The 57,671-nt window shown below is 57.6% G+C and carries 54 protein-coding genes (1 of these 54 running past the window's edge); 27 read left to right on the top strand and 27 right to left on the bottom strand.

Annotated elements, in window-relative coordinates:
- Both hutI and MPRO_RS01420 read right to left on the bottom strand, forming a co-directional pair.
- Positions 1 to 27 carry the 5' portion of an imidazolonepropionase gene (hutI, locus tag MPRO_RS01425; protein ID WP_067286131.1) on the bottom strand. It extends 1,239 nt beyond the left edge of the window, so 27 of the gene's 1,266 nt are visible here — the first part of the coding sequence; its start codon is at positions 25 to 27; its stop codon lies off the left edge, out of view.
- 513 nt (positions 28 to 540) lie between these two features.
- Positions 541 to 1,863 carry a YjiH family protein gene (locus tag MPRO_RS01420; protein WP_067286129.1) on the bottom strand — a complete coding sequence of 441 codons (1,323 nt, stop codon included), beginning with the start codon at positions 1,861 to 1,863 and terminating at the stop codon, positions 541 to 543.
- Positions 1,864 to 2,148: 285 nt separating this feature from the next.
- Between MPRO_RS01420 and hutC the strand changes: the two genes are divergently transcribed.
- The 8 genes from hutC (at position 2,149) to manD (ending at position 12,205) form a co-directional block, all read left to right on the top strand.
- The gene (hutC, locus tag MPRO_RS01415; protein WP_067286127.1) at positions 2,149 to 2,859 is read left to right on the top strand and encodes a histidine utilization transcriptional repressor HutC; all 711 of its coding nucleotides are present in this window, start codon (positions 2,149 to 2,151) and stop codon (positions 2,857 to 2,859) included.
- A 450-nt stretch (positions 2,860 to 3,309) separates the two neighbouring features.
- Positions 3,310 to 4,683: an MATE family efflux transporter gene (locus MPRO_RS01410; protein ID WP_216821209.1), complete on the top strand. Its 1,374-nt coding sequence runs from the start codon at positions 3,310 to 3,312 to the stop codon at positions 4,681 to 4,683.
- A gap of 654 nt (positions 4,684 to 5,337) precedes the next feature.
- Entirely contained in the window at positions 5,338 to 6,468 is a 1,131-nt protein-coding gene (locus MPRO_RS01405; RefSeq protein ID WP_245635004.1) for an ABC transporter ATP-binding protein, read from the top strand.
- A gap of 54 nt (positions 6,469 to 6,522) precedes the next feature.
- Positions 6,523 to 7,452, top strand: coding sequence for an ABC transporter permease (locus tag MPRO_RS01400; RefSeq protein WP_067286125.1), 930 nt, complete (start codon positions 6,523 to 6,525; stop codon positions 7,450 to 7,452).
- 15 nt (positions 7,453 to 7,467) lie between these two features.
- Positions 7,468 to 8,349, top strand: coding sequence for a carbohydrate ABC transporter permease (locus MPRO_RS01395; protein WP_067286123.1), 882 nt, complete (start codon positions 7,468 to 7,470; stop codon positions 8,347 to 8,349).
- A 115-nt stretch (positions 8,350 to 8,464) separates the two neighbouring features.
- A complete protein-coding gene (locus MPRO_RS01390) occupies positions 8,465 to 10,015 on the top strand; it encodes an extracellular solute-binding protein (RefSeq protein ID WP_067286121.1) in 1,551 nt (516 codons plus the stop codon).
- Between the two features lie 120 nt (positions 10,016 to 10,135).
- Positions 10,136 to 10,885 (top strand): SDR family NAD(P)-dependent oxidoreductase, encoded by a 750-nt coding sequence (locus MPRO_RS01385; protein WP_067286119.1) that lies wholly within the window; start codon positions 10,136 to 10,138, stop codon positions 10,883 to 10,885.
- 93 nt (positions 10,886 to 10,978) lie between these two features.
- Positions 10,979 to 12,205: a D-mannonate dehydratase ManD gene (gene manD / locus MPRO_RS01380; RefSeq protein WP_067286117.1), complete on the top strand. Its 1,227-nt coding sequence runs from the start codon at positions 10,979 to 10,981 to the stop codon at positions 12,203 to 12,205.
- Positions 12,206 to 12,326: 121 nt separating this feature from the next.
- On the opposite strand, the gene MPRO_RS01375 is transcribed toward manD, so the two are convergent.
- From MPRO_RS01375 to MPRO_RS01365, 3 genes are all read right to left on the bottom strand, one after another.
- Positions 12,327 to 13,130: an amidohydrolase family protein gene (locus MPRO_RS01375; RefSeq protein ID WP_067286115.1), complete on the bottom strand. Its 804-nt coding sequence runs from the start codon at positions 13,128 to 13,130 to the stop codon at positions 12,327 to 12,329.
- A gap of 248 nt (positions 13,131 to 13,378) precedes the next feature.
- Positions 13,379 to 15,094, bottom strand: coding sequence for a sodium:solute symporter family transporter (locus MPRO_RS01370; RefSeq protein ID WP_245635003.1), 1,716 nt, complete (start codon positions 15,092 to 15,094; stop codon positions 13,379 to 13,381).
- A 166-nt stretch (positions 15,095 to 15,260) separates the two neighbouring features.
- The gene (locus MPRO_RS01365) at positions 15,261 to 15,593 is read right to left on the bottom strand and encodes a cupin domain-containing protein (protein WP_067286111.1); all 333 of its coding nucleotides are present in this window, start codon (positions 15,591 to 15,593) and stop codon (positions 15,261 to 15,263) included.
- Positions 15,594 to 15,888: 295 nt separating this feature from the next.
- Between MPRO_RS01365 and MPRO_RS01360 the strand changes: the two genes are divergently transcribed.
- The 8 genes from MPRO_RS01360 to MPRO_RS01325 all read left to right on the top strand — a co-directional run bounded on the left by MPRO_RS01360 (position 15,889) and on the right by MPRO_RS01325 (position 27,296).
- The gene (locus MPRO_RS01360) at positions 15,889 to 18,051 is read left to right on the top strand and encodes a heparinase II/III domain-containing protein (protein WP_067286109.1); all 2,163 of its coding nucleotides are present in this window, start codon (positions 15,889 to 15,891) and stop codon (positions 18,049 to 18,051) included.
- A 3-nt stretch (positions 18,052 to 18,054) separates the two neighbouring features.
- Positions 18,055 to 20,232, top strand: coding sequence for a heparinase II/III domain-containing protein (locus MPRO_RS01355; RefSeq protein ID WP_216821208.1), 2,178 nt, complete (start codon positions 18,055 to 18,057; stop codon positions 20,230 to 20,232).
- Positions 20,229 to 21,197: a 2-dehydro-3-deoxygluconokinase gene (kdgK, locus tag MPRO_RS01350; protein ID WP_067286107.1), complete on the top strand. Its 969-nt coding sequence runs from the start codon at positions 20,229 to 20,231 to the stop codon at positions 21,195 to 21,197. Before MPRO_RS01355 ends, kdgK begins: the two co-directional genes overlap by 4 nt.
- Positions 21,198 to 21,266: 69 nt before the next feature.
- On the top strand, positions 21,267 to 22,043 hold the full coding sequence (locus MPRO_RS01345) for an SDR family NAD(P)-dependent oxidoreductase (RefSeq protein ID WP_067286105.1): 777 nt from the start codon (positions 21,267 to 21,269) through the stop codon (positions 22,041 to 22,043).
- A gap of 257 nt (positions 22,044 to 22,300) precedes the next feature.
- Complete coding sequence (locus MPRO_RS01340) at positions 22,301 to 23,050, top strand: FadR/GntR family transcriptional regulator (RefSeq protein ID WP_067286103.1); 750 nt, start codon at positions 22,301 to 22,303, stop codon at positions 23,048 to 23,050.
- A 420-nt stretch (positions 23,051 to 23,470) separates the two neighbouring features.
- A complete protein-coding gene (locus MPRO_RS01335; protein WP_067286100.1) occupies positions 23,471 to 24,292 on the top strand; it encodes an HAD-IIB family hydrolase in 822 nt (273 codons plus the stop codon).
- Positions 24,293 to 24,314: 22 nt separating this feature from the next.
- Positions 24,315 to 25,541, top strand: coding sequence for a glycosyltransferase family protein (locus MPRO_RS01330; protein WP_067286098.1), 1,227 nt, complete (start codon positions 24,315 to 24,317; stop codon positions 25,539 to 25,541).
- A gap of 27 nt (positions 25,542 to 25,568) precedes the next feature.
- Complete coding sequence (locus MPRO_RS01325) at positions 25,569 to 27,296, top strand: alpha-amylase family glycosyl hydrolase (RefSeq protein ID WP_067286096.1); 1,728 nt, start codon at positions 25,569 to 25,571, stop codon at positions 27,294 to 27,296.
- Between the two features lie 51 nt (positions 27,297 to 27,347).
- On the opposite strand, the gene MPRO_RS01320 is transcribed toward MPRO_RS01325, so the two are convergent.
- The gene (locus tag MPRO_RS01320; RefSeq protein ID WP_067286094.1) at positions 27,348 to 27,815 is read right to left on the bottom strand and encodes an Hsp20 family protein; all 468 of its coding nucleotides are present in this window, start codon (positions 27,813 to 27,815) and stop codon (positions 27,348 to 27,350) included.
- 108 nt (positions 27,816 to 27,923) lie between these two features.
- Positions 27,924 to 29,192, bottom strand: coding sequence for a cyanate transporter (locus MPRO_RS01315; RefSeq protein WP_245635002.1), 1,269 nt, complete (start codon positions 29,190 to 29,192; stop codon positions 27,924 to 27,926).
- Positions 29,193 to 29,301: 109 nt separating this feature from the next.
- Between MPRO_RS01315 and MPRO_RS01310 the strand changes: the two genes are divergently transcribed.
- Positions 29,302 to 30,156: a LysR family transcriptional regulator gene (locus MPRO_RS01310; protein ID WP_067286092.1), complete on the top strand. Its 855-nt coding sequence runs from the start codon at positions 29,302 to 29,304 to the stop codon at positions 30,154 to 30,156.
- 29 nt (positions 30,157 to 30,185) lie between these two features.
- Here the strand turns inward: MPRO_RS01310 and MPRO_RS01305 are convergent, their stop codons facing one another.
- Positions 30,186 to 31,058 (bottom strand): DMT family transporter, encoded by an 873-nt coding sequence (locus MPRO_RS01305; protein WP_067286089.1) that lies wholly within the window; start codon positions 31,056 to 31,058, stop codon positions 30,186 to 30,188.
- A gap of 181 nt (positions 31,059 to 31,239) precedes the next feature.
- Between MPRO_RS01305 and MPRO_RS01300 the strand changes: the two genes are divergently transcribed.
- The 4 genes from MPRO_RS01300 (at position 31,240) to MPRO_RS01285 (ending at position 33,445) form a co-directional block, all read left to right on the top strand.
- Positions 31,240 to 31,647, top strand: coding sequence for a PA2779 family protein (locus MPRO_RS01300; RefSeq protein ID WP_067286087.1), 408 nt, complete (start codon positions 31,240 to 31,242; stop codon positions 31,645 to 31,647).
- 2 nt (positions 31,648 to 31,649) lie between these two features.
- On the top strand, positions 31,650 to 32,657 hold the full coding sequence (locus MPRO_RS01295; protein WP_082708383.1) for a PA2778 family cysteine peptidase: 1,008 nt from the start codon (positions 31,650 to 31,652) through the stop codon (positions 32,655 to 32,657).
- A gap of 87 nt (positions 32,658 to 32,744) precedes the next feature.
- On the top strand, positions 32,745 to 32,948 hold the full coding sequence (locus tag MPRO_RS01290) for a hypothetical protein (RefSeq protein ID WP_067286083.1): 204 nt from the start codon (positions 32,745 to 32,747) through the stop codon (positions 32,946 to 32,948).
- Positions 32,949 to 33,139: 191 nt separating this feature from the next.
- Positions 33,140 to 33,445: a c-type cytochrome gene (locus tag MPRO_RS01285; protein ID WP_067286082.1), complete on the top strand. Its 306-nt coding sequence runs from the start codon at positions 33,140 to 33,142 to the stop codon at positions 33,443 to 33,445.
- A gap of 88 nt (positions 33,446 to 33,533) precedes the next feature.
- Here MPRO_RS01285 and MPRO_RS01280 read toward each other — a convergent pair whose 3' ends face one another.
- Both MPRO_RS01280 and pomA read right to left on the bottom strand, forming a co-directional pair.
- On the bottom strand, positions 33,534 to 34,466 hold the full coding sequence (locus MPRO_RS01280) for a flagellar motor protein MotB (RefSeq protein WP_067286081.1): 933 nt from the start codon (positions 34,464 to 34,466) through the stop codon (positions 33,534 to 33,536).
- Between the two features lie 7 nt (positions 34,467 to 34,473).
- Positions 34,474 to 35,235 (bottom strand): flagellar motor protein PomA, encoded by a 762-nt coding sequence (gene pomA, locus MPRO_RS01275; protein WP_067286080.1) that lies wholly within the window; start codon positions 35,233 to 35,235, stop codon positions 34,474 to 34,476.
- A gap of 167 nt (positions 35,236 to 35,402) precedes the next feature.
- Between pomA and MPRO_RS01270 the strand changes: the two genes are divergently transcribed.
- Genes MPRO_RS01270 through dxs form a run of 3 tightly spaced genes read left to right on the top strand, consistent with a single transcriptional unit; the run spans position 35,403 to position 38,311 of the window.
- Positions 35,403 to 35,645, top strand: a complete 243-nt coding sequence (locus tag MPRO_RS01270; protein ID WP_067286079.1) for an exodeoxyribonuclease VII small subunit — start codon at positions 35,403 to 35,405, stop codon at positions 35,643 to 35,645.
- A 3-nt stretch (positions 35,646 to 35,648) separates the two neighbouring features.
- Positions 35,649 to 36,533, top strand: a complete 885-nt coding sequence (locus tag MPRO_RS01265; protein WP_067286077.1) for a polyprenyl synthetase family protein — start codon at positions 35,649 to 35,651, stop codon at positions 36,531 to 36,533.
- The gene (gene dxs / locus MPRO_RS01260; RefSeq protein WP_067286075.1) at positions 36,533 to 38,311 is read left to right on the top strand and encodes a 1-deoxy-D-xylulose-5-phosphate synthase; all 1,779 of its coding nucleotides are present in this window, start codon (positions 36,533 to 36,535) and stop codon (positions 38,309 to 38,311) included. The genes MPRO_RS01265 and dxs overlap by 1 nt, the downstream gene beginning before the upstream one ends.
- A gap of 243 nt (positions 38,312 to 38,554) precedes the next feature.
- On the opposite strand, the gene ribA is transcribed toward dxs, so the two are convergent.
- From ribA to glyA, 14 genes are all read right to left on the bottom strand, one after another.
- Positions 38,555 to 39,175 carry a GTP cyclohydrolase II gene (gene ribA, locus MPRO_RS01255; protein ID WP_067286072.1) on the bottom strand — a complete coding sequence of 207 codons (621 nt, stop codon included), beginning with the start codon at positions 39,173 to 39,175 and terminating at the stop codon, positions 38,555 to 38,557.
- A 100-nt stretch (positions 39,176 to 39,275) separates the two neighbouring features.
- The gene (locus MPRO_RS01250; RefSeq protein ID WP_067286070.1) at positions 39,276 to 40,658 is read right to left on the bottom strand and encodes an ATP-binding protein; all 1,383 of its coding nucleotides are present in this window, start codon (positions 40,656 to 40,658) and stop codon (positions 39,276 to 39,278) included.
- On the bottom strand, positions 40,655 to 41,314 hold the full coding sequence (locus tag MPRO_RS01245) for a response regulator transcription factor (RefSeq protein WP_067286068.1): 660 nt from the start codon (positions 41,312 to 41,314) through the stop codon (positions 40,655 to 40,657). Before MPRO_RS01245 ends, MPRO_RS01250 begins: the two co-directional genes overlap by 4 nt.
- A 14-nt stretch (positions 41,315 to 41,328) precedes the next feature.
- The gene (locus tag MPRO_RS01240) at positions 41,329 to 41,631 is read right to left on the bottom strand and encodes a PepSY domain-containing protein (protein WP_067286066.1); all 303 of its coding nucleotides are present in this window, start codon (positions 41,629 to 41,631) and stop codon (positions 41,329 to 41,331) included.
- Positions 41,632 to 41,905: 274 nt separating this feature from the next.
- Complete coding sequence (locus MPRO_RS01235) at positions 41,906 to 42,244, bottom strand: PBPRA1643 family SWIM/SEC-C metal-binding motif protein (RefSeq protein ID WP_067286064.1); 339 nt, start codon at positions 42,242 to 42,244, stop codon at positions 41,906 to 41,908.
- 75 nt (positions 42,245 to 42,319) lie between these two features.
- Positions 42,320 to 42,787: a phosphatidylglycerophosphatase A family protein gene (locus tag MPRO_RS01230; protein WP_067286061.1), complete on the bottom strand. Its 468-nt coding sequence runs from the start codon at positions 42,785 to 42,787 to the stop codon at positions 42,320 to 42,322.
- 14 nt (positions 42,788 to 42,801) lie between these two features.
- Positions 42,802 to 43,794 carry a thiamine-phosphate kinase gene (gene thiL / locus MPRO_RS01225; protein ID WP_067286059.1) on the bottom strand — a complete coding sequence of 331 codons (993 nt, stop codon included), beginning with the start codon at positions 43,792 to 43,794 and terminating at the stop codon, positions 42,802 to 42,804.
- Between the two features lie 11 nt (positions 43,795 to 43,805).
- Entirely contained in the window at positions 43,806 to 44,282 is a 477-nt protein-coding gene (gene nusB / locus MPRO_RS01220) for a transcription antitermination factor NusB (RefSeq protein ID WP_067286058.1), read from the bottom strand.
- A gap of 7 nt (positions 44,283 to 44,289) precedes the next feature.
- The gene (gene ribH, locus MPRO_RS01215) at positions 44,290 to 44,763 is read right to left on the bottom strand and encodes a 6,7-dimethyl-8-ribityllumazine synthase (protein WP_067286277.1); all 474 of its coding nucleotides are present in this window, start codon (positions 44,761 to 44,763) and stop codon (positions 44,290 to 44,292) included.
- 12 nt (positions 44,764 to 44,775) lie between these two features.
- A complete protein-coding gene (gene ribBA / locus MPRO_RS01210) occupies positions 44,776 to 45,891 on the bottom strand; it encodes a bifunctional 3,4-dihydroxy-2-butanone-4-phosphate synthase/GTP cyclohydrolase II (protein ID WP_067286056.1) in 1,116 nt (371 codons plus the stop codon).
- A gap of 24 nt (positions 45,892 to 45,915) precedes the next feature.
- A complete protein-coding gene (locus MPRO_RS01205) occupies positions 45,916 to 46,602 on the bottom strand; it encodes a riboflavin synthase (protein ID WP_067286054.1) in 687 nt (228 codons plus the stop codon).
- Positions 46,602 to 47,750, bottom strand: a complete 1,149-nt coding sequence (gene ribD / locus MPRO_RS01200) for a bifunctional diaminohydroxyphosphoribosylaminopyrimidine deaminase/5-amino-6-(5-phosphoribosylamino)uracil reductase RibD (RefSeq protein ID WP_067286052.1) — start codon at positions 47,748 to 47,750, stop codon at positions 46,602 to 46,604. Before ribD ends, MPRO_RS01205 begins: the two co-directional genes overlap by 1 nt.
- Positions 47,750 to 48,226, bottom strand: a complete 477-nt coding sequence (gene nrdR, locus MPRO_RS01195; protein ID WP_067286050.1) for a transcriptional regulator NrdR — start codon at positions 48,224 to 48,226, stop codon at positions 47,750 to 47,752. The genes ribD and nrdR overlap by 1 nt, the downstream gene beginning before the upstream one ends.
- A 265-nt stretch (positions 48,227 to 48,491) precedes the next feature.
- On the bottom strand, positions 48,492 to 49,748 hold the full coding sequence (gene glyA / locus MPRO_RS01190) for a serine hydroxymethyltransferase (protein WP_067286049.1): 1,257 nt from the start codon (positions 49,746 to 49,748) through the stop codon (positions 48,492 to 48,494).
- A 331-nt stretch (positions 49,749 to 50,079) separates the two neighbouring features.
- Here glyA and ettA point away from each other — a divergent pair, with 331 nt between their 5' ends.
- On the top strand, positions 50,080 to 51,738 hold the full coding sequence (gene ettA, locus MPRO_RS01185) for an energy-dependent translational throttle protein EttA (protein ID WP_067286047.1): 1,659 nt from the start codon (positions 50,080 to 50,082) through the stop codon (positions 51,736 to 51,738).
- A gap of 78 nt (positions 51,739 to 51,816) precedes the next feature.
- Here ettA and radA read toward each other — a convergent pair whose 3' ends face one another.
- Positions 51,817 to 53,193, bottom strand: a complete 1,377-nt coding sequence (gene radA / locus MPRO_RS01180; RefSeq protein ID WP_067286045.1) for a DNA repair protein RadA — start codon at positions 53,191 to 53,193, stop codon at positions 51,817 to 51,819.
- A 148-nt stretch (positions 53,194 to 53,341) separates the two neighbouring features.
- Here radA and MPRO_RS01175 point away from each other — a divergent pair, with 148 nt between their 5' ends.
- Positions 53,342 to 54,613, top strand: coding sequence for an O-acetylhomoserine aminocarboxypropyltransferase/cysteine synthase family protein (locus MPRO_RS01175; RefSeq protein WP_067286043.1), 1,272 nt, complete (start codon positions 53,342 to 53,344; stop codon positions 54,611 to 54,613).
- 65 nt (positions 54,614 to 54,678) lie between these two features.
- Here the strand turns inward: MPRO_RS01175 and can are convergent, their stop codons facing one another.
- Positions 54,679 to 55,341 (bottom strand): carbonate dehydratase, encoded by a 663-nt coding sequence (gene can / locus MPRO_RS01170; RefSeq protein ID WP_067286041.1) that lies wholly within the window; start codon positions 55,339 to 55,341, stop codon positions 54,679 to 54,681.
- Between the two features lie 50 nt (positions 55,342 to 55,391).
- Positions 55,392 to 56,456: a uroporphyrinogen decarboxylase gene (hemE, locus tag MPRO_RS01165; RefSeq protein WP_067286039.1), complete on the bottom strand. Its 1,065-nt coding sequence runs from the start codon at positions 56,454 to 56,456 to the stop codon at positions 55,392 to 55,394.
- 229 nt (positions 56,457 to 56,685) lie between these two features.
- Here hemE and MPRO_RS01160 point away from each other — a divergent pair, with 229 nt between their 5' ends.
- Entirely contained in the window at positions 56,686 to 57,456 is a 771-nt protein-coding gene (locus MPRO_RS01160; protein ID WP_067286036.1) for an AraC family transcriptional regulator, read from the top strand.
- The last annotated feature ends 215 nt before the right edge of the window (positions 57,457 to 57,671 follow it).

The following is a 57,671-nucleotide window of genomic DNA, read 5'->3' as shown; positions in this document are numbered from 1 at the left end:
CTTGGGGTTAATAGTTTGTATATACATATGTATATCACAATATTCTCAGAAGGCAAAAATTTTTACACAATAAATTTTCACAATGGCTGGCAGGTCGTTTCACGCTAACGCCTCAATACCTCAGCGGGAACAACCTAACTATTTGTATTTAAAAACATAATCAATCCAATAGTGCTATCGTCAGCTCTCCGGCAAGCGGCTGCTCAGACAGTCTCAAAGACTCTTGCGGGATAGGCGCCGCTAGTTCCCGGATACAGCGCCCTCTGCCATCAAGTCCCGCCTGAGACGATAATTCGGATTTTTTGTATATACATTAAATCCCGCACCTCAATCGCAGCGTACTGACAGAAAGCTAAAGTGCAGCGGGATATCGGATTCCAGCATGGCGTTGGCGCTTTCGGTGAAGAAGATGAACCGGATACTCGACAGGGTCCAATCGATGATCCGGCTCTGTGTGAGGGTGCAACAACAAACAAAAAAGCCCGGAACGGCGAGAACCGTTCCGGGCTTTTCAACGTGATGCCAGCGCCAGGCAGCGTCTTAACTCAGCAGATGCTGCGCATAGAAGGCAAAGGGTGAGGACAGCAGGATGGTCAGGGCCACACGCTGATACCAGATCATCAGCATCTGGCGGATGGTCAGTGGAATCTCGGTCGACAGGATGCAGGGGATAGACGCCGAGAAGAACAGGATCGATGAAATGGCCACAGCGCCGGTGACAAACTTGCTGGCGATGGCGCCATCGGCCATCAGCAATGCCGGCAGGAACATTTCCGCCAGGCCCGTGGCCGAGGCCTTGGCCACCAGCAGCGCATCCGGCAGCTGCGCCAGGGCCGTGAAGGGGTAAAACAGGTAGCCCATCCAGTCGAACAGCGGCGTGTACTTGGCCAGCAGCAAACCGATCAGGCCCACCGACATAATTGAGGGCAGAATGCTCATGGCCATCAGCACGCCTTCGCGCAGGTTGACGCCGATATTGGTCAACAGGGGCTGCGCCTGGCGATTAGCCTCCAGGCCTTCAATCAGCGCCTGCTTCAAACGCGAATGTTGCAACACCTCCGACTCCGGTGACGCGGCGCTATCATCCATTTTCGACAGCGGGAAGATCCGCACCGTGATGGCGGTCACCAGGAAAGTGACCAACAGCGTCGACCAGAAGAACAGGTTCCAGATATCCATCAGCCCCAGGGTCTTGGCCACGATCACCATAAAGGTGGCTGAAACCGTGGAGAAACCGGTGGCAATAATGGCCGCTTCCTTGGCGGAATACTGGCCGGACTTGTACACCCGGTTGGTAATCAGCAGGCCTATGGAGTAGCTGCCGACAAAGGATGCCACCGCATCGATGGCAGATTTTCCCGGCGTCTTGAACAGCGGCCGCATGATCGGCTGGCAGAGCACACCGATCAGCTCCAGCAGGCCGTAGCTGATCAGAAAGGCCAGAAAGATGGCCCCCAGGGGCACGATCAGCCCCACCGGGACCACCAGCTTGTTGAACAGGAAGGGCAGCATGTCCTTTTCGAACAGGGCCGCGGGCCCGAACTCGAAATAAGCCATCAGCGACACCAGCACGCCGCCGAGCTTGAGAAATGAAAATACCATTTGAGTACTGTTGTCACGCCAGGTGCCGCGCACAAAGGGGTAGAGCCCGCCGGCGACTATGATCAGCAGTGCGTAGATAGCCGCGCCCCCGGCCTGATTGCCTCGGATCCAGGATACGATGTGATCCAGCACAATGGTGGACTTGCCGCCCAGATCCACCGGCACGAAAAAAAAGAAGATACCCAGCGCACTGAAACTGATCAGCTTGAGTAAAGACAACGGATTTGGGGACGTCACGTCCAGAGCCTCGTTGGTGTTCATTGGTTTTGCCTGTCTTATTGTAGGAAGCGCTGCGCGGGCCCGTCTGTCACGACGCCCTCACCCGTTGACACTTCGAAGCTGACGCCCCCTTGCAGGTGGTCGTCAATGAGCCTCAATTCCATTTGTCTGCATATGTATATACATTAATGGCAATAAGGTAAACTCATTTGTGATTTTTTCCGTCTTGCCAGGGCCTGGCACCGCGCCCTGACTTATCCAGCCTGCGTTGTGGGCAAGTATCGAAGTATATACAATCGATGGTTTTCCGATCCTTGGGGATAACGGGTGAGCAACAAGCCGCGCTACCAGCAGATCAAGAGCTTTATCCTCGATGGGATCAAGCAGCAGACCTACCGCCCGGGCGGCAAGATTCCAACTGAAAACGAGCTGGCGCAGCAGTTCGCTGTCAGTCGCATGACAGTCAACAAGGCCATCCGCGATCTGGTACAGGACAACATGCTGGTGCGTTATCCGGGCCTTGGCACCTTTGTCACCGATGCCAAGGCGGAGTCGCCGCTGGCCGATATCAAGAACATTGCCGAAGAAGTGCGACAGCGCGGTCATGACTATGACTGTCGCATCATCAAGCTGCGCGAGACCGCCGCCAGTGAGTCAGTCGCCATGCAGATGGGCATTCCCATAGGTACACCGGTATATCGCTCGGTGATAGTGCACCTGGAAAACACACTGCCTATCCAGCTGGAAAACCGCTATGTGATCGCATCATCGGTGCCGGGCTATCTGGAACAGGACTTTACTCAGCACACGCCCAACGAATACCTCTCAAAAATGTGCCCCATTTCCAGTATCGAGCATATAGTCGAGGCGGTGCTGCCGAGCGACAAGGTGCAGGAACTGCTGGATATAGACGCCAATACCCCCTGCATTCAGGTCAATAGGCGCACTTGGTCCGACAACCGTCTGATTAGCTTCGCCAGCCTCACTCATCCGGGTACCCGCTACAAGTTGCGTTCCATAACGACCCTCAGCGCCTAGCAGCCTGTCGGACTTAACGCTAATCTACTGCGGAAAAGCCGACAGGCTGCTAGCGCCAAAAAGCCCTGCAGGGCAGCAAGCACAGGCAACTCCGCCGCCCTTTCTGCCCGCTATCCCACCCCTCCCTTGACGACCTGAACCCCAGGCCTGAGCTCAACCTGCACGCCCTTAATAGGCCTGAAAAATATTTGTTGTATTGTAGGACAAATAAAATTAACGTAGACAACGTTCCAAACTTCGAAAGACCCTAGGCGCCCCCGGATTCATAACAGAATCGTGGCTGCTGCATCGATGACAGTTTTTATTAACCCCATAACAGGTGCTCCATCGCAGACGCCATAAAGGCGCATGTGCGCGCGCCCATGCCCGCTTCAACGCTGTGCCCTAAGCCAGCTCTGGAGTCGGGTTGTGCGCCAAACGAATTACACTCGCTAGCGGCAGGATTTCCCAGTGCCCATACTCAGCAATAATATAAAAACCAACTTCTCATTAGCCTGGCCTTTGGCGATCAACGCCGTGTTGATGCAGTCCATGCTGATGATAGATACCCTTCTCGTGGCGCCACTGGGTGAACATGCCCTGGCCTCCATGGGCATCGCCACGACCATTATGGCGTTCATGCTCGGCATCCAGCACGCACTCGCCAATGGCACCCAGCTGATTATTGGCCGAGCCCATGGCTCGGGGCTGCAGCCAGCCATATCAACCGCATTCTGGGCAGGCCTTTGCATCAACATCATAGCCGCGCTCCTTTTCTGGTGTGCCATTACAATCTTTGGCCAGAAAATCGTTGCCATGGTGTCCGACAGCCCAGGACTGCAGCAGCAGTCTTTCGCCTACCTTGGCATCATTAAATATATTCTGATCGCAGCCAGCATAACCCAGGTTTTAACCGTGTTTTTCAATGCTCGCGGCAATACCAGAACACCCCTTAAGGGCTTTGTGCTGGAGCTTCCCGTCAATGTCGTTATCAGCTACTGCCTTATAAACGGCTTGGGTGTGATCCCTGCGCTGGGCCTGGAGGGTGCCGCCTGGGGCAGCCTTGCGGCCATCAGCCTCAGGCTGCTGTTTCTCGTCCATGCCCTGCACAAAGGCTATAACCTGAGTCACAGTGCGCTGCGCGCCCGCACCTTTATGGCGGACGCCATGCGCCACCTTGGTGAAATAGCCCCCATTACGGCGAACTTCATCATTCTGTCCGTGGGCATGACTATCTACCAGCTCATCTATGCACAACTGAATATCTACGACTACGTCGCCATTACCCTGATATTTCCGTGGATACGCATCGGTACCCAATTCATAACCGCCTGGGCCCAGGCGGCGGCGATCACCATCAGCCAGGCCCTGGGTAACAGGGAAACCGGCCACCTCGGTTATTTCATCCGGGAATGCACTCAGGTCGCACTGGTTGCATCACTCTTTATCACACTGTGTTTCTACCTGCTAAGCCGATCAATGGGGCTCATTTATCCTGCTATAGAGCCCGAAACACTGACAGCCCTGGCAGCCATTGCACCTCTGTATATACTCATGCCCATTGCGCGTACCTATAACACCCTGTGCGGCCATATACTGCGCTCCATCGGCAAAAGCATGCAGGTGCTCAGAGTACATTTCGTGACCCAGTGGCTGATCAGCATTCCGGCCTGCGCCATTCTGGTCATTGGCTTTGACGCCTCCATATTCTGGGCATTCGCCATGATTCCGCTGGAAGAACTGCTCAAAGCCTTGCCGCTGTATCGACTGTTAAAGCGCAACGCCAGCAGCCTGTCCCAAGCAGGCTCAATAGCCTCATCTCAAACGCCTGCCAAGCGCCGCTGAAGCACGCCTTAAAGACCTCACAAACAGGTTTTAACGCTCCCTGGAGCAGAGTAGCCAGACAAGCGGAGCTCCGTTTGCCTGGCTACTGATGCTCGACGAAGAGCGGTATTAGTGTCTCTTATTCACTTCATAAAATTCATATTGTAATATCATTCAAATAATAATATTTAGCGCATAAATTCAGTAATTTATATTATTTACTTTAAAAACAGTAGCTTAATGTAAAAACACATAATCCTAATCTGTATTTACAACCCAGATATCCAGTGATATTGTATGACAATACAAATTGATGACTCGACGCTAACAATAAGACTTACTGCGAGGGCACCATGCACAACATCACTCAGAACACACGGCATCTGCGCCCCGCCACCCAGGCGGCCCTCACCTGTGCAGTCATGGTGTTTCGAACCAACAAAACAGACAAGCGGACTAGCCTTGCGATTACCCGCAACAGCCTCTGCGCTGCTGACAATCGACGCCTCCACTCAGACAACTATCTACCCAGCACTATCACTCTGACGGACAAATACCCCCTGGGTTAAACCGGCCGTTAACAGCCATTGCAGTGTAAAAAGCTGAACGAATATCCATTCAGCCAAGACTGCCAGGCAGCCTGCATTACTAAAAAAACAATCGGACACAAAGCTCATGAACTCAGCAAATGTCACCCTCTCAGTGTCAAATGTCTCTTTGAAGAAAGTGTACAAACGCTACGGCAGCACCGAGATAGTCAAAGGAATTGATCTTGAAATTGGCGCACATGAGTTTGTCGTTCTAGTCGGCCCTTCCGGCTGCGGCAAATCGACGACATTGCGCATGATTGCCGGCCTGGAAGAAATATCCGACGGTACCGTTAGCATTGGCGAGCGCGTCGTTAACAAAATCCCGCCCAAGGATCGCGATGTGGCGATGGTATTCCAGAACTACGCGCTCTATCCCCACCTTAGCGTTGCCGAGAACATTGCCTTTGGTTTGAAGCTGCGCAAAACACCGAAGGATCGAGTCAAGGCAGCGGTCGACGAAGCCTCCTCCATTCTGAGTCTTGACCCCTACCTGGAACGCAAACCCTCTGATCTGTCAGGCGGTCAGCGTCAACGCGTAGCTATGGGCCGCGCTATAGTGCGGCATCCGAAGGTGTTCCTGTTTGACGAACCGCTGTCAAATCTTGATGCGAAACTGCGCACCCAAATGCGGGCCGAAATAAAACGACTGCATAAGCGACTGCAGGTCACCACCGTATACGTTACCCACGACCAGGTTGAAGCCATGACCCTGGCCGATCGCATCGTGATAATGCGCGACGGAAAAATCGAACAAATTGGCACACCAATGGATGTGTTCCTGCATCCGGCCAATACATTCGTGGCAAGCTTTATTGGCAGCCCGCCGATGAACCTGCTCGACGGCAAAATTCGCAAAAGTGATGGGAAGGTTGCCATCGAACTGAATGATGGTTGTATCGTTCCCGTGCCCCACAAGGACGGCATGTCCTTTACAGACGGGCAGGAAGTTCGCGTAGGGTTCAGACCCGAGGATCTTGATGTCGTCGTCAATGATCAGAACCACACCGCGCCCATGAACTGCAGCGTGGACCTGGTTGAGCCTCTGGGCTCGGAAGCACTGCTGCACCTGCAGATCGCAGGCCAGAGTGCGGTCGCCAAAACCACGAGTCATGGCCGCAGCAGCGATATGTCTGGCATTGCCAATACCACACAGGTATTCGGCAATCTCAAGCATCTGCATATTTTCGACCGGGCAAGCGAGCAATCGATCTACTAAATCCGCCGCACGCCGGATGGAATTCATGTGAAGCCTGATTGAGCAGAGGACATTATGTCGTCGAATATAAATAATAAAATCACTGGGATAGGACAGATTCTCCGCAAAGACTGGCAGCTTTATCTGCTGCTGGCGCCGATGGTGATCTGGTTTATTGTCTTTCTGTATACGCCCATGGCGGGCTTACAGATTGCATTTAAAGACTTCAGCCTTTTTAAAGGCATATATGGCAGTACCTGGGTAGGATTCGAGCACTTCCAGACACTGTTCAATGACGAGCTATTTATTCGTTCCATTGGCAACACCTTTCTGATTAGCCTGTACAGTCTGGTTTTCGCCTTTCCAATGCCGATCATTCTGGCGCTCATGTTCAATGAACTGCATCATGCCATGTTCAAGAAAACAGCCCAGACGATCGCTTACCTGCCGCACTTTATTTCCGTCGTTATCGTTGCCGGCATGGTGGTGAGCTTTCTTTCACCAACCACAGGTATCGTTAACCTGGTGCTCGACTATTTCGGTTTTGAAAAAACCTACTTTCTGACCAACCCGGACTACTTCAGACCCATTTTCATTGGTTCAACCATGTGGAAGGAAGCCGGTTTCGAGTCCATCGTTTATCTTGCCGCCATTGCCGGTGTTAACCCGTCGCTCTACGAGTCGGCCCGGGTCGATGGTGCCAGCCGCTGGCAGCAGATCTGGCGCATTACGCTACCCAGCATCCTGCCCACCATCATTATCATGCTGATCATCCGCATCGGTAACTTGGTAGAGGTTGGTTTCGAATACATCATCCTGCTTTACCAGCCGGCGACCTTCGAGACCTCTGACGTTATCAGTACCTTTATTTACCGGGTAGGTCTGCAGGGCAGCCAGTACGACATCGCCACAGCAGCCGGACTCTTTAACGCCGTTATCGCCTTTATCCTGGTGTACTCAGCCAACCGGATAAGCCGAAAACTTTCATCGTCTTCGTTGTGGTAAGGGTGGAGAAATACTATGTCCAGTTTTAATCTTTATTCACGCGGCGATAAGGTATTTGGCATTATCAACGCGACCTTGCTCACACTCTTTGTACTGAGCACGCTCTATCCGTTTATCTATATAGCGGCATCGTCCATCAGTTCGGGTCTGGCGGTCACATCCGGTGATGTGCTGTTATTCCCCAAGGATATTACCTTCGCAGCCTATGATCGTGTACTGAGCGACCCGGTGTTCTGGACATCCTATGCCAACACCATGTTCTATACGATATTTGGCACCCTTGTCAGCCTGGCAATCATTATTCCGGGAGCCTATGCCCTGTCGCGCAAGCGCCTACTGGGTCGCCGCTACCTGAACTTTTTTGTCGCCTTTACCATGTGGTTTCATGCCGGCATGATCCCCTTCTTCCTGAACATCAGGGATCTGGGGTTGCTGGACTCACGTATCGGCATACTGATTGCGTTCGCCTGCACGGCTTTCAACATTATTCTGCTGCGTAACTTCTTTGAATCCATTCCGGAATCCTTCGAAGAAGCCGCCAAGATGGATGGTGCCAACGAGTTCACTCTGCTGTGGAAAGTCTATATCCCGCTCTCCAAACCAGCCCTGGTGACCATTGCACTCTTCTGCATCGTTGCACGCTGGAACGGTTATTTCTGGGCCATGGTTCTGCTGCGCGACGAAGACAAGATACCCCTGCAGGTGTACCTGAAGAAAATAATCATCGAACTCAATATGGACGATCAGTTCGCCAGCTCGCTGATTAACAGTGAATACTCTTTCGAGACCATCGTTGCCGCCATTATCGTTGCATCGATAATCCCGGTACTGGCTGTATACCCGTACCTGCAGAAGCATTTTAACAAGGGCATCATGATGGGTGGAGTCAAGGAATAAACACCTGACAACCTCCTGTTTTGATTGAATAAAAATATTACCAGAAGCTGTTTGACGCGGCGCTAAAAGCGCCGCGCTAATACATAAGGCAAGTAGCCAACATCGGAGAATAATAATGATCAAACGTCTGTTACCCATGCTTGTTGCAGGGATTGTCAGTGCCTCTGTACCCACCACCAGCGCCGCGGCGACCGATGACTATCGCATCAGTGAAAAGCCGCTGGAAATGACCATCCACATGCACTTTCGCGACAAGTACGCCTGGGATGAAAACTGGCCTGTTGCCCTCAAGGCGGCGGAAATGACCGGCATCACCCTAAAGGGCGTTGCCTCCCGCGTAGGCACCAACAGCCAGGAGATGTTCAACCTGATGATGGTGGCCGGCGATCTTCCCGATGTAGTGGGAGGCGACGCCCTCAAGGACAATTTTTTCAAGTACGGCATGGAAGGCGCCTTCCTGCCGCTGAATGACCTTATCGACGAACATGCCCCGCATCTGAAACAAATGCTGGCGGACAACCCCTCCATCAGAAAGGCCATCACAGCGCCCGATGGCAATATCTACTACATCCCCTATATTCCGGACGGAAAATCGGCACGCGGCTACTTCATTCGCCAGGACTGGCTCGACACACTGGGGTTGAAACAGCCGCAGAATGTCGATGAGCTTTATGAAGTACTCACAGCCTTTCGCAACAAGGACCCCAACGGCAATGGCAAGATGGATGAAGTACCCTACTTTGCTCGCCAGTGGCCAGAGCTGATCCGACTCGTCACCCTGTGGGATGCCCGCTCCACCGGATCCGATGCCTATCACGAGTTTTACATCAAGGATGACACAGTCCGCTATGGTTACGCCGACACAGAATACCGCGTGGCTATCCGTAATTTGGCGAAGTGGTACCAGGAAGGCCTGATTGATCAGGAAATCTTTACACGCGGCGCACGCTCGCGTGAATTCCTGCTGGGCAATGACCTGGGCGGCATGACCCACGACTGGTTCGCCAGCACCTCGGGGTACAACGAATCCCTTGCAGACAAGGTGCCCGGCATCAACCTGGTGCCCTTCGCTCCGCCAGCCAGCCCCACGGGCGTGCGCATGGAAGAGAACGGCCGCATTGAGGTCAAACCCGATGGTTGGGCTATCTCCCATGCCAACGAGCACCCGGTCGAGACCATCAAGTATTTCGACTTCGTCTTCACCGATACCGGTCGCAACCTGTTCAACTTCGGTGTCGAAGGTGAGCACTGGAATATGGTCGATGGAAAAGCAAAATTCACGCCTGAAGTGCTTAACTCCGACAAACCCGTTAACGCCCAGATGTGGGAAATAGGCGCACAGATCCCGGTCGGCTTTCACATGGATTACTCCTACGAGCGCCAGTGGACCAACGACATAGCCCTGGCTGGCATCGATATGTACGAAAAAGGGGATTACATCATTCCGCAATTCAGCGGTATCGCCATGACGGTTGAGGAACGCAAGATCTACGACAAGTACTGGCCCAACATACTGACCTACATGCTGGAAACTCAGCAGGCCTGGATACTGGGTTCGCGGGACGTCGATGACGACTGGGATAACTACATGAAGCGAATCAACGACTTGGGCTTCGAAAAGGTCCAGGCAGCGCTGCAGTCAGGCTATAACCGTCAGTACAAGTAACCTTTGATCGCCGCGCACAGTGCCTATAAGTGCGCGGCCTTTCAAGCGCATCAATGCAGAGCCCCGCATGCATCCCCGGCACTGTGCCAGGGATGCCGTCATCCGGTACGGAGAACGCATATGAATCTGAAAAACAAGGTCGCCATAGTCGCCGGGGGAGCCCGGGATCTGGGCAAGGCCTGCAGCCTGCGCCTTGCAGCCGAGGGCGCAAAAGTCGTGATCGGCTATCTGGGCAGCGACGAGAGCGCAGCGCAGACCCTAAAGGAAATCCATGCCGCCGGCGGCTCTGCCATCGCCGTTAAGGCCGACCTGACACAGGAGTCCGGCGTTGCCAAACTGGTTGCCAGCTCCCAGGAAGCCTACGGCGACGCTATCAACGTACTGGTCTTCGTTACCGGTGGCCTGGTGGCACGCAAGACCATGGCGGAAATGGATCGAAGCTTCTGGAATCAGGTCATGGATCTCAACATGACGTCCATGTTCCTCTGCACCCAGGCGGTGGTTCCTCACATGCCCGAAGGCAGTAGTATCGTCAACTATTCATCCCAGGCAGCCCGTGACGGCGGCGGCCCAGGCGCGCTTGCCTATGCAGCGTCCAAAGGCGCGGTCATGTCCTTCACCCGTGGTCTGGCGAAGGAACTGGGCCCTCGGATTCGGGTTAACGCCATCTGCGCCGGCATGTTCGATACTACCTTCCACGATACCTTCACCAAGGATGAAGTCCGCACCCGAGTGTCTGCGGCCAGCCTGGTCAAGCGTGAAGGTCAGCCGCAGGAGGCCGCCAGCCTCACCGCATTCCTCGCCAGCGATGAATCCGGTTTCATGACCGGTAACTGCGTCGATATCAACGGCGGCATGCTGTTCAGTTAGAAAGCGCCAAAACCTTGGGTAGCCCCTGCATCCGGGGCCACCTCTCCTTGCTCTACAAACGGTGAAAACAATATACAGCCAAGGAAAAAGTCGATGAAAATAACCGCGGCAGAAGTCTTTGTGGGCGGTCCAGGCAAGAACTACGTCACCCTGAAGATAATGACCGATCAGGGTATTTACGGTCTCGGCGATGCCACCCTCAACAACCGTGAGACCCTGCCGGCGGCCTACCTGCAGGACTACCTTATTCCCTGCCTCATAGGCCGTGACCCGCGCAACAGCGAAGATATCTGGCAGTACTTCTATCGCGGGGCCTACTTCAGAGGAGGCCCTGTTGCCATGGCGGCCTACGGTGCCATCGACATGGCGCTCTGGGATATAAAGGCAAAGCTCGCCGACATGCCACTGTATCAACTGTTCGGCGGCAAAAGCCGCGAAGGCGCCATGGTCTATGCCCATGCCCAGGGCGCTGATCTTGAAGAACTGCTGGATTCCATCGCGGGCTATCAGGCTCAGGGTTACAAGGCCGTGCGGGTGCAGTGCGGTATTCCCGGCATGCCCAGTGCCAGCTACGGTGTTTCAGCCCAGAAAGGCAAAGCGCAGAATTACATCACCAATTTTCTCGGCGATGTACCCAACGAAGAGATCTGGGATAGCGACAAGTACCTGCGTTTTATCCCCAAGGCACTCGAGAAAATTCGCAACCAGTTCGGTGACGAGCTCAAACTATTGCACGATGTGCACCATCGCCTGCTCCCGCGTGAAGCGGCACAGCTGGGCAAGGAACTGGAGCAGTACCGACTATTCTGGCTCGAAGACCCAACCCCGGCGGAAGACCCGGCAGCGCTGCGCCTTATTCGACAGCACAGCACAGTCCCCATCGCCATTGGTGAGGTTTTCAATTCCCTGTGGGACTGCAAGCAGCTTATCGAAGAGCGCCTGATCGATTTCATCCGTATTTCGGCAACCTACGGTGGCGGCATTACCCACCTCAAGCGCATTGTCGACCTGGCCGCGCTGCACGAAGTACGCACGGGCTTTCACGGCGCACCCAGCCATTCACCCATATGCATGGCGGCCCAGGCCCATCTCAACGCCTGGGCACCCAACTTCGGTATCCAGGAATACCTGGTGCTGGGCACACCTGAATGTGACGCCCTTTTCCCATCCGAACACCGGGTCGAGAACGGGCTCTTTCATGTCAGCGACCAACCAGGGCTGGGAGTGGATTTTGATGAAAATGAGGCCAGGCGTTACAGCTACAAGCGCGGCTTCCATCCGGTTGCACGGCTCGAAGACGGCACCCTGTGGAATTATTAACCTGACTGACAAACAGGTTCCCTACCTATCTGTTCGCCAGGCTAACGATTGCACGCCATCCTGCGCAAGCCCGAAGTCCTTAGCCCCGCATCTTGCGGGGCTTCTTGTTGCAGCCGCTGATTCAAAAACCATAGAGCCGTGCCGGATTCTCCACCAGTATCTGCTGTCGAGTATGCGACTCTGGCATCCAGCGGCATACCGTATTAAGCAATTCGGCATCATCGGGGGCTTCAGCACGGGGCCGGCTGAGATGGGGCCAGTTTGTACCCCAGATGATCCGCTGCGGCGCATGCTCAATTAGCACCTGCGCCAGCGCTGCGACATCCTGGTAATCAGGATGGCCCGCCAGCGATGTTTCATAACAGGCGGCTATCTTCACATAGCAGTTTCCCCTGTCGATCAACCCAAGCAATGCCCGAAAGGCCGCGCTCTGCGGTGTTAGCGGCTGACCAAACTTGCCCAGATGATCAATCACGTAGTCGCCCTGCACCTGCTCGAGCCTCGGGCGCCACTGCTCCATCTCCCGCCCTTCGAACTGTACGATACAGCTCCAGTCCAAAGCCCGGATACGCTCACTCACCGCCAGTAGCCCATCCATGCCAACAGCGCCGCCAGGGAACTGCATTATCCGCGCCGCCCGAATACCGCCGCTATGCAACCGCAAAAGCTCGGCATCAGACACATCAGCCCGCACCACAGCAACACCCCTGGCCTGGCAGCCAAGCTGCTCCAGCGCCTGCAGCAAGCAGCTATTGTCCGCCTGATAGGCGTTGGGCTGCACCAGCACAACACGCTCCAGCGAAAGCCTGCGCTGCAGCTGTTCATACGCGCTCAAATCAGCCACATCACCAGGGGCGAAGACATGGGCATGACAATCGGTACTGCCTTTGGGTAAACAGCTATTAACCAAACCGCTAACAGCCATGGCACTCCCCTCCTAATAATAAAATGCCGGAACCGAATAGAAATCGGTTCCGGCGACACCTCAAGCAGCCTGTCGGACTTGACCGATCGTAGCGAGGGAAAGTCCGTTTTGAGGCAGTTTTTGAGCTCTTTTGAGGCGAATAGTGGTTCTATTTACCGAAAAAGAGCGCAGGAAGTGACCAAAATCGGCTTTTCCGCAGTAGATCAGTGTTAAGCCCGACAGGCTGCTAAAATTACTCCACGGGGCGCTTAGGCGTTAGTCGCGCCATCAGGCACCGCGTCCTGCTCGTAGCTTTTATCCACAGCATTAAACAACAGCAGACCAACCGCAAAGACGATAAAGCCACAGGCAAGAAACACCATGCGCCCCCAGAACGGATTCGGCAAGGCGACCAGTGCCATGATAAAGACACCCAGCACTGAAATCATGCGCCCCAGCAGCACTCTCTGCCGGTTATCCAGCTCCTGCTGTTCAGCTGATTCATTCACCAGAGGCGTATCAAGGTTATGGAAAAACTTGTCCACATCCTTCTGACGACCCGCTTCCAGCCCCTTGTAGAAAAATACCGAGACACAGAAGAAACCACCGGTAATCACCAGGTGTGCCAACAAGCTAATGGCGATGGAAAGGTCGCTCCACTCCCGATTGGTAAAGGCCACATCCAGCCCGAAGAGCTGCTCAATATGCTGCGCCTGCAATACGAAGCCGACAAAGTAGGACACCAGGCCCCCGACGGCCAGGGTGCCCCAGCCAGCCCAGTCCGGCGTTTTCTTGATAAAGAAGCCAAACAGGCCGGGAATGATCATCGGAAAGCTCAACAAAGCGCCGACATACATCATGGCGTCAAACAGGCTCAGCCCCTTGAGGGAGTTGATGAAGAGTGCCACTGCTATGATCATGAGCCCAAAAATGGCCGAGGTGATCTTTGACACCAGCAGCAACTCTTTTTCTGTGGCCTTCGGGCGCAACAATGGCTCATAGAAGTTTTTGACCAGAATACCGGCATTGCGGTTGAGGCCTGAATCCATTGAACTCATGGTCGCGGCAAACATCGCCGCCAGCAGCAGTCCCACCATGCCCGCCGGCATATAGAGTTCAACAAAAACCAGATAAACCGCATCCGCAGCCTTGCTGCCCATCTCCGGGTGAAGCTGGTTCATGTCTACGCCCGTACCGGCCAGGAACCAGGACGGAATAAACCAGATAAAAGGCCCGATAATCATCAGCACACAGGCCAGCAGGGCTCCCTTGCGCGCATTATTGGAATCCTTGGCCGCCAGGTAACGGTAGGCGTAGAGCATATTATTGTTAATGGCGAATTGCTTTATAAATATAAAGACCGCCCATATAGCAAAAACACTGTAATAATTAAGATCGGTACCAGCGACAAAGTCACGGGGAAAACGCTCAATAATAGGCGTTATACCACCAGCTTCGACTATACCCATAACGGCACAAATAAGCGTGACCGCCATTATAACAACCATCTGCATAAAGTCAGAGGCAATAACAGCCCAGGCACCACCGGTAACGGACATAACCAGCACGACCAGCCCGGTGACTATAATGGTACTGGTCATATCCACATCCAGTACCGCCGTGGTAATAATCGCCAGGGCGTTCAGCCAAATGCCAGCCTGGATAATCGTCGTCGGAATATTGAGCCAGGCGAAGACCTGTTCGTTATTGCTGCCAAAACGAAGGCGCACGGCGTCAATCACGGTAACAACACGTAACTGCCTCATTTTCGGGGCAAAATACAGGTAGTTCATGAGGTAGCCGAAGGCATTGGCAACAAAAATCAGGGCAACCGCCAGACCATCGTTGTAGGCCTTGCCGGCAGCGCCGGTAAAGGTCCAGGCCGAGAACTGGGTCATGAATGCGGACGCACCCACCATCCACCACAGCATCTGGCCACCGCCGCGAAAATAGTCACTGGTCGACTTGGTTAGGCTTCTGAACACCCAGCCAATCGCGATTAGAAAAACGAAATAAATAATAATTATAAGTATATTTAAATCCATAACCGGGTCTCGCAATAATAATTTTTATTAAACTAACACCGGGCTACAGGCCTCTCTAATACCTGTAGTCACAGATCAACCTCTGAGAAGAACGCCCTTTCTGCGTTTACAGAAATTCTCTTCGCTGGGGCGAAAATGCGTCCAGCAGGATGCTGTTGTCTTCCAGCGCTACAGCGCCATGGGATATATTTTTCGCTGCCGTATAAGCATCACCTGCCTTGAGAACACGGATTTGGCCATCCACATTCACTTCAAAACTGCCTGCAACGACAAAGCCGACCTGATCGTGATCCTCGTGCGAATGAATCACCCCCACTGCGCCCTTGTCAAAGCACACATGCACGGCCATCAATTCATCGGTATAGCCCACAACCTTGCGCTTGATACCAGCACCAAGATCCTCCCAGGGCTGCTCTGAATCCAGAAAAAATGTGTTCATTTTACCCTCTTCCAGTTATGGGGCAGCTGGAGCGCCGCCTGACAGACATTGGCGAAATCTTAGCGTAAAAATTATTTGTAATACAATATGATTTTCTTGAATCCTTTTCAGGGCAATCAAAAAGATACGAAAACCAGGCCGAAAAACACATATAAACCATTAAAAACAAATACATATAGATAAAAGCCAATGTTTTAAGACCCAGTACAAGCATTCTGACTTCAGTCCTGCAGTTGACCATCAAGTATTTTTGTAATACAAATACGCAAAGCATACCTATAAGAAAGAGCACCCCATGCCTGAAATCGACTTCTACCCGCTGTTTAGCAGGGCTAAGATCACCCCCCTGCGCACCCTGATCACTGCCGGGAACCTGCCGCCCGATAGCTTCTTTGCCACCAGCCTGGCGCAGCTTCAAGCCCGCGTAGATCCTGAATTGAATGCGGTGATTGATGTTCCAGGGCATGGCGAAGCAGGCAGCTACGCCCACAACCGCCACAAGGGCAATGCAGAAACCATTGAAGCCGCCGGGCGGCTCTACCAGTTGACCGGCAACCCCGACTACGCCCACCTGGCCACCGACATTCTGTGTCTCTACGCCGAACGTTACCCAGGCATGTCTTACCAGCAGCAGAGAAACACCAACCCGCCCGGACGCCTGTTTCATCAGATTCTCAATGAACACATGTGGCTGCTCTACGCCGTACTGGGTTACAGCTACGTGCGCGAAACCATTCCCGCAGCACAGCAACAGGCGATAGAAGACAACATCCTCCATCCCATGATTGAGATGTTCACCGTCACCTACAGCCACGACTTCGATCGCATCCATAACCACGGTCTCTGGGCCGTCGCCGCCGTGGGCATCTGCGCCCTGGTACTGGGCGAAGACAAGGTGCTGGATCAGGCCATTTATGGCCTTGAGGGTGACAGCATCAGCGGCGGCTATCTGGCACAGATCAAGCGGCTATTCGCATCATCCGGCTACTATATTGAAGGTCCCTACTACCACAGGTTCGCGATTCGCCCCCTGTGCCTGTTTGCAGAGGCGCTACACCTGCACCGCCCGGATCTTAATATCTATGAATTCCACGATCAGGCCATCGGCAAGACAATCAAGGCGCTGCTGATGACCAGCTACCCCAATGGCCGATTTCCCGCGCTCAACGATGCCTCTCTGAGCATGGGTATAAAGGATGAAGGGGTCATCATCGCCGTCGCCGTGCACCATGCCCGCTACGGCCACTCCGCTGCGCTGGTGGGCACCGCCCGCCAGCAGGGACAGGTCTGGCTCTATCCATGCGCGTTCGAACTGGCTCAGGCGGTTGAAGCCGCCGCCGCATCAGGGCCTGTGCAACAGGCGTACTGGCCCAGTGTCGAGCTGAACGAAGGCATGCAGGGGGATCGCGGCGCCCAGGGGTTTCTGCGCCTGCGCCAGAATGGTGATATCACCCAGGCGGTGATGAACTACGGTCAGCATGGTATGGGGCACGGCCATTTCGATACCCTGGGACTGACCCTGTTCAGCCGCGACCATGAGGTGCTGCGCGAATACGGCTTTGGCCGCTGGGTCAATGTGGAAACCAAGTTCGGCGGACGCTATCTGGATGAGAACAAGTCCTGGGCGCGCCAGACCCTGGCCCACAATACAGTAGTGGTCGACCAGGGTTGTCAGAATGAATTCGACGTTGCCCTGGCCGACAGCCGCCACGGCGAAAGGCACTTTTTCTCAGGCACCGGACCCGTACAGGCCATGAGCGCCTTTGCCAACCAGCACTACGCCGGCGTTGGCATGCAGCGCACGGTGCTGCTGCTCGAGCTGGACGCGCTGTCCAGCCCGCTGTTGATCGACCTTTTTCGCCTGAGATCGGAACAGGCCCACCAGTACGATTATCCGGTGCACTACCAGGGTCAGATCACCCACAGCAACGTCGACTTCCAGCCGACGGAGCGCCAGATACTCGGCGAGGCCAACGGCTATCAACACCTGTTCGACCTAGCCAGGGGCCAAACGCCACAGTGTCTGAGTCTCACCTGGCTGCAGGACAACTGCTTCCATACCTGGCTCGCAGCTGCCGACGGCGCAGAGCTGATCCTGGCCCAGACCGGCGCCAATGATCCATCCTTTAATCTGCGCCGCCAGGACTGCCTGCTGCTGCGCCAGCACGGCAGAGACCAGCTGTTTGCCTCCCTGTTTGAAACCCACGGTCAGTTTGACGAAGCCAGCGAGCACTGCGAGGGCGCCAGGGGCGTCATGAACCATATAGAAGTTCTGGGCCACAACGATCAGGGCTCGGTCGTAGCCATTCGCGGCGAGGCTGCAGGCAAGCCCCTTCACATGACTCTCATGATCAGTAACGCAGCGGATGTATCCCCCACCACGGAGCACCGTCTGTCCTTTAATAATAATGAGTACCACTGGCAGGGCTACTTCGCCGTGGTCACACATAAGGAGTAATACGTGGACAACTATCAGCCATTGCTCATGAGCATCGACGAAGCCGCTCTGCTGCGTCAGCACCTTGATACCGCCGATACCCGGGACGACCTTCTCAGCCGCGCCATCAACCGCGATATCAAGGCGCTGGAGCTCTACCTGCAACAGGCGCCTGAAGTACCAGGCCATGGCGAAGCCGGTGGCTATGAGCACAACCGCCACAAGCAGAACTACATTCACCTGCACCTGGCCGGCAAGCTCTGGCTAATAACCCAGGAGCTGCGTTATCGCGACTACGTTGTCGACATGCTGCACCGCTATGCCGATGTCTATCCGCAGCTCAAACTCAACACCAGCAAGGATAGCAATCCGCCGGGGCGCCTGTTCCACCAGACACTGAATGAAAACATGTGGCTGCTGTACGCCTCCGATGCTTACAGCTGTGTCTATTCGAGTCTGAACACCGAGCAGCGCCTGCATATCGAGAACAACCTGTTCCGCGAAATGGTGCAGCTGTTTACCGAAACCTACGCCCACGATTTCGATATAGTGCACAACCACGGCCTCTGGTCGGTCGCGGCTGTGGGTATCTGTGGCTATGCCATCAATGACCAGAGCATCGTCGACAAGGCGCTCTATGGCCTCAAGGGCGACAGCATCAGCGGCGGTTTTCTGGCCCAGCTCGAACAGCTGTTTTCACCCGATGGCTATTACATGGAAGGCCCCTACTATCACCGCTTCGCGTTGCGTCCGCTGCTGCTGTTCGCCGAGGCCATTGAACGCCGCCAGCCCCAGGTGCAGATCTACGACGTCAAGCAGCAGATCATCAAGCGCACCTCTCTTGCCCTGATGTCGACCGCATTCCCGGACGGTACCCTGCCGGCGCTGAATGACTCATCCAAGACCATGGGTATCAGCGACGAAGGTTTGATCATTGCCACCAGCCTCTGTTACCAGCGCTACGGCGCCCACCCCATGCTCGTCGCCATGGCGCAGCATCAGCAGCAGGTCTGGGTCAGTGCGGCCGGCATGCAACTCTCCCGCGCCGCCGCCGATCAGGCCCCCATGCCACTAAACTGGGGTAGCTTCGTTCTCAACGACGGCGCCGAGGGCGAGCGTGGCGGCCTGGGCATACTGCGGCATCAGGACAGCGGCGATGATGTGCATATGGCGCTGCTCTGGTTCGGTCAGCACGGCAGCGACCACAAGCTGCACTCAGCGCTGGATCACGGCCACTTCGATGGCCTGCATCTGAGCTGGTTCAACCGCTCCCAGGAAGTCCTGAACGACTATGGCTTCGGCCGCTGGGTCAATATAGAACCCAAGTTTGGCGGCCGCTACATTCCGGAAAACAAAGGTTACTGCAAACAAACCATCGCCCATAACACAGTGGTGGTCGATGAGCAGAGCCAGAACTGCGGCGATACCGCCACCGCTGAGCAGCGCTGGGGCGAACTGCATTTTTGCGTCACTGACCACCCTGCAGGCCAGGGTGTCAGCGCCCGGGCCCTGGGCTACTATGATGGCGTAGACATGCAGCGTAGCGTATTGATGCTGCAGCTTGAAGGCATCTCGGCTCCAGTGCTACTTGATCTCTATCGCCTGACCAGCACCGCCGAGCATCAGTATGATTATGCGCTGCACTATCAAGGTCAGATCATACATACAGACTTTGACGTCAGCGCCAACGCACAGCTGTCTGCGCTGGGCGCTGCCCATGGCTATCAGCACCTGTGGGAACTGGGCCGCGGCCATATCAGCCGCGAGACAAAATCGGCGCAGGTTAGCTGGCTGATGGGACACAGCTATTACAGCATCAGCACCGCCCTGCCTGCCGGTGGCGACGTCATTTTCAGCCGAATCGGCGCCAATGACCCACAATTCAACCTGCGCAGCGAGCCTGCACTAATTATTCGTACCCGTGGTCAGAACCAGCTGTTTGCCACCGTACTGGAAACCCACGGCTATTTTGACGAGTCGATGGAAGTCTCCGAAAATGCCCGCGGCGATATCGAGCGTGTCGAGATCATCGGTCACAACCAGGCAGCCACAGTGGTGCGCCTGGAACGCCGATCCGGCCAGAATCTCGTCGTAATGCTGAGCAACAGCAGCGACGTTGAAGGCCCCCACAGCGTTGAATTCAACGGCCAGCTTTATAGCTGGAGCGGCGCCTTCGCAACCCGCACAGAGACTGAAGCATGAATCTAACTACGAACAAAAAAGCCAGTATCGCCTTGATTGGCGAATGCATGATCGAGATTCAACAGCACGCCAACGGCACCATGGTGCAGGGCTTTGCCGGTGACACCCTGAATACAGCCGTTTATTTGGCGCGATTGAGCAAGGTGCACGGACACGAGGTGCAGTACGTGACGGCTCTGGGTGATAGCGATCGCTTCAGCCAGGCCATGCTGCAGCAATGGCAGGCAGAAGGCATCGGCTGTGACTATGTACGCCGCCTGCCCGGCAAGTTGCCCGGGCTCTATAACATTGATGTCGACGCCAACGGTGAACGCTCATTTACCTACTGGCGGGGCGAATCCGCCGCCCGGCAGCTGCTGGAGGGCGACGAATTCGACGCGCAGCTGGAGTCCCTGCTCAGCTTTGACTACCTCTATCTGTCGGGCATTTCCCTGGCAATACTGCCAGACGCCAGCCGCCACAAGCTGCTGGCCTGGCTTACTCGTGCCAGAGCCCGCGGAGCCCAGATCTGCTTTGACAATAATTACCGCCCGCGCCTGTGGCGCGATGCGGCCCAGGCGCGTCACTGGTATGAGCAAGTGCTGCGGATAACTGATATAGCGCTGCTCACCTACGAAGACGAATGCATGCTCTGGGGTGACAGCAACGAAGAGCAGGTCTTTGCACGCTGTCGCGAACTGGCCATCAGCGAAGTCGTCCTCAAGCGTGGCCACGAGCCCTGTCTGGTCGAGACCAGCGCCGGTCGCCAAAGCATTTCCGCCATCGCCGTTGAACCGCACCTTGTGGTCGACACTACCGCCGCCGGCGACTCCTTCAGCGCAGGCTATCTGGCCGCCCGCCTGCAGGGCGGCTGCACTCCAGCAGACTGCGCCACCCTGGGCCACCGCATCGCCAGTACCGTTATTCAGTACCGCGGCGGTCTGATTCCCCTGGATGCAATGCCAGAAATATGCACTGGGGATTGAAAATCTCACAGTAATGTCATATTGTACGACAAAATAAACCGACGACATTCACAAATACAGGAATACAGCATGTTTAAGGATCTTGAAGGTAAGCGCGTTCTCATCACCGGCTCCACTGCAGGTATCGGCTTTGCCGCCGCCGCTGCATTCGCCAAAGCCGGCGCCAGGGTTGGCATCAACAGCCACCAGAACGATGCTACCTCCACTGCTGCCCTGGCCGCTCTGCAGGAATGCGGCGGCGAAGTCGCCTACTTCCAGGCCGATGTAACCAAAAGCGCCGAATGCGAAAAAATGGTAGCTGAATTTGTCGCCAAGTTCGGTGGCATTGATGTGCTGATTAATAATGCCGGTGGTCTTGGTGGCCGCTCCAAGGCAGAAGACATTGACGATGAGTTTTACGATCGCGTCATGAACCTGAATACCCGTTCGGTCATCATGGTAACCAAATTCGCTATCCCGCATCTGCGTGCATCAGCCGCGCAAAGCGGCCTGACCAGTTGCGTAATCAGCACCGGCTCCATTGCTGGCCGCGAAGGCGGTGGTCTGGGCGCTAGCCTCTACGGCGCATCCAAAGCCTGGCTGCATAACATCCAGCGCAACTGGGTGAAGGAGCTGACCAAAGACAATATTCGTTTCAACATAGTCGCACCGGGCACAATCGACACCGCCTTTCATGACGACAAGAGCGACGAGCTGAAAACCAGTATCGCCAACTCCATTGCCATGAGCCGTTTCGGCACTATCGATGAATGTGCACCGTCCTACCTGTTTTTCGCGTCCCATATGGCCAGTGGATATGTCACCGGTCAGATTCTGGACGTCAATGGCGGCCAGATGTGCCCCTGATGAGCGCCCATTCCTGCAGGCCCTGTCTGCAGGAATGCACATGACCCCAAGCTTGCTTCGGGCCGCTGTGCACCCGACCACCTCCCTCTGGCGAGCGTCAGATCCGGTGGTCGGGCCCTAAACTCTATCGGAATCAGATGTGGAAAATACCGCAGACAAGAGCCTCGAGTTAAACCCCGCATTATGGAAAAGTTTCGCTTGTGGATCCTATAACTGTATAATCCTAAGATATTGTATGACTAATTGAGGGTAGAGGCATGGCGGCGCAATTTGCACTGATCTCAGGATCGAGTCGCAACCTTAATGTTCAGGTTGCCCGCGAGATCGCTGTCAAAATTTTGTCCGGCGAGGTCAAGGAAGGCGCCATCATTGGTGGTGAAATCGCCATGTGCCAGCAGTTCGGCGTCAGCCGTACCGCGCTGCGTGAAGCTATCAAACTCCTCACTTCAAAAGGCATGGTTGAGTCCCGTCCCAAAGTCGGCACCCGCGTTTGCTGCCGTACCCACTGGAACATGCTGGATGTGCAGCTGCTTGAATGGCTCGCCAGCATCGAAACCACCGACGATATCTACCAGGAATTTCTTGAGTTGCGCCGGGCAATAGAGCCCGAAGCTACCGCCCTGACTGCGGAGCGCGCTACCAAGGAGCAGCGTATTGAGCTGACAAACATTTTCCATCGTATGGTCGAAGTATCAGAAAACTTTGATCAGGACGCCTGGACAGTTGTCGACAGTCAGTTCCATCGCATGATCTTCATCTCCACCGGCAACAGCTTTTACGTGCCCTTCGGCAACGTACTGACCAGCATGTTCAAGTGGTTTATCCGCTTCTCCTCCAAGGAAGGCGGTGTCTGTCTGAAGGAACATCGTGCCATCTACGATGCCATAATGTCCGGCGACAGCGTAAAGGCACGACAGGCCAGCCTGTCACTGATGCAGAGCCACAAGCATCGCCTGACACCCGACGAACAGCAGAAAAATCTCGAAGCTGCAGCGCTCTCCGTATAAGAGAGCGCCTGCACCCTGCTTTCCTTCTTATAGACCCATCTCGTAGTACCCTTTCAAAGCACCACCCCAATACCCGATCTCCTAGCCGTTTCCAGTCACAGAGCTCATGGGCACAGGCGCCAGCCCGCAGAACACCACTGTTCTGTCGTCAGCCACCTGGCCATTGGCGGCTGCAAAGCCTTGTTTGATGCCCCCACCTGTATCTTGCGGCCGGTCATCGCGGCTCCCTGTGCCATAAAAACGAACCAAAGCAGCCCTGCCTGCGCACCAATTCAGGGCACAACCGGGTCTGCAATGTGGATAACCCCTGCTGAGGGGCCCTGATGCGGGTTGGTGCATCGCTTGCGCAACACTGGCACTTAACTTGCTGTATCTAACTCAATGCGGACAGCCCCTGTCGGTCAAAGAGCCAGGATAAGCATGACCCGATTACTGATATCCACAGACCTCGATGGCACCCTGCTGGATCACTACAGCTACAGCGCTATGGCGGCAGAACCGGCGCTACAGCGACTGCGCCAGCTGCAGATACCCTGGGTGCTCAATACCAGCAAGACACTCGCCGAGCTCGAACCCCTGCGCCGACAGCTCGACAACAATCATCCCTTCGTGGTGGAGAATGGCGCCGCCATTTATATCCCGCTGAACTCTCCTCTGGCACCGGATCTGGCAACGGACCCCAGCGGGCGATATCGCCGCAAGACCTTAGGCCCCAGCCGTCGCCGGATTCTGCTGGCGCTGGAGCCGCTGTCACGCCGTTACAGGTTTACCGGCTTCGCCGCCCTGACAGCCGATCGCCTCGTCAGCCTGACAGGGCTGGACCCTGAGGCTGCTCGCCAGGCGATGACCCGCCAGTTTACCGAACCCCTGATCTGGGAAGATTCCCGCGGCGCGCTTGAGGACTTCGCCTCTGAACTCTCACTGCTCAACTTTCAGGTTCAGCGCGGCGGCCGCTTTACCCATGTGATGGGGCGCTGCGACAAGGCCGACGCCATGGCCTGGCTCATTGAGCAATACCAGGCCCTGTGGGGCGAATCGGTCAAATGCATGGCACTGGGTGATGGCGAAAACGATATCGGCATGTTGCAAAGAGCCGATCTGCCGGTACTGGTGCGTTCCCCCGCCCACCCCCCGCCGCTGATTCCTCAGCGCGCGGATGTACTGCTAACCCGACTGCCAGGGCCGGCAGGCTGGAATGACGCTGTCCTCGACACCCTGCAACAGCTGGATCTTGGTACCTAGAACACAACAAGAAGGATTCCCCATGGGCGATTTTTACCAGAACGGCATCATCACCACTTTACATAACCTGTCTCACCGTCCGCTCGAAGAGATGGAAAGCGAGTTGCTGGCCTTCTCCAAAGTACGCCCCATGGCGCTGATATTGCCGTGCCTGTATTCCGAGCTCGAAGGCGAGGCCATGCCCAATATACTCAGGCACCTAAAGCAGGTGCCCTACCTGTCGGAGATCATTATTGGCCTGGACCGTGCGACTGAAGAGCAGTATCGCACGGCCCTGGAGTTTTTCTCGGCCCTGCCACAGCCTCATCGAGTGCTATGGAACGACGGCCCGCGCCTTAGAGCCATCGACCGCTCCCTCAAGGGCGAGGAATTGTCGCCACAGCAGCCGGGCAAGGGCCGCAATGTCTGGTTTTGCATGGGTTACACCCTGGCCACGGGCCGGGCGGAGTCTATCGCCATGCACGACTGCGATATCCTCACCTACGACCGCGAACTGCTGGCACGGCTGATCTACCCCGTCGCCAACCCCAACTTCAACTACGAATTCTGCAAGGGCTTCTATGCCCGCGTGGCCGAGCACAAGATCAACGGCCGCGTCAGCCGGCTGCTTGTCACGCCTTTGCTGCGGTCGCTGAAAAAGGTGTTCGGTAATCTGGACTATCTGGAGTACCTGGACAGTTACCGCTATCCACTGGCCGGCGAGTTCTCCTTCCGCCGCGATGTGATGAACGATATCCGCATTCCCAGCGACTGGGGACTGGAGATCGGTGTACTCAGCGAAATGACGCGCAACTATTCCAATAACCGTTTATGTCAGGTTGATATCGCCGACGTTTACGACCACAAGCACCAGGACCTGTCGCTGGATTCGGACGAAACCGGACTGTCGAAGATGTCGATCGACATCACCAAGGCGGTGTTTCGCAAGCTGGCCACCAACGGCATCGTCTTCAATCAGGAAACCTTCAGGACCATTAAGGCGACCTACTTCCGCATCGCGCTGGATTTCGTCGAAACCTACCGCAATGACGCCGAAATCAATGGCCTTAAGCTGGATGTCCACCAGGAGGAGCAGGCGGTCGAACTCTTTGCCCGCAATATCGTCAAGGCCGGCAACCATTTTCTCGAGAACCCGATGGAAGCGCCTTTTATTTCCAGCTGGAATCGCGTGCGCAGCGCCTTCCCGGGCGTACAGCAACAACTGATCGCGGCCGTCGACGCCGACATGGCGGAATTCGGCCGCCAGTAAATTAACCCAGATTCAGGGAACAGCGCCATGACACCATTGCAGCAACGGCTCGTCGGACACCTGCAACTGCTTTATCCACAGAGTGATGTCATGGAGCTGGCGCAGCAGTGTCTGGCGCAGTTTGGCCTGGAGGCAGACGCCAGCGCACCTGTCCCCCATCGCAATCTCTGGGATGAGCGCGATGTAATGCTTATCACCTATGGCGACAGCCTGCGCAGCGAAAGCGAAGCCCCCTTGCAGAGCCTGACTCGCTTCGTGCGCACGCAGCTGCATGACTGCATTTCCACTGTGCACCTGCTGCCCTTTTTCCCCTACAGCTCGGACGATGGCTTCAGCGTGATGGATTACACCACTGTGAACCCGTCCCTGGGTACCTGGGAACAGATCAGCGGCCTCAGCCAGGACGTCAAGATCATGGGTGATCTGGTGATCAACCACTGCTCCAGCCGCAGTCTCTGGTTTGAGAACTACAAGGCCGGCATAGAGCCCGGCGCCAGCTACTTTGTGGAAGCGGATCCCGGCACCGACCTGAGCGCCGTCGTGCGCCCCCGCACCTCGCCGCTGCTGCGCGAGGTCAAGACAGCCGCCGGCGAGCGTCATCTCTGGTGTACCTTCAGCCACGACCAGCTGGATCTCAACTTCCAGAACCCCCGCGTGCTGCTGGAATTTCTGAAAATCATTCGACTCTATCTGGACAACGGCATTCGCTGGTTCCGCCTTGATGCGGTCGCCTTCCTGTGGAAAACCCCCGGCACGCCCTGCGTTAACCTGCCCGAAACCCATGAGCTGATCCGGCTGCTGCGCCTGCTGATCGAACACCTGGCATCCGACGCGGTCATCATTACCGAGACCAACATTCCCAATCAGGAAAACCTCACCTATTTCGGCAACGCCAACGAAGCCCACCTGATCTACAACTTTTCGCTACCGCCCTTGCTGATCAATACCCTGCTGACCGGTTCCTGCACCCACCTGAAAAACTGGCTCATGACCATGCCGCCGGCGCAGCACGGCACCACCTACCTGAACTTCATCGCCTCCCACGACGGTATAGGCCTGCGGCCAGCCGAAGGGTTGCTGAGCGACTGGGAGCTGCAAAGCCTCATCGCCACCTTGCAGCGCTTTGGCGGCCGTATCAGTGCCCGTACCACCACCAGCGGCGAGTCCAAACCCTATGAGGTGAATATCAGCCTGTGGGATGCGCTGCGCGGTACCAGCAACCAGGGGCCGGATCAGTGGCAGTTTGCCCGTTTTGTCTGCGCCGCCGCCATCATGGCCGCGCTAGAGGGCATACCGGCGTACTATATCCACAGCCTGGTCGCCACGGGCAATGACAACGAACGGGTAGAAAACACCGGCAGCTATCGCGCCATCAATCGGCATATATGGCAGGAAGATGCGCTGCAACAGGCACTTATCGGTGACACTCATCACGCCCGCGTGTTTGACGCCATGTGCACCCTGCTGCGCCTTCGCCGTCAGCAACCGGCGTTTCACCCCAACGCTACCCAGTACACCCTGCACACCGGCGAAGCCCTGTTTGCATTCTGGCGCCAGAGTATCGATCGCCGCCAAAGTCTGTTCGCGGTCTACAACATTAGCGACCAGCCGCAGTCATTCAATCTCAGCGAACTCAACCTGATCGCCACCGATGACTGGACTGATCTGATCAGCTGCGAGGCCTATAACGACCGTATGGCCCAGATTACGCTGATGCCCTATCAATACCTCTGGCTGTCCAACCGCCGCAGCTAAAGAGGCCACCCACAGGCGGCCTCTTGAGAACGCACTATCGTCAGCCTCGTATCAGGCCGCCCGGCCACCGGACTTGTCGTGCTCCAGCACAGGTGCGCCTTCGTCGATCGTGATGGAGCGCGGCTTCATGGCTTCCGGCAGCTGACGCTGCAAGCCTATGGTCAGCAGCCCGTTGTTCAACTCGGCGCTGTTAACCTCAACATGGTCGGCGAGGTTGAAGCGCCGCTCGAAGCTGCGGGTCGCAATGCCCTGATAGAGGAAACGGCTGTCAGTGCCCGTGTCGGCCTTTTTGCCAGCGACGCTCAGCACACTGTTTTCAACCCTGATATCCAGCTCCTGCTTGCTGAAACCCGCCACCGCCAGGCTGATGGCGTAGCGGTCATCATCGAGCACCTCGATGTTGTACGGCGGGTAGCTGCTGGCCGACGAGTCAGCCCGCAACGAACTGTCGAGCAAGGCCGCCAGGCGATCAAAGCCGATACTGCTGCGATAGAGCGGAGAAAAATCGATCGTATTCATGACATATCCTCCTTAGGAGCGACAGGAAACAAAAACAATCCTGCGGGTAACCGGTCCCATCGAGACCCGGCCCCCGCAATTATTAGATAAGGACGACGCAGCGCAGTTTCAAGCCCCCAGCCGTGCCATACTGCGGCCGTAGCCGGCGGGGTTAAAGCGCACACTCACCAGCAGCATGCCAAAGGCAATGGCCCCGTGCAGCCACCAGGCATCGGTAAAGTCGCCGCCGCCATCACGCAGCGCCCCCACCAGCCAGGGGCCGACGGCGGTAATCAGAAAGCCGATACCCTGGACAAAGGCCGCCAGAGCTCCGGCGGCGCGGGCGCCCGGCAGATGATCCAGGCTGACGATCAGACAGAGGGAAAAACAGCCCCCCAGCCCAAAACCCGCCAGTGCTACCCACAGCAGGGGCGCGACCTCGGGCGCCCAGGCCAGGCCTGCAAAACCCAGCAACTGCAATAGCATGACCCCATAGAGCCCGACGCGCCTGTCGAGCGCTGCACGCACGCTTAGCGGCATCAATAAGGCTGCGGCGGCCTGAAACAGTGCCATCCAGGCCAGCAGGCTCCCCGCCGACTGTGCGTCCATTCCTTCATCGACATAAAAGGACGGCAGCCAGGCCACCAGACTGGCATAACCGCTATTGGCCAGCCCAAAATAGAGCGCCAGTAACCAGGCCCGCCGGCTGCCAAAGAACGCCCGTACCGACACCGGGACCGATGCCTGAGTAGCTGCTGCCACAGTCTCCTCTGGCGCTCGCCACAACCACAGGCCCCAGGCCAGCAATGCAGGCAAGGCCCAAACTGCCAGCCCTGGCCGCCAGTCCGCCGTCAGCATCACCAGCGCCGGGCTAACCAGCGCCCCCATGGCACCGCCTCCCACCAGCGCCGCCGAATACAACCCCATGGCCAGGGCAATGCGCCCGGCAAACCAGCGCTTGCAGACGCCAGGCATCAGCGCCTGCACCGTGGCAACACCGGTTCCGGCCAGTATGGCGGTCAGTATCAGGCTGGTGGCAGAGTCCGCCAGAAAACGAGCACCACACCCCAGCGCCAGCAACAACAAGGCGCAGAGCAGTGTGCGCTGCTCGCCAAAGCACTGGGCCAGGGCGGCGCCTGCCAGTGCCAGCAGCCCCATCATGACAAAGGGCAGGGTCGTCAGGATCGCCGCCATGCCATGTCCCATGCCGGTATCGGCCTGCAACAAATTCAGTACGGGCCCGACGGAGGTTAAAAAGGGCCGCAGATTCAATCCCACCAACAGCAGCAGCGCGAACCCCCACAGACCCACACTGTGCGCTGCGGGCGGCGCTGCCGCCGTAGTCTTTGCCTCCATAACCAGGGACGCCGCTTGCCCGGGTGACTCTGAACTCTTCATTCGCTCTCCGGATTGGCAGATTTGGCTGTTATTACTGGCCCCAGTCTAAGGGCTGATCGTATTATTCATAAATTAAATATCTAACTAAGCATCAATGGGTTATCGAATAATGTTTGCGACTCTTGATCCAGTCTTATTGCGCAGTTTTGTTGCGGTCATCGAAAGTGGCAGTTTCACCCGCGCCGGTGAGCGCGTACATCTGAGTCAGTCGACCGTCAGCCAGCAGATACGCCGACTGGAAGAACAACTTGGCTGCACGCTTTTGGATAGACGGGGCCGCTATGTGCAGGCCACCGAACAGGGCCAGCACCTGCTGAGCTATGCCAGGCGCCTGCTGAAGCTGATGCAAGAGGCTGTCGAACAGATCCAGGCGGGGGAAAACCCTGCAGAGCTGCGCATCGGCGTGGCGGAGGACTTTGCCGCCGAGCGCCTCACACCAACCCTGGCCGCCTTTGCCAAGGCCCACCCCAATATCCGGCTGGAGGTCACCAGCGATCTGAGCTCCCGCCTGTGGCAGCAGTTTGGCGCCGGGGACTTTGAGCTGATTCTGATCAAGCAGCGTCACGGCCAGGCCGCTGCCCAAGCCAGCTGGCCCGAACCCCTGGGGTGGTTCGACAGCGCCCGAACCCCGACACTGCTGCAGGACCCGTTGCCCTTGGTGATGTTTCCGCCGGGCGGGCTCTATCGCGACGAGATGATTCATGCCATGGAAAGCGCAGGCCGGCGCTGGCGCATAAGCTATCTCAGCGCGAGCCTTGCAAGCCTGCGCGCAGCGGTAGCCGATGGTCTGGGCGTCAGTCTGCTGCCCAATCGCATGGCACACCCAGGGCACCTGCGCCTGACACCCGAGCAGGGCTTTATCACGCCCAGCTCCATCGAACTGGCCCTGCATTACCAGAGCCCGGCGCCGGCGCGCATCGAGGATCTGGCCAAGCGCCTGATCAGCCTCTGTTCAGTGGCCTGAAAAGATATTGATAACCTGCCTGTAGCGGATCAGACGGCAGGATCCTTTGCAAACCAGCGGTTCCAGCGCGCATTCACCCAAAGTGAAAGCCCGATCACGGTACCGCCAACCGCCAGACGGCCAAGATCGGCATCACGATTCCAGATCAGCAAATTGACGATCAGGCCGGCCGGCACCAGGGCATTGTTCATGATGCCCAGCGTGCCCGCATCCACCTTGCAGGCACCGCGATTCCAGAAGTAGAACCCCAGCCCCGACGCCACTATGCCCAGCCAGCCCAGCACACCCCACTGCAGCAACGTTACCGGCAGCTTGTCCGGATTGCCCAGCAGCAGGAAAGACGGCAGCGCCACCAGCAAGGCGCCTGCGAAAAAGTAGCCAAAGCTGCGCCAGGCCGGCAAATCCGTGGGATAGCGGCGCATCAGATTGGCATAGCCCACCTGGCCTGCGGCAAACGCCAGGTTGGCCAGTTGCAACAGCAGGAAGCCAGACAGGAAGTCGTCGCTCAGGCCGTCGTAGCGAATAATGGCAGCGCCCAACACTGCCAATGCCGTGCCTATCAGCGGGGCCAGCGAGAAACGTCGATTCAGGACATCGTCAATCAGCGTCACATAGAGCGGCGTGAAAATCGTGAACAACAACACTTCCGGTACGCTGAGGTACTCGAACGAACGGTACAGGCACAGGTAGGTCAGACCGAATTGCAGCATCCCCACAACGGTAATCCCTGCGCGCAAGGGGGCCGGAAGCCCGCGCCAGCGCGTCAGGGGGAGGAAGATAAGGCCCGCCAGCACGATACGCGTGGTCACGGCAAAATAGCTGTCTACCTGGCCGGCGAGGTACTCGCCAATCAGGCTGAACGAAACCGCCCACAGCAGGGTGACCAGCAATAGATTCGTCATATACCCTAATGTCCTGTCATTACGCCAAAGGTCGGCTATTTTAAGGTAACAGGCGCGTAAAACCATGATTGAATTCAACGGGTTCATCCCATATTCATTCACATGCGACTAAGCTTCACTCAGGTGTCAAAACCACAGGCCAAGACCGGCACAAGTCGGTACAGCCTCAAGGAGGTTTTCAATGCTCATGCAGCAATCCCGCATCGTCCGTTCTTTTGTAGCCCATATAATGATGGCCTGCATGCTACTTATCTCGGGGCTGGCTCAGGCTGCCCCCGTATCCACCTCATCCATGATCGCGCCCCAAAGTGCCGCGGCCACCGATGCGGATCGCGAAAAGCTGATTACCCTGATGCAGCGCGATGATATTGCTGAACAACTCAGCGCCTTTGGCGTCGATCCCGTCGATGCGCAGATGCGCGTTGCCGACATGTCCGCAGCAGAAGTCGCCGATCTTAACCAGCAGATCGACTCCCTCCCCGCCGGTGCCGGCGTACTGGGTGCCATAGTGCTGATCTTTATCGTCTTCATCATTACCGACATGCTGGGTGCGACCAATATATTCAACTTCGTTCACCCCATCCGCTAAGGATGCTTAAGCGCCTGAACCCTGCCGTCTTGCTGACGGCAGGGGCTCTTTGTCTACTCCTGCTCAGCGGTTGCGCCACACGCTTCTCCAGCGACCAGCTAGCCACTCTGTCCGACACCCTGCCGGTGTCCATCGAACTCACCGAAGTCCCGTTTTATCCCCAGGAACTCTATCAGTGCGGCCCCGCGGCCCTGGCTACCGTGCTGAACAATGATCAGCTGCGCACCACGCCCGACGCCCTGGTGCCGCAGATCTATATCCCCGAACGCGGCGGCAGTCTGCAGGTCGAGATGAAAGTTGCAGCGCGGCGCCACGGCATGCTGGCCATGGAAGCGCCAACCCAGCTGAAAGGACTGCTGACTGAAGTTGCCGCCGGACGCCCCGTGGTGGTCATGCAGAACCTAGGGCTGGATATCATACCGCGCTGGCACTATGCAGTGATTGTCGGTTTTGACCTGGAGGCGCAGAACGTCATCCTGCGTTCTGGCACCGAACAACGGCGCATCACACCGCTGAAGCTGTTTGAACGCACCTGGGAGCGCAGTAACCGCTGGGCTCTGCTGGCCCTCCCTCCCGGACAGCTGCCGCTAGAAACCACGCCACTGGACGTCGTGCGGGCCGCTCTGGAGCTGGAAGCCTCAAATGCGCCGGCCGCACTTCGCAGTCTGTACAGTGCCAGCCAGCGCTGGCCCGACGATTATCTGGTATCCATGGCGCTCGGCAATGCGGAACTTGCCGCTGGCAATGCGATGCCCGCCAGCCAAGCATTTCGCCAGGCCCTGACCCAGCAGCCTGATGCCGCCGACGCCTGGAATAACCTGGCCTACAGCCTGAAGGCCGAAGGCTGTGACAGGCTTGCGTTGCAGGCCGTCAATTGCGCCGTACAGCTGGCCCCCGCCAACAGCGCCTTTCAGGATAGTCTGCAAGAACTCTCTGCGGGCAGTCCAGCCTCACGCACAAACCCATCCCAGTGCATCGCGCTGCCCAGCTGCAGCGCCAGCCAAAACTGAAATAAGGCTGCTGCCAAGCCCAGCGCAATAAATCTGTCATAAAAATCGCGTATTAATATGCCTCACAATAAATGGAGAGATAAGCCAATGGATCACAATAAACTGAGCACCCAGCTGAAACAGCTAATTAAACAGGGTTATTCAAAAGATGAAATTCGCAACCTGATTATTGCTCCCCGTGCGATGGTCGAGCAGGCGCTGTGTGAGCTTCAGTCCCAGTACAACCAGCAACAGCAACAGGCGCGCATACTGCGTGGCCAGGCGGATTTTGCCATTTCCCTGCGGCGCTAAACCGGCGCCAAACCGAGCCTTGCCCAGCTGTTGAAAATGTTTTCCCCGCTCAGTACCGTCTTGTCCCGCCAGCGTTCCAAACGACGTTCAGCCGTCGTTCACTGCCAATAGTCTATTTACAATAGCGAGAGACTGGTCCTAAACTTCGGTTGTTTTTGAGCCGACCTAATGAGCCTTGAAGGATAACTATGATGAAAACAACACTGATCCTGGCAGCGGTTGCTGCACTTTCCCTGCCCATGACCGCCAACGCTGAACGCAGCGGAGAGGAACTCTACAACACCAAATGCGGCATCTGCCACGCAGCGGGCGTCGCTGGCGCTCCCAAGCTTGGCAATGCAGAAGAGTGGGCACCCCGTGCGGCCAAAGGCGTCGATGGCCTGCTGGCGAGCGCCAAAAGCGGCATCAATGCCATGCCACCGATGGGCACCTGCATGGACTGCTCTGACACTGAGATGACCGCAGCCATCCAGTACATGCTCGACGCTTCCAAGTAAGCAGCCTCAGCAGCCATAAAAAAACCGTCGCAAGACGGTTTTTTTATGGCGAAGTAGCTGGGACCAGATAGCCTGGAAACGGCGAGGCTCAGAAAATTTCGCCCGGGCGCAACGCCTGGCCTTCGGTGTCCCCTTCAGGTCTGGACTGCAACGGCAGCAGCGCCTCTTCGTCCTTGCCCTTTTGAATCACTATCTCAACCCGCCGGTTCTGACTGCGATTTTCCGCCGTGTCATTGGGCACCAGTGCATGGGTCGCCGCCAGACCGCTGACCGTAAAGCGCGACTGATCCATGCGACTGTCGGCAAAGAGTTCGTGTGCAACCGCCAGTGCCCGGGCGGCCGACAAATCCCAGTTGGACTCAAAACGCCGCCCCGAATAGGGAATATTGTCGGAATGCCCCTGCACGGCAACAGTGCCGTTCACATTCAGCAGCACATCGCGAATCTTGGCGATGATCGGAATGGAGTCGAATTTGAGTTCGGCCGAACCCGAGTCAAAAGACCCCTTTTCCTTTACGCGGATAATTATTTTGGCACCGTCGGTTTCCACTTCCACCGAGCCGTCACCAATTTCCTTCGCCAGGGCCGCAGCAAATTCAATCGCTTCCTGTTCCGCCTCCTTGGCCAGCTGTTGAAGCAGTGCCTCGATACTGCCCCTGAACTTGTCCGGTGTTTCGTTCTCGCCTTCCTTGGAACGCACATCCAGCGTATTCAAATCATTGTTGATCGTCATCTGGCGCACTTCGTTCAAGGGTGTCGGCTCAGGCCGACCCGGACTGAACTCCTGCGCAATAACCGAGGTCCCCTTGGGAATGTCATCCACCTTGATCTGATTCTGTACACCAAAGGCTTCACGCATTGAGCCCGCCAGCTGCTTGAACTTGAGCACATCCATCTCGGAAAAGGACAGCAGCAGCACGAAGAAACACATCAGCAACGACATCAGATCGGCAAAGGTCGCCAGCCAGGCGGGCAGGCCTGGGTCGCAGGGCGGGCATTCACATTCTGTTTGATCAGTCATAGGTCGGCTATCCGGCAGCTGCTACCAGACGTTTTTTCTCCGGCAGATAGTTGCGCAGCATCTGTTCGATAACCCGCGGATTCTGACCGGCCTGAATCGCCAGCAGACCATCAATCACCAGCGCCTGATTCAGCGCTTCCTGATCCTTGCGCACCGCCAGCTTGTCGGCGATGGGCAACACCAGCATATTGGCAATCATGGCGCCGTACAGGGTGGTCAGCAGCGCCACCGCCATGGCCGGGCCTATGGACTTGGGGTCACTCATGTTGGAGAGCATCTGCACCAGACCCACCAGGGTTCCGATCATGCCCATCGCGGGCGCCACATCCCCCATGGCACGAAAGATACGGCTGCCGAAATCGTGACGTTCGACGGTCAGGCGCATTTCCTTGTTCAGCAGCATGCGCACTATCTCGGGATCATGCCCGTCCACCAGCAGCTGGATGCCACGCTGCATGAAGGCGTTGGCAACTTCCTTTTCTTCCAGCGACAGCAAACCGCCCTTGCGCGCGGCATCGGCCAGCTCAACGGTTTCGGTGATGATGTCTTCCGGATTCTGGGTCTTGAACATGAAAGCCTTGGCGGCGATTTTCCCGGCCGCAAGAAACTGCTGCAGGGTGTACTTCATCATTACCACCAGCAGGGTTCCGCCGACCACGATCAGCAGCGAGGGCGGGTTAACAAAAATACCCACATCGCCGCCCAGCACCATGGCCGCGATGACAATACCCATTGATCCGATCAAACCGACCAGCGTTGCGATATCCACAGGTTTCTCCTTAGCAGCGAACAGGCGTATTATCGGCTACGCCGCATAATAACAGAATTCCAATCGGGTACACCTGTACAGCGGTTGATCCGCGCGGCCTGCGGCCTGATTGACCCTGCTGCTGCGCTCTAGTACTTTTTACGCCTCATTGATCACGGGTAAACCTGATGCCACGCACAAAAAAGACTCCAGACTTCGAAACCTCGCTGACCGAGCTTGAGCAGCTGGTGAACCGCATGGAGCAGGGCGACATGCCACTGGCCGATGCATTACAGGCATTTGAGCAGGGCATAGCCCTGACCCGCGATTGCCAGGGTATCCTCGATCAGGCCGAACAGAAGGTGCGGATGCTGGTAGAGAAAGACGGCGAGCTGCAAACAGTTCCCTTCACCGACCCCGAGGATGCCTGATCCGTGGCTCTGAACTCCCTGCTGCAACAGTACTGCCTGCGCGTCGAGAGCGCGCTTGATACCCGCCTGCAACATCGCAGCATTGAGCCCCGCCTGCAGGAAGCCATGCGCTACGCCCTGTTTAATGGTGGCAAACGCATCCGCCCAGGGCTGATCTATCTGTGCAATCAGTTGCTCGGTGGACAACTGAGCCTGGCCGACGCACCGGCCTGCGCCATGGAAGCAGTACACAGCTATTCCCTGGTGCATGACGACCTGCCGGCCATGGACGACGATGACCTGCGCCGTGGCAAACCCACCTGCCACATCGCCTTTGACGAAGCCTGCGCCATTCTCGCCGGCGACGCCCTGCAGTGCAGCGCCTTCGAATGGCTGGCACAGCCTCAAGCCGAACTGCAGCCACGGTTGCAGCTTCGCATGCTGGCCGTACTGGCAAGGGCCGCGGGTGACAGGGGCATGGTGGCCGGGCAGGCATTCGACCTGGCCCATGTTGATCAGAGCCTGACGCTGGAACAGCTGCAGCAGATGCACCGCCACAAGACGGGGGCTCTTCTTACCGCATCAGTGGAGCTGGGCGCCCTGTCCGCCGGTGTCGACAGCGGCGAGCGCTACGAGGCGCTGCGCCGGTTCGGCGATGCCATTGGCCTGGCCTTCCAGGTGCAGGACGATATCCTGGATATCGAAGGCGACACTGCCACACTGGGCAAGCCCCAGGGCTCAGATCTGGCACAGAACAAGCCGACCTTCCCGGCGCTGCTCGGCATGAGTGGTGCCCGGGAAAAACTGCAGCAGCTGCACAGCCAGGCCATTGAAGCACTGACACTCTTCGACAGTGAGGCCGATCCACTGCGCGCCCTGGCCGACTATATCGTTAAACGGGATCACTGATGTTTGAACAGATTCCGCTGCAGCGTCCTGCCACTGCGCTGCTCAACAGCATTGACTGCCCGGCCCAACTGCGCGAACTCAGCCCCGCCCAGCTGCCGGAACTGGCCGAGCAGCTGCGCGCCTTCCTGCTTTACAGCGTGGGCCAGACCGGCGGCCATTTTGGCGCAGGCCTTGGTGTTATCGAACTGACGGTTGCACTGCACTACTGCCTCAATACGCCTGAAGATCATCTGATCTGGGATGTGGGCCATCAGAGCTACCCCCACAAGATTCTCACCGGCCGGCGCGAACAGATGTTCAGCATGCGCCAGCAGGATGGCCTGGCCCCCTTCCCAAAACGCGCCGAAAGCGCCTGCGACGCCTTCGGTACAGGCCATTCCAGCACCTCCATCAGCGCGGCCCTGGGGATGGCCCTGGCCGATCGCCTGCAGGGGCGCAGTCGCCGCTCTGTGGCCGTTATCGGAGATGGTGCCATGACCGCCGGCATGGCCTTTGAGGCGCTGAATCATGCCGGCCACACCGGTGCCAACCTGCTGGTGATCCTGAACGACAACGATATGTCGATCTCTCACAACGAAGGCGGGCTCGCCACTTACCTGGCAAAAAACCTCAAACACCGCACCGACAGCAATGTCGCCGCCCCGCTATTTGAAGCCCTGGAGTTCGCCTACACAGGTCCGCTCGACGGCCATGACCTGGACACCCTGCTGCCGGCACTGCGCAAGGTGCTCAATGCCCAAGGCCCACAGTTCCTGCATATAGTGACCCGCAAGGGCAAGGGCTTCGCCCCGGCCGAAGCGGATCCGGTGGGATACCATGCCATCACCAAGATAGAACCGGTAGTGAAACCCCGTGCGCCGGCGAAGCCCAAGTTTGCCAACATCTTCGGCCGCTGGATCTGTGATCAGGCCGAGGGCGACGCCAAACTGGTCGCCATCACGCCGGCCATGTGCGAAGGCTCGGATCTGATAGAGTTTTCCCAGCGCTTCCCCGAGCGCTACTTCGATGTCGCCATCGCCGAGCAGCATGCCCTGACACTCGCAGCCGGGCTCGCCTGCGGCGGCATGAAGCCGGTGGTGGCCATCTACTCGACCTTCCTGCAGCGCGCCTACGACCAGCTGGTGCATGACATCGCCATACAGCAACTCGATGTACTGCTGACTCTGGACAGAGCGGGCCTGGTCGGCGAAGACGGCGCGACCCACGCAGGTTTGTTTGATATCGCCTGCCTGCGCACCCTGCCCAACATGCTGATCATGACGCCCTCGGACGAGCAGGAACTGCGCGACCTGCTGTACACCGGCTATATGCACCCGGGCCCCGCGGCGGTACGTTACCCCCGTGGAGGTGGCCAGGGCCTGGTACCCGGCGATTGCATGGTGCAGATCCCGCTGGGGCAGAGCCGAACCCTGCGTCAGGGCAAAGGGGCAGCACTACTCAACTTCGGCCCGCTGCTGCCCCAGGCAGAAGCCGCTGCCCAGGCGCTGGACCTGACGCTGGTGGATATGCGTTTCGTGAAACCACTGGATGAAAGCAGAATTTCTGCACTCGTCGCCAGCCACAGCCTGCTGGTCACGCTGGAGGATCATGCGGTGCAGGGAGGCGCAGGGTCTGCGGTGGCGGAATATCTGCAGGCCAGAGGCCTTGGCGGGGATCTGCTCTGCCTGGGTGTACCCGATCGCTGGATCGAGCACGCCTCGCGGGCAGAACAGCTAGTGGATTGCGGGCTGAGTGCGGATCAAATCATCACGCGGATTAAAGCTCGGCTGAAAGCCTGAACGGAACGGGGGCACAGGGGTAAAAGCAGGGGCTAAGGGCTAAGGGTAAAAAGCCGACAAGCGGGCGACCTGCGGCCGCCATGGTGCAATTCGCCTGCGGCTCATTGGCACCCTACGAGTTCGGTACCTCACGGCAGCTTTGAACGTGTCTCCCGTAGGTTGGAATGAGCCTGCGAATTCCGACAACCAGCGCGCAGCGGTGGGCTTTGGAGACTAGAGCCTGTCGCCAAAACCCGCAATCGCTCAGTTTTCTTCTTCGTCGTCGCGAAAGTGATGTTCGGTCATCATGTGACCCAACTTGCCCATCTTGGTCGCCAGGTACTGCTCATTGTGGCGATTCTTGCCCACCTGCAGCGGCACCCGTTCAGACACAGGCACACCATACTGCTCCAGCGCTTTCACCTTGCGCGGGTTATTGGTCATCAGCCGAACCTGCTGTACGCCCAGGTGCTCCAGCATCGGCAGGCACATGCTGTAATCCCGCATGTCGGCGGCAAAACCCAACTGTTCATTAGCCTCCACCGTATCAGCTCCGCCATCCTGCAGATGATAGGCACGGATCTTGTTCAGCAGGCCTATGCCACGTCCTTCCTGACGCAGATAAAGCAAGACACCACAGCCTTCCTCACTGATGCGCTTGAGCGCTTCCTGCAGCTGAAAGCCGCAGTCACAGCGCAGACTGAACAGCGCATCACCGGTCAGACACTCGGAATGGGCCCGCGCCAACACCGCAGTGCTGCCAGCCACTTCGCCGAATACCAGGGCGACATGCTCCTTGCCGTTGCTTTCGTCCTCGAAACCCACCATGGTGAAGGTTCCCCAGGGGGTTGGCAATTTGGACGACGCAACATATTTAACTGACACAGACCCGATCCTCAGCGAACGAAGGCGCACATTTTAGCAGTAGCCTTCGCGTCAGGCGACGTTTGGATGATTTCCCTTAGATGGAGGCAGGCAGGGGCTTTTACAAGGGGGTTTCTGCACTATCCCGGTGCATACTGGCAGTCAGGTCCAGTCCCTGGCGACGCGGCAGCAACAGACGCACTTCCAGCCCGCCCAGATCCGCCCGTTGCAGATCCAGTTCGCCGCCGTACTGGCGTACGATTTCAGTCACAATGCTCATGCCAAGACCATGGCCGGCACGGGACTCGTCCAGCCGCTCGCCCCGTTGCAGCAGACGCTCCCGTTGATCCGCCGCAACGCCCGGCCCATCATCGGCGATGCGCAGATCCAGGCAGTGTTCGTCCATCATGCCGCTGACCCGCACCCGGCTCTTTGCCCACTTGCAGGCGTTATCGAGCAGATTGCCGAGCAATTCCACCAGGTCATCCCGCTCGCCCGGGAAATAGGTGGTGGCTGAAAGCTGGGTATCGATTTGCAGCTTGCGGTCGCGATGCACCGCATGCATGGTGCGCACCAGCTTTTCGAGTTCCTGCTGCAGGTAGATACGGTGCCCCGGCAAGGCGGCTCCTGCAATGCGCGCCCGGCGCAATTCGCGCTCCATCAGGTCACGCAGATGCTTTGATTGTTCACGTAACGGTTCTGCCTGCTCGGGCGCTATACGCTGTAGCGCCTCAATCTGGCGATCCAGTACCGTCAGCGGCGTTTTGGCGGCATGGGCCAGATTACCCAGCGCATTGCGCGAGCGGGTCAGGCGCATTTCCATGCTCTGAACCAGATAGTTGATCTCGGTTACCAGCGGCTCTACCTCGGCGGTATCGGCCTCCGGCAACTGGCGTATTTCACCCTGTTTTAGCTGATTAAGCTGACCACCCACCCGCACCAGTGAACGCAGCCCGCTGCGAATCACCAGTATCTGGGCCAGCAGCATGGCGCCGAGAAACAGCGCCACCACCAGCATCATGCCCCAGCGCAAGCGCGCCAGCCCAGACTCAATATGGCTTACGTCTGATGCCAATAGCATACGTAGCCGGCGCCCGTCTTTGGTAAATACCTCTTCACGCACCAGCCAGGGCTTGTCATGCATGTTCAGCAGCCGCAGACCCTGAGTGCCCACAGCCTCCCCGCCTTGCAGCGGAATGCTGCCATCCCACAGCGAGCGCGAATAATGCCATTTGGGGTCATCCCCCACCTGAAACTGAAAATAATGTCCGGACATCGGCTGCTCGTACACCGGGGCGACATACTGCGCATTGATGCGCCAGCCACCGCTTTCGTCCATTTCGACGGATTTGAGCAGCACATAAGCTTCACTGCCAAGGCTGGCATTGACGAAGTCGTAGGCGGTCTGGCGCAGAAACCAGCTGTAGGACACCCAGAGGATCAGGCACAGCGCCAGGGTAATGAGTACAAAGGCGCTATTGAGGCGAGTCTGAATCGACTTCACGGTCGGAAAACATAACCCTGGCCGCGCCGGGTCTCGATGCGGTCATGACCGATTTTTTTGCGCAACATCTTGATGTAGGCCTCAATGACATTGCTGTCATTTTCGACGGCGTCATCGTACAGATGTTCCACCAGCTGTAGCTTGGAAAGTACCCGGGCCGGGTTATGCATGAAATAGCGTAGCAGCCGATACTCTGTGCCGGTAAGGCTAACCGGCGCCTGCCCCTCGGGCACCACCGACTGAGTTTTCTCATCCAGCAACAGACCGGCAACTTCGAGCGCGGCACCGGCCTGCTGATGCACCCGGCGCAGCAGCGCACTCATGCGCAGCAGCAGCTCTTCGGTGTGAAAGGGTTTGCACAGGTAATCATCGGCACCTGCTTCAAAACCGTCAACCCGTTCCTGCCAGGCCGAGCGGGCGGTGAGAATCAGTACCGGCAGCGTATTCTTGCGCTTGCGCCAATTGTGCAGCACTTCAAGCCCCGGCCGACCCGGCAGACCCAGATCAAGCACGGCTATATCGTAGATATCCTCGTAGCCGGCAGCTTCGGCGTCCACGCCGTTATCGACAAGATCAACCGCATAACCGCTACGGGCAAGCTCGCTCTTCAGGTCCGGGCCCAAAGCCGGGTCATCCTCTACCAGCAGTACACGCATTGCCAATAATCTCCCTAAAAGTCGACCAGCTCGCCCGAGCGGGCATTGATATGCAGCATGCGTACCACACCGTCGATACCGGCCACTTCGAGCTCATATATATAGACAGTGTCAGTCTGCAGCAGCACGCTGTCGAGCAGCTGACCTGCGGACAACAGTTCGACCCGTTCCATCAGATCCATCATCGAGAGAATTTCACCGGCCTCCACCAGCTTGCGACAGGCTTCCACATCTAGCCGCAGGGGCTGCAGGGTACTGGCACTGAGCGTGGCGCTCAGCAGCAGTGCCGCGAAAAACAGCAATTGAGGTTTCTTCATGGACCCTCCGATCGACACTTTGATACCTGGCTAGATCGCTCAGGTCAGGCCGCTCTTGTTCAGCCTGCAGACTACTCTGCCTGTCTGAAACAAGACTGAATCCTGGATCTTTGGGCACCTTGAGTACCGCGGTTGACGACGGCAACCATTACAACGCCTGCCTGATAATTTGACCAAAGCCCTCAAACCAGGGCGCAAGCCCCTGTGTCATAGCCCAGCGACAGGTCGTTGGCACACTGCCCGGACATGACCCGAATCAAACTCACATTTACACTTAAGCGCCACAGCACTTTTTATACTTAACTCCGCTACCGCAAGAGCAGGGATCATTACGATTGGGTTTGGTATCCAGACTAACGGTTTTGGGCTTGTTGATCAGAGCAAGCAAGTCAGCAATATTTTCATCAACTTGCGCATCAACCCTAATGGTCGCGATCAGCATATGCTCAAGCAGCATGGCCTCAACTTCGGCTTTACGCGCTTCGCTTTGAACGGACAACAGCAAAGGTGAGCTCTCGGTCCCCAGTTTCGCCGCCCGTTTAGTGTTAAAGCCGTAACTTGAATGTTTAGGCTTGGGTGTTTGGCGACCTTTAAAGAAAAACTTGTCAGACATGATATGGAACCTGTTCAGGAAGTATTAAATTACGAAATTTCAAAGAGCTAACAAGCGGCAAAACACGACAGACGGCTAAAACAGGTACAACAGCAACTGCAGCACCAGTAGCGCGTAAATCCCGGCCAGAACATCGTCCAGCATGATGCCAAAACCACCCTCTACCTTTAAATCGACCACCCGTATGGGCCAGGGCTTCCAGATATCGAACAGTCTGAACAACGCAAAGCCCAGCAGTATCCAGACCCAGTTGACCGGTACGAACAGCATGGTGATCCAGAAGCCGACAAATTCATCCCAGACAATACCGGGGTGATCATGCACGCCCATATCCCGCGCCGTGCGGCCACAGAGGTAGATACCCAGCACCGCCGCCACGACCACCACCGCCAGATAGCCCCATAGAGGCAGCAGTGTCATCAGCAGATAGAGCGGAATCGCCGCCAGGGTGCCAAAGGTTCCTGGCGCTTTTGGCGCCAGGCCACTGCCAAAGCCAAAGGCCAGAAAATGAACCGGATTGCGCCAAACATCCAAACGCTGCATTGCTACTCCCTGTTTCAGGCGCCATTGCCCTGCGCAAAATGGTTATAACCGCCACCCAGGGTACCTTCTGGCAAGAGCGCACCCTGGTCTTCCAGCCGCAGGCCGGCGCTGGCCGGCAGAATTTCACCCACACAGCACAGCGGTACCTCGTGGAATTCAAGCTGCGCACAGAGCGCATCCCAGCGCGCAGCCGGTATCGTAAAGCAGAGCTCGAAGTCCTCGCCACCGGACAGTGCCCAGTCCCGCGCCTGCTCTATATCGGTGTAGGCCCGCAGCGCCTTGGACAAGGGTAACTGACGCCGCTCGATACGGGCACCGACATCACTGGCCCGAAGAATATGCCCCAGATCCGCCAGTAGCCCATCGGAAATATCAATACAGCTGCTGGCAACATCAGCGATCAAAAGACCGGTCGACAGCCTGGGTTCGGGGGCAAAGAAGCGCTGCAACAAGGCCTGACTGCTGGCCGGCAACGGATCAGGCTGAGCCTCTGGACGCAGCTGAATATCCAGGCCAGCGCGGCTGTCACCCAGAGTGCCAGACACACAGACAAGATCACCCACAGCGGCGCCGCTGCGATGCAGCCCGCGCCCACTGGGCACCAGCCCCTGCACCTGCACGCTCAGTGTCAGCGGGCCGCGGGTGGTATCACCGCCCACCAGGCGAATCCCAAAGCGCCGGGCACAATTCCCCAGGGCTGCGGCAAAGGCCTCGAGCCAGGCCTCATCGGCACGGGGCAGCGTCAGCGCCAGGGTGAACCAGGCTGGCTGCGCCCCCATGGCGGCAAGGTCGCTTACCGCAGCCCCCATGAGTCGGCTGGCGATATGTGCAGGATCGGTTCCCGCAAGGAAGTGAGTACCTTCAACCAGGGTATCGATTGAGAGCACCAGGTCCATATCCGGTGGCACCCGCACCTGGGCACAGTCATCACCAATACCGACAACAATGCTGTCGTCGTTATCGGTCAGCTGGCTGAAGTAGTGCCGTATGAGCGCAAACTCGTCCAAGGCAGTATCCGTCAGCCTTTGCGAGCGCGGATTTCAGCGTAACGTACACGCTGAGCCAGCTTGTCAAGTACGCCGTTGACGTACTTGTGGCTTTCAGTCGCGCCGAAGATTTTCGCCAGCTCAACACTTTCGTTGATGGCTACGCGATACGGCACTTCGACCCGCTGTATCAGCTCGAAGGCGCCGATACGCAACACCGCCAGCTCAATCGGATCCAGGTCTTTTACAGCACGATCCAGATAAGGTTCGAAGGACTGATCCAGTTCGGTTTTGCGTGTGGCCACACCGTGCAGCAGCTCGGAGAACATCTGCACGTCGGTATTTTTCATGTCGTTGTCGACACGAAACTGGGCATCGATTTCAGTCAGTGGCTGACCGGCTATCTGCCACTGATAGACCGCCTGCAACGCGAAGCTGCGGGCGGAACGGCGTTTCTCGGTAATAGAAACTTTTTTGGGCTTGGGGGTAGGAGCAGGAGCGTCGGACATGTTGCGCTTAAACCTCGAGTTGTCGAAGCAGGCTGACCATTTCCAGCGCAGACAAGGCCGCTTCCGCGCCCTTGTTTCCGGCCTTGGTGCCGGAGCGCTCGATCGCCTGTTCGATGCTGTTAACGGTCAGAATGCCATTTGCGACCGGGACATTGTATTCCATGGCGACCTGAGCCACGCCCTTGGAGCTTTCGGCGGACACATATTCAAAGTGCGGCGTACCGCCGCGGATCACGGCACCCAGGGCGATGATGGCATCGTCCTTCTTCTGGGCCGCTACGCGCTGTACAGCCAGCGGGATTTCGAATGCACCCGGCACGCGAATCACGCGAATATTTTCTTCCGGCACGCCATGGCGTTTCAGAGTATCGAGCGCGCCGTCCAGCAGGCTTTCAACCACAAAAGCGTTGAAGCGGCCAACCACGATGGCGTAGTTGCCGGCGCAGCTCACAAAATCACCTTCATATATTTTCACAGACATTGGCAGTCCCACTTAATCTTCGTATGGAATGTATTCTTCGATTTCCAGATCAAAACCGGAGATCGCATTAAATTTCATCGGCGAGCTGAGCAGGCGCATCTTGCCCACACCCAGATCACGCAGAATCTGCGAGCCGGTGCCGACCGTAAGATAAGCACCGGAAGCGCTGACATTCACCTTGGACTTTTTAGGCCCCTGCAGCATCTGCTGCAATGCCGTACCCAGGTTGATCTTGCTGCCCACATCCAGCAGCAGCACCACACCCCGGCCTTCTTCCGCGACCTTGCGCAGCGCACGGCGCATGGTCCATTTCACAGTCTCGCCAGGGCAGGCACCCACTACGTCGCGCAGCACCTCGGTACGGATATGTACTCGCACCAGGGTCGGTTCCGTTGAGCTGATCTCGCCCTGGGTCAGCGCCAGGTGCGTGCAGTTCTGAATTTCATCGCGATAGGTCACAAAGTTGAAGTCACCAAACTCGGTGGGCAATACACCTTCGTCTTCACGTACTACCGTATGTTCGTTGAGCGTGCGGTAGTGAATCAGGTCGGCGATAGTACCTATCTTGAGGCCATGTTTCTCGGCAAATTTTTCCAGATCGGGCCGACGCGCCATGGTGCCGTCTTCATTCATGATCTCAACGATCGCAGACGCCGGCGACAGGCCTGCCAGGCGCGGCAGGTCGCAACCCGCTTCAGTGTGACCTGCGCGGCTCAGTACACCACCGGGCTGGGCCATAAGCGGAAAAATATGCCCCGGCTGAACGATGTCTTCCGGCACCGCCTCACCCCGTACCGCCACCCGTACCGTATGGGCACGATCGGCGGCGGAAATACCCGTGGTTACACCGGTGGCCGCCTCGATAGACACAGTAAAGTTGGTGGAGAACTGGGCGCCATTGCTCTGCACCATCAGCGGCAACTTGAGCTGCTCACAGCGGCTGCGGGTCAGCGTCAGGCAGATCAGGCCACGGGCATGGGTGGCCATAAAGTTAATGTCTTCGGCCCGCACCATCTCGGCGGCAATCACCAGGTCGCCTTCGTTCTCGCGGTCTTCATCATCCATCAGGACGACCATCTTGCCCTGACGAATATCCTCGATCAGTTCTTCTGTCGTATTCAGCTGCATCGATATGTTCTCGTGTTGGGCGCCTCAGCGCCGGCTGTATCCGTATTCGGCCAGTTTGGCCAGCGTCAGACCGTCTTGCTGTGCCCCTGTGTCGGCTTGCTCTGCAGCACCCTGGACGGGTGCAAACTGCAGCAGGCGTTCCATGTAGCGGGCCAGCACATCCACTTCCAGATGCACCGATCTGCCTGGCTGATAAGCGCCAGTAATGGCCTCACCGGCGGTATGGGGCACTATGTTCAGTTCAAAATCAGCGCCGTCCACGGCATTCACCGTGAGGCTGACACCATCGACGGTAATCGAACCCTTGGGGGCAATATAACGCGCCAGAGCCTTGGGCGCCCGTACGCGGTACACAATGGAGCGGGCATCTTCGCGCCGCTGCATTATCTGGCCCACGCCATCGACATGACCGGTCACTATATGACCGCCCAGACGCCCGCTGGGCATCATGGCCTTTTCCAAATTAACCTTTTCCCCCACCGCCAGACTGTCAAAGCGGCTGTGTGCCAGGGTTTCGCGGGATACATCAGCCCAAAAGCCATCACCCGGCAAGGCCACGGCGGTCAGGCAGACGCCGTTGGTGGCAATGCTATCGCCGAGTTTGACGTCGCCGAGGTCCAGCTCCCGGGTCTGTACATAGAGGCGCATGTCGCCCTGGTACATTTCGATCGCCGCAATCTGGCCGATGGCCTCGATAATGCCGGTAAACATCAAAGCTGCTCCTGTGTCGATTGCGGGTATTGCGGCTTCAGAGTGAAGCGAATATCAGCGCCAAGCTGACGCATATCTTCGACCTGCAGCGGGATCTGCTGCGCCATGCGCTCAAACGGCAGCTCCAGCAAGGGGCGTGCGGCCGAGCCCAGCAGTTTGGGCGCCATATAAACCACAATTTCATCCACCAGATGCGCCGCCACCATGGCGCCGGCCAGGGTGGCACCGGTTTCTACCAGTAGTTCATTGCACTGCTGCGCGCCAAGCCAGTCCAGCAAGGCGGCAAGGTCAACCCGGCCACCGGTGCCCGGCAGGCTCAGCAGCTGCGCACCACGCTCGATTAGCGGCGCCTGGGCCAGGCTGTCGCCCTGGCAGGTCACGATCAGGGTACGGCCCGGCTGCTGCAGTATGCGGGCACCCGGTGGCATGCGCAGCCGACTGTCGAGCACCAGGCGCAGTGGCTGACGCTCACCGATGGCGGCTTTTTCAGCGGCGCTGAATCCCGCCTCGGCCGGACGCACCGTCAGGCTGGAATCATCCAGCAGGATGGAGTCCACCCCGGTAAGGATCGCCGAGCTGCGGGCACGCAGGCGCTGCACGTCGGCCCGGGCCGCGCTGCCGGTAATCCATTGCGACTCGCCGCTAGCCATGGCGGTGCGCCCGTCCAGGCTCATCGCCAGTTTCAGGCGCACCCAGGGGCGGCCCGTTTCCATGCGACGGATAAAGCCGGGGTTGAGCGTTCGTGCATCGGCTTCCAGCAGGCCGCTGTCGGCTTTGATACCGGCGCTGCGCAGGCGCTCCAGGCCACGCCCGGCAACCTGGGGATTGGGGTCCACCATGGCGGCGACCACTCGGGTAACGCCTGCGCGTACCAGCGCATCGGCACAGGGCGGTGTACGTCCCTGATGACTGCAGGGCTCCAGCGTCACATAGGCGGTACAACCCTGGGCCCGCTCGCCCGCCATGCGCAGGGCATTGACTTCGGCGTGGCCCTCCCCTGCGCGCAGGTGATAGCCCTCGCCCACCAACTCATCGCCCTGCACCAGCACGCAACCCACCCGCGGGTTAGGATCGGTGCTATAGAGACCCTGTCGCGCCAGGCGAACGGCCCGCGCCATCCAGGCATGATCCTGTGAACTCCAGCGCATCAGGAAGATCCCTCCTGTCCATCCGCCTGAGAGGACAAGCGGTCGATCTCTTCCTTGAACTCGTTGATATCCTGGAAACTGCGATAAACGGAGGCAAAACGGACGTAGGCGACCTGGTCGAGCTTGCGCAGTTCCGCCATCACGGTTTCGCCCACCAGACGCGATGGCACCTCGCGCTCGCCTGCGGCACGCAGACGCAGCTTGATACGGTTAATGGCCGCTTCTATGGCTTCAACTCCGACGGGACGTTTTTCCAGCGCACGCTGGACACCGGCGCGAAGTTTTTCTTCATCGAAGGGCTGACGCATGCCGTCGGCCTTGATCAGACGCGGCATCAGCAGTTCGGCCGCTTCGTAGGAGGTAAATCGCTCATGGCAGCTGATGCATTCTCGCCGACGTCGCACTTGCTGCCCTTCGGCAACCAGACGCGAATCCACCACCTTGGTTTCATTGGCGCCGCAAAATGGACAATGCATAGGAGAATCCTGCCATTCAAAGAGCGTGTGGGAAGGCGTAAATACGCGGCTTCCGAGGTATGACCGCGCTTGGACGCGGTGCGGGCAAAGGTGCCCATGTTTCCAGCTGACTTTTTGCAAAGTCGCTTTTTACAAAAAAAGCTCTGTGCAAAATACCCATATAGCAAAAGACGGCTAAAAAGCCGCCTGCGGATTCTACCCGAATTGTTCTGCGTTTTGCACCTGCGTCAGCACTATCGTCGCTGTCGCAGGTGCAGCCTCCGGTTTACTTGTAAACCGGGAAGCGCGCGCAGATATCGAGCACCTGTTGTTTAACGCGGGCACTGGTTTCTGCATTGTCCAGATCGTCCAGCAGATCGCAGATCCAGTTGGCCAGATCGGTCACTTCCGCTTCCTTGAAACCACGACGCGTGACGGCCGGTGTACCGATACGCAGGCCGGAGGTTACGAAGGGCGAGCGCGGATCGTTGGGCACCGCATTCTTGTTCACGGTGATGTTGGCGCGACCCAGAGCGGCGTCCGCATCCTTGCCGGTGATGTCCTTCTTGATCAGATCAACCAGGAACAGGTGATTAACGGTACCGCCGGAGACGATGTCGATGCCGCGGGCCAGGAAGACCTTAACCATGGCTTGGGCGTTTTTTACCACCTGCGCCTGGTAGGCTTTCCATTCCGGCTCCATGGCTTCTTTAAAGCACACGGCCTTGGCGGCGATCACGTGCATCAGCGGGCCACCCTGGGATTCAGGGAACACAGCGAAGTTTAGCTTTTTCTGCAGCTCTTCATCGGCACGGGCCGACAGGATCAGGCCGCCACGTGGGCCACCCAGGGTTTTGTGCGTTGTGGTGGTCACCACATCGGCGACTGCCATCGGGCTGGGGTAAACGCCCGCCGCCACCAGGCCTGCAACGTGCGCCATATCGACGAACAGGTAAGCACCGACCTTGTCGGCGATATCACGGAAACGCTGCCAATCGACAATCATGGAGTAAGCGGAGAAGCCAGCCACGATCATTTTCGGCTTGTGTTCCAGCGCCAGGCGCTCAACCTCGGCGTAATCGATCTCGCCGGTTTCGGCATTCAGACCGTACTGCACGGCATTGTAGATACGACCAGAGAAAGACACCGAGGCACCGTGGGTCAGGTGACCACCGTGGGCCAGGCTCATGCCCAGAATGGTGTCGCCCGGCTTGCACAGCGCCATGAAGACAGCAGCATTGGCCTGGGAGCCGGAGTGCGGCTGCACGTTGGCGTAGGTAGCACCGAACAGTTCTTTGGCACGATCGATCGCCAGATTCTCAACGATGTCGACGTATTCGCAGCCACCGTAGTAGCGCTTGGCGGGATAACCTTCAGCGTACTTGTTGGTCAGACCGCAGCCCTGGGCTTCCATGACACGCGGGCTGGTGTAGTTCTCGGACGCGATCAGTTCGATGTGCTCTTCCTGACGCTGCTCTTCGGCCTGGATGGCAGACCAGAGATCCGAGTCAAATGCGGCGATGGTCATATCTTTGCTAAACATAGCTGTCCCCAATTGTGCAAAGGCTGTTCGGTGCCACACCAGAGCTCCCAAAACGGCCTGAAGCTCGAAAGCTTCAAACCCGGGATTGCTGCAGCACCGCGGAAAAGGGCGCCATTATAGTCGAAACTCCTGCAACTGCGCACTTGAAAGTGGGTCACCAAAACCGGAGGCAGTTTCATGCAAGGCGGTCCAAAACTCCTGTTCGAACCACGCCTCCAGGCGGGATTCGGTGCCAGGGCCGTGGCCGCCGCAAGATCGAGTTAGCATTCACTTGCCCCGATCGGCTAAAATTGTCGCCATTGCAGAATTTCAACCGACAGGCTCTGATCCCATGGCTCAATATGTGTTTTCGATGGATCGCCTCGGCAAGGTCGTACCGCCGAAGCGTGAAATCCTCAAGAATATTTCCTTGTCCTTCTTTCCCGGCGCCAAGATCGGCGTACTCGGCCTCAACGGTTCGGGCAAGTCCACCCTGCTGCGCATCATGGCCGGCGTCGACAAGGAGTACATCGGTGAAGCCCGCCCGATGCCCAATCTCAATATTGGCTATCTGCCGCAGGAACCAGAGCTCGACGACAGCAAGACCGTGCGCGAGATCGTCGAAGAGTCCGTTGCCGATGTAAAGGCAGCCCTGTCAGGCCTGGACGCTGTCTATGCCGCCTACGCCGAACCCGATGCCGACTTTGATGAACTGGCCAAGCGCCAGGCCGAATTCGAAAACCTGATTCAGGCCAAAGACGGCCACAATCTGGAAAACGCCCTGGAACGCGCCGCCGACGCTCTGCGCCTGCCCGCCTGGGACGCCGAAGTGAAGCACCTGTCCGGGGGTGAGCGCCGCCGTGTCGCTCTGTGCCGCCTGCTGCTCGATAAGCCCGACATGCTGCTGCTGGACGAGCCGACCAACCATCTGGACGCCGAGTCCGTGGCCTGGATCGAACGCTTTCTGCAGGAATACCCCGGCACCGTTGTGGCCATCACCCATGACCGCTACTTCCTCGACAATGCCGCCGGCTGGATTCTGGAGCTCGACCGTGGTCGCGGCATCCCGTACGAAGGCAACTACTCCTCCTGGCTGGAACAGAAGGAAAGCCGCCTCCAGGCCGAAGCAAAGCAGGAAGCGGCCCACCACAAGGCCGTATCATCTGAGCTGGAGTGGGTGCGTCAGGGTCAAAAAGGCCGCCAGGCCAAGTCCAAGGCGCGCCTGAAACAGTTCGAGGAAATGAACTCCCGCGAGTTCCAGACCCGCAACGAAACCCAGGAAATCTACATTCCACCTGGCCCGCGTCTGGGCGAAAAGGTCATCGAAGCCCGCAACATATCCAAGGCTTACGGCGACAAGGTACTGATCGAAGATCTGAGCTTCTCCATTCCCCAGGGCGCCATCGTTGGCATCATCGGTGGTAACGGCGCCGGCAAATCAACCCTGTTCCGCATGATCAGCGGTGCCGAAAAGCCGGATTCCGGCGAAATCGAAATTGGCTCCACAGTGAAGCTGGCCTACGTCAATCAGGACCGGGATCTGAACGGCGACAAGACTGTTTTCGCCGAGATCTCCGACGGCCAGGACATCATCACCGTAGGCAACTACCAGACACCGTCCCGCGCTTACTGCGGTCGTTTCAACTTCAAGGGCGGCGATCAGCAGAAGCTGGTGAAAGACCTGTCCGGTGGTGAGCGCAACCGCCTGCACATGGCCAAGCTGCTCAAAGAAGGCGGCAACGTCCTGCTGCTTGATGAGCCGACCAACGACCTGGATATCGAAACCCTGCGCGCACTGGAGGACGCCATCCTCGGCTTCCCGGGCTGCGCAGTCGTCATTTCCCATGACCGCTGGTTCCTCGACCGCATCTGCACCCATATGCTGGCGTACGAAGGCGAATCAAAGGTCGAGTTCTTCGAAGGCAACTACACCGAGTACCAGGACGACTACAAGCGTCGCTACGGCAAGGAACATCAGCCCGAGCGCATCAAGTACAAGCGCATGAACTAGGACTTGGTCCTGGCGCCATGAAAAACCGGCCTGAGTGGCCGGTTTTTTTGTGTCTGCCTCGACCAAGGTCAGAGACGTCTACAACGCATCCAGAGCTTCGGACAAGCGCGTCACACCAATAACTTCCATACCCGCTGGCGGCGTTTTGGGCACATTACCCTTGGGAACTATTGCCCGCTTGAATCCGTGCTTGGCGGCCTCGCGAATACGTTCCTGGCCGTTGGGTACAGGGCGAATTTCACCCGACAGTCCTACCTCACCGAAGGTCATCAGCCCCGACGGCAGCGCCCGGTCGCGATAGCTCGACACTACCGCCAGCAACAGCGCCAGATCCGCCCCGGTCTCGAGCACCTTGACACCCCCGACCACATTGACGAAGACATCCTGATCGCCGGTCTGCAGCCCGCCGTGACGGTGCAGTACCGCCAGCAGCATGGCCAGGCGATTGTGCTCCAGCCCCACCGCCACCCGGCGCGGGTTGGCCATATGGCTCTGATCCACCAGCGCCTGAATCTCCACCAGCAAAGGCCTTGTACCCTCCCACACCACCATCACCACACTGCCGGGACTGGGCTCATCGGAGCGACTCAGGAAGATAGAGCTGGGATTGCGCACCTCGCGCAGGCCGTTTTCCAGCATCGCAAAGACCCCCAGTTCATTCACCGCGCCAAAACGGTTCTTGTGGGATCTAAGGGTACGAAAACGGCTGTCGGACGAACCTTCAAGCTGCAAGGAACAGTCGATCATATGCTCCAGCACCTTGGGGCCCGCCAGACTGCCATCCTTGGTCACATGCCCGACCAGCAGCAGCACTGTGCCGGTCTGCTTGGCATAGCGCGTCAGATAGGCCGCGCTTTCGCGCACCTGCGCCACCGAGCCCGGCGCCGACTGTACATCGGCCATATGCATCACCTGAATCGAGTCGATGACCATAAGCTTGGGCTGATGCTGCTGTGCGATCTGACAGATGGCCTCTACCGAGGTCTCGGACAGCATTTTCAAATGCCCGGCCTCAAGTCCGAGGCGCTGGGCGCGCATGGCCACCTGTTGCAGCGACTCCTCGCCGGTGACATAGAGTGCGGTTTTCTGCGCCGCCAGGTGACACATGACCTGCAGCAGCAGCGTACTCTTGCCCGCCCCCGGATGACCGCCAATCAGGATGGCCGAGCCCGGCACCAGGCCACCGCCCAGCACCCGGTCCAGCTCACCGGTACCGGTGGAAAATCGCGGCATCTCGCTCAGGCTCACCTCCGACAGGCTAACGACCTTGCCGCCGGCATCACTGGCACCGGTATAGCCCTCGAACCGAGGCGAGCGCGCTGCTGCTGTACCCGCCGCCGCCAGGCGCACCTCGGTCAGCGTATTCCAGCTGCTACAGGCGCCGCACTGCCCCTGCCACTTGTTGTAATCCGCTCCGCAGTCATTGCAGACGTAGGCAGTCTTGGCCTTGGCCATGGCGAAATCCTCTGAGCCGCTATCAATGCCGGCATTCTAACCGCTGCCGGGCGTCACGCCCAATCTGTGTTGTGGCGGGGTTTCAATACCGCAGCAACGCGTTACACTCCGAACTCTGTTTGCAGCCAACAATAAAGGATTACGAGCGATGAAACTGGAAACAATCGCGGTACACGGCGGCTATGAGCCGGACCCAACGACCCGCGCCGTCGCGGTACCCATCTACCAGACCGCCGCCTATGCATTCGATAATGCTCAGCATGGCGCCGACCTGTTCGACCTCAAGGTCCCAGGCAATATCTACACCCGCATCATGAATCCCACCAACGACGTGCTGGAAAAGCGCGCCGCCGAACTCGAGGGTGGTATCGCGGCCCTGGCGGTGGCTTCGGGCATGGCGGCCATTACGTACAGCATCCAGACCCTGGCGGAAACCGGCGACAACATCATTTCCACCAGTGAGCTCTACGGCGGCACCTACAACCTGTTCGCCCATACCCTGCCGCGCCAGGGCATCAAGGTGAACTTCGTCAACAAAGATGACTTTGCCGGCATCGAGCGCCTGATTGACGACCGCACCCGTGCCCTGTTCTGCGAGAGCATCGGCAACCCGTCTGGCAGCATCGCCGATATCGAAAAGCTGGCTGAAGTAGCGCACCGCCATGGCATCCCGCTGATCGTGGACAACACCGTAGCCAGCCCGCTGTTGTGGCGCCCCATCGAGCAAGGCGCCGATATAGTGGTGCAGTCCGCCACCAAATACATTGGCGGCCACGGCAATTCCATTGGCGGCCTGGTGATCGACAGCGGCAACTTCCCCTGGGCCGATCACAAGGATAGATTCCCGCTGCTCAACGAAGCGGACCCCTCATACCACGGCGTGGTCTACACCGAGGCATTTGGCCCCGCGGCCTTTATCGGCCGTTGCCGCGTAGTGCCACTGCGCAATATGGGGGCAGCGCTGTCACCGATGAACGCCTTCCTGCTGCTGCAGGGCATTGAAACCCTGGCGCTTCGCATGGAGCGCATCTGTGACAACGCGCTGCAGATCGCGCGCTTCCTGGAGGGCCACAAGGCGGTGCAGTGGGTCAGCTACGCTGCCCTTGAAAGCCACAAGGATCACACGCTGGCGCGCAAGTACATGAATGGCAAGGCGTCCGGCATTCTCAGTTTTGGCCTGCACAGCGGCCGCGAGGGCACCCGCAGCTTCTACGATGCGCTCAACCTGTTCATCCGCCTGGTGAATATTGGCGATTGCCGTTCACTGGCGTCGATCCCGGCGGAAACCACGCACCGCCAGCTTAACGACGAGGAACTGAAATCTGCCGGCGTGAAACCGGAAACCGTGCGTCTGTCGATCGGGATAGAGCACATTGACGACCTGCTGGCCGACCTGGAGCAGGCGCTGGCCAAGGCCTGATACAACAACAGGAGCGACCCTCACGAGTCGCTCCTGTCGAATATTGCCGCGAAAAGGCTGACGAATCAGGGAATTTTCTTGGCGGCGATAGCCTCTACAGCCTGCTGCTGCAACGCATCGATCTCGTCGGCACTGCTGACACAGAAATTAAGATCCCGCAGCACACCGCTGTCCAGACCATAGACCCAGGCGTGTATGCACAGCTCCTGGCCGCTGCTCCAGGCTTCCTGCACCATGGTAGTGTTGCAGACATTATAGGCCTGCTCGATGACGTTCAGTTCGCACAGGCGGTCCAGCTTGAACGTCTCGTCGTCATTCCATTGTTCAAGAATATCCCGGTACTTGAAGTAGACATCGCGTACGTGGCGCAGCCAGTTATCGATCAGCCCCAGCTGGGACGGCTCCAGCGACGCCTTAACACCGCCACAACCGTAGTGCCCCACCACCATCACATGCTTTACCTTCAGCACCCGCACCGCATACTGCAGTACGGACAGGCAGTTCATGTCAGTGTGAATCACCAGGTTGGACACGTTGCGGTGTACAAAAACATCGCCTGGTAACAGTCCGATAATTTCGTTGGCCGGCACCCGGCTGTCGGAACAGCCGATCCACAGATACTCAGGCGCCTGCTGCTTGGCCAGGGTCGGGAAAAAATCCGGATTGTCTCGGGATATGCGCTCCGACCAGGCCTGATTCTGCTCAAACAGCTTCTGCAATTGCTTCATGAACGACTCCGATTACACCAAAGAACTAAGAAATTCGGTCTGCCTGAAAATCAGGCGTGATAGCGGGCGCTGAGCTCATGCACCGCATCCACAAAAATACGCGCCTGATCCGGGTCTGCGAACTGATGAATGCCATGACCGAGGTTAAACACATGACCATTACCCTCGCCAAAGCCCGCCAGAATGGTTTCGACTTCAGCGCGGATACGGGCGGCCGGCGCATAAAGCACAGACGGATCCATATTGCCCTGCAGGGCGACGCGATCACCCACGCGACGGCGCGCATCCTGAATATCGCAGGTCCAGTCGAGCCCCAGCGCATCGGCGCCGGTATCGGCGATGGATTCCAGCCACTGACCACCATTCTTGGTAAAGAGTATCACTGGTACGCGGCGGCCTTCATGCTCGCGCAGCAGTCCGGCACAGATTTTCTGCATGTAATTGAGCGAGAATTCACGGTACATGGGGCCGCTGAGTACACCACCCCAGGTATCGAAAATCTGTACCGCTTGGGCTCCGGCGAGAATCTGCTCGTTCAGATAGTTGGTCACCGACTGCGCCAGCTTGTCGAGCAGCGCGTGCAGTACTTCTGGCGTGCTGTACATCATCTGCTTGATATGACGGAAATCCTTGCTCGAACCACCTTCAACCATGTAGGTGGCCAGGGTCCAGGGGCTGCCGGAGAAGCCGATCAAAGGCACACGACCACCCAGGGCGCCGCGAATCTCCCGTACCGCCGCCATGACATAGTCCAGATCCGAGGCGGCGTCCGGCACCGGCAGCGCTGCAACATCGGCTTCACTGCGGATCACCTTGCGAAAGCGCGGGCCTTCGCCCGCTTCGAAGTACAAACCCAGGCCCATGGCATCCGGAATGGTGAGGATATCGGAGAACAGAATCGCCGCATCCAGATCGAAACGCTCCAGCGGCTGCAGGGTCACTTCGCACGCCAGCTCGCGGTTCTTGCACAGGCTCATGAAATCACCGGCATGCGCCCGGCTGGCGCGGTATTCAGGCAGGTAACGCCCAGCCTGGCGCATCATCCACACTGGAGTTACATCTACCGGTTCGCGCATCAGCGCTCGCAAAAAACGGTCGTTCTTCAATTCAGCCATCGGGATCAGCCATTAGTTAGCGGTCAAAATATTCGCGCCATTTTAGCGTTTTCCGACAAAAAATGCGCATACAACTGTTTCAGTCCGCAAGCTCCCAGCACAAGCGAACCTCGACCAGGTCACAACGGTGTTGCTGGAGTCTAGTCACCGGTATACTGGGCTAATTCCTGACCAGCCCGGACATCCCGACGGGTCACTCATAAAAAAGGCTAACCCGTAACACACCAGCATGGTCAAAGCCGCCGATATTCTCACCCTGCCCGACAGCGCCCACAGCCACGATCACGGCTACCATCAGCTCGTCCTCGGGCTGGAAGGCCAGACTGCATTTGAACTTGAGGGGCTTGGCCAGCGGGTCAGCCCGGGCATGGGCTGCGTGGTGCCTTCGTCCATTGCCCATGCGTTCTGCGGTATCGGCAGCAACAGCATCCTGGTGATCAACCTGGCCAGCAGCCAGAGCGTCTCGCGCGAAGAGCGCGAGCGCATCAACCGGCTGTTCGACCAGGCGGCCTACTTCGATATGAACAGCCATCTGCAGGTACTGGCCAATGCGGTCAGCCGGGAAATTCGCCAGTATCCCAACGATCCCATGCTGGCCCGCGCCTGCAGCAACCTGCTGATCTGTACCCTGGGCAATCATATGGCCACCCGGGCCCCGACCCGCAAGCCTGGCCTGCTGGATCTGGATCTGATCAATGAATACATTCAGCTCAACCTGCAGCGCAAGATTAGCGTGGCACACCTGGCCGGCGTCGCCTGCCTGAGCAGCAGCCAGTTCCACGAGCTGTTCAAGCGCCAGGCCGGCATGACGCCGCACCAGTTTCTCCTGATTAAACGCCTGACGGCGGCCCGCACTTTGCTGGAACAGGGCTACTCTGTATCCCATGCAACCGAGCAATGCGGTTTTGCCAATCAGAGTGCCTTCACCCATGCCTTTCGGCGCCATTTTGGCGATACGCCTGCGCGTTATCGTCAGCAAACCGCCTTCCAGACACCCTGAGACCGGATTTTTCGACAAGAACTCCGGAGTTTCTGGTAAGACCTCGCGCCCAACTGTCACTAAAGTGTATTAGTCGCCGATTCACTCGGCGCGGCTCGTTATCGCCAGGGAGGCGAAACTCCGGACTCCCTGGAGGCTGTCCGAGAATACTAGCCGTAGCGAGAGCCGGCTGATTTGAGCTTGTTTTTGCGATGTTTTAAGGCGAATAGTGGTTC

The organism is Marinobacterium profundum (genome assembly GCF_001528745.1).
GTDB classification, from domain to species: Bacteria; Pseudomonadota; Gammaproteobacteria; order Pseudomonadales; family Balneatricaceae; genus Marinobacterium_A; species Marinobacterium_A profundum.
The sequence above is the reverse complement of the archived record's forward strand: the minus strand, read 5'-3'. Positions and strand labels throughout refer to the sequence as shown.

Coding starts and splice junctions, on each gene's coding strand:
- MPRO_RS01420 (WP_067286129.1), bottom strand. CDS start 1,863: ATGAACACCAACGAGGCTCTGGACGTGACGTCCCCAAATCCGTTGTCT.
- MPRO_RS01405 (WP_245635004.1), top strand. CDS start 5,338: ATGAACTCAGCAAATGTCACCCTCTCAGTGTCAAATGTCTCTTTGAAG.
- MPRO_RS01400 (WP_067286125.1), top strand. CDS start 6,523: ATGTCGTCGAATATAAATAATAAAATCACTGGGATAGGACAGATTCTC.
- MPRO_RS01395 (WP_067286123.1), top strand. CDS start 7,468: ATGTCCAGTTTTAATCTTTATTCACGCGGCGATAAGGTATTTGGCATT.
- MPRO_RS01390 (WP_067286121.1), top strand. CDS start 8,465: ATGATCAAACGTCTGTTACCCATGCTTGTTGCAGGGATTGTCAGTGCC.
- MPRO_RS01385 (WP_067286119.1), top strand. CDS start 10,136: ATGAATCTGAAAAACAAGGTCGCCATAGTCGCCGGGGGAGCCCGGGAT.
- manD (WP_067286117.1), top strand. CDS start 10,979: ATGAAAATAACCGCGGCAGAAGTCTTTGTGGGCGGTCCAGGCAAGAAC.
- MPRO_RS01375 (WP_067286115.1), bottom strand. CDS start 13,130: ATGGCTGTTAGCGGTTTGGTTAATAGCTGTTTACCCAAAGGCAGTACC.
- MPRO_RS01365 (WP_067286111.1), bottom strand. CDS start 15,593: ATGAACACATTTTTTCTGGATTCAGAGCAGCCCTGGGAGGATCTTGGT.
- MPRO_RS01360 (WP_067286109.1), top strand. CDS start 15,889: ATGCCTGAAATCGACTTCTACCCGCTGTTTAGCAGGGCTAAGATCACC.
- kdgK (WP_067286107.1), top strand. CDS start 20,229: ATGAATCTAACTACGAACAAAAAAGCCAGTATCGCCTTGATTGGCGAA.
- MPRO_RS01345 (WP_067286105.1), top strand. CDS start 21,267: ATGTTTAAGGATCTTGAAGGTAAGCGCGTTCTCATCACCGGCTCCACT.
- MPRO_RS01340 (WP_067286103.1), top strand. CDS start 22,301: ATGGCGGCGCAATTTGCACTGATCTCAGGATCGAGTCGCAACCTTAAT.
- MPRO_RS01335 (WP_067286100.1), top strand. CDS start 23,471: ATGACCCGATTACTGATATCCACAGACCTCGATGGCACCCTGCTGGAT.
- MPRO_RS01330 (WP_067286098.1), top strand. CDS start 24,315: ATGGGCGATTTTTACCAGAACGGCATCATCACCACTTTACATAACCTG.
- MPRO_RS01325 (WP_067286096.1), top strand. CDS start 25,569: ATGACACCATTGCAGCAACGGCTCGTCGGACACCTGCAACTGCTTTAT.
- MPRO_RS01320 (WP_067286094.1), bottom strand. CDS start 27,815: ATGAATACGATCGATTTTTCTCCGCTCTATCGCAGCAGTATCGGCTTT.
- MPRO_RS01315 (WP_245635002.1), bottom strand. CDS start 29,192: ATGAAGAGTTCAGAGTCACCCGGGCAAGCGGCGTCCCTGGTTATGGAG.
- MPRO_RS01310 (WP_067286092.1), top strand. CDS start 29,302: ATGTTTGCGACTCTTGATCCAGTCTTATTGCGCAGTTTTGTTGCGGTC.
- MPRO_RS01305 (WP_067286089.1), bottom strand. CDS start 31,058: ATGACGAATCTATTGCTGGTCACCCTGCTGTGGGCGGTTTCGTTCAGC.
- MPRO_RS01300 (WP_067286087.1), top strand. CDS start 31,240: ATGCTCATGCAGCAATCCCGCATCGTCCGTTCTTTTGTAGCCCATATA.
- MPRO_RS01295 (WP_082708383.1), top strand. CDS start 31,650: ATGCTTAAGCGCCTGAACCCTGCCGTCTTGCTGACGGCAGGGGCTCTT.
- MPRO_RS01290 (WP_067286083.1), top strand. CDS start 32,745: ATGGATCACAATAAACTGAGCACCCAGCTGAAACAGCTAATTAAACAG.
- MPRO_RS01285 (WP_067286082.1), top strand. CDS start 33,140: ATGAAAACAACACTGATCCTGGCAGCGGTTGCTGCACTTTCCCTGCCC.
- MPRO_RS01280 (WP_067286081.1), bottom strand. CDS start 34,466: ATGACTGATCAAACAGAATGTGAATGCCCGCCCTGCGACCCAGGCCTG.
- MPRO_RS01270 (WP_067286079.1), top strand. CDS start 35,403: ATGCCACGCACAAAAAAGACTCCAGACTTCGAAACCTCGCTGACCGAG.
- dxs (WP_067286075.1), top strand. CDS start 36,533: ATGTTTGAACAGATTCCGCTGCAGCGTCCTGCCACTGCGCTGCTCAAC.
- MPRO_RS01245 (WP_067286068.1), bottom strand. CDS start 41,314: ATGCGTGTACTGCTGGTAGAGGATGACCCGGCTTTGGGCCCGGACCTG.
- MPRO_RS01240 (WP_067286066.1), bottom strand. CDS start 41,631: ATGAAGAAACCTCAATTGCTGTTTTTCGCGGCACTGCTGCTGAGCGCC.
- MPRO_RS01235 (WP_067286064.1), bottom strand. CDS start 42,244: ATGTCTGACAAGTTTTTCTTTAAAGGTCGCCAAACACCCAAGCCTAAA.
- MPRO_RS01230 (WP_067286061.1), bottom strand. CDS start 42,787: ATGCAGCGTTTGGATGTTTGGCGCAATCCGGTTCATTTTCTGGCCTTT.
- nusB (WP_067286058.1), bottom strand. CDS start 44,282: ATGTCCGACGCTCCTGCTCCTACCCCCAAGCCCAAAAAAGTTTCTATT.
- ribH (WP_067286277.1), bottom strand. CDS start 44,763: ATGTCTGTGAAAATATATGAAGGTGATTTTGTGAGCTGCGCCGGCAAC.
- ribBA (WP_067286056.1), bottom strand. CDS start 45,891: ATGCAGCTGAATACGACAGAAGAACTGATCGAGGATATTCGTCAGGGC.
- MPRO_RS01205 (WP_067286054.1), bottom strand. CDS start 46,602: ATGTTTACCGGCATTATCGAGGCCATCGGCCAGATTGCGGCGATCGAA.
- ribD (WP_067286052.1), bottom strand. CDS start 47,750: ATGCGCTGGAGTTCACAGGATCATGCCTGGATGGCGCGGGCCGTTCGC.
- nrdR (WP_067286050.1), bottom strand. CDS start 48,226: ATGCATTGTCCATTTTGCGGCGCCAATGAAACCAAGGTGGTGGATTCG.
- glyA (WP_067286049.1), bottom strand. CDS start 49,748: ATGTTTAGCAAAGATATGACCATCGCCGCATTTGACTCGGATCTCTGG.
- ettA (WP_067286047.1), top strand. CDS start 50,080: ATGGCTCAATATGTGTTTTCGATGGATCGCCTCGGCAAGGTCGTACCG.
- radA (WP_067286045.1), bottom strand. CDS start 53,193: ATGGCCAAGGCCAAGACTGCCTACGTCTGCAATGACTGCGGAGCGGAT.
- MPRO_RS01175 (WP_067286043.1), top strand. CDS start 53,342: ATGAAACTGGAAACAATCGCGGTACACGGCGGCTATGAGCCGGACCCA.
- can (WP_067286041.1), bottom strand. CDS start 55,341: ATGAAGCAATTGCAGAAGCTGTTTGAGCAGAATCAGGCCTGGTCGGAG.
- hemE (WP_067286039.1), bottom strand. CDS start 56,456: ATGGCTGAATTGAAGAACGACCGTTTTTTGCGAGCGCTGATGCGCGAA.
- MPRO_RS01160 (WP_067286036.1), top strand. CDS start 56,686: ATGGTCAAAGCCGCCGATATTCTCACCCTGCCCGACAGCGCCCACAGC.